Here is a 57,671-nt window from a genome sequence, read left to right on the forward strand (position 1 = left end):
AGCGATGCAACGTTTGCCCTCGTTTTAACCGAATCACAGTTAGAGTTGCGTAAACTGGATGAACCCAAGCTGGGTGCCGTTTTCGTTGATCTTATCGGTGGAGCTGTTGGCCATCGCCGTAAATTCGGCGGTGGTAAAGGGCAGTCAATAGCCAAAGCAGTTGGCCTCAATAAAGGTGCCACGCCAACGGTGCTCGATGCCACGGCGGGCTTGGGCCGCGATGCGTTTGTATTGGCCTCATTGGGTTGTAAAGTACAAATGGTAGAGCGTCACCCCGTGGTTGCAGCATTGCTTGAAGATGGCTTAGAGCGCGCCAAGTGCGATCCCGAGATTGGGCATTGGGTCAGAGAGCGCTTGTCTATGGTGCATGCTTCAAGCCATGATGCCTTGAGCCAATTGGTGCAAGATACTGCGCTTGAACGCCCCGATGTGGTCTATCTCGACCCGATGTACCCGCACAAGAAAAAATCCGCTTTGGTGAAAAAAGAGATGCGCGTGTTTCAGTCACTTGTCGGTGCTGATCATGATGCTGATGGCTTGTTTGACCCGGCCTATTTGTTGGCAACCAAACGTGTGGTCGTAAAGCGTCCTGATTATGCTGAGTTCATGGCGGGAAAAACACCGTCTACCCAAATTGAAACTAAGAAGAACCGTTTTGATGTTTACGTAAAAGCGGCAATGCGCTGATCGTACTTGACGGTTAGAAAGATGATCTAGTTATGACTGAGGAGGGCATAGGGTTGGCAAAAACCTTGTGTGATTGGAAAAGCAAAGAGATTGAAAAAGACCTGGCGGCGCTGGCTAAATTGGTCAAAGCTCCTGAATATGTGTGCCGCAAGTGCGCACGAGTGGCCAATACGAAGAAGGTGCTTTGCAAGCCGATTGATCTTGAGGCTTGATGCTTTCTTCAGATCTCATGTTTATAGTTTAAACACCCCCTGATCTTGAAAACAAAAACGCCTCCATGCGGAGGCGTCATTGGTAATAGGCTTGGGATTACTCCATGCCTTTTACCAGCAGAACTGTCAGTAAACCGGTAACAACCGAAACCATCAGGCCTGACACAATGATCCAAGGTAACATATCCATGATTCAGCGGGCTCACATTCAAATAAAGGTTTTTGACTACAAAAATTTACCTTCCTATTTGATACCAGCTACTTTGCCTTAACAATGGCTGGTAAATAGCCCTTAATGATTATTAACGAATTGAAACATAATGGGTTATTTTTAAGGCTTTGAGTGAGATTTGTGAATAAAAAAACGCCCGGACGGGCGTTTTTTTGTGCTCAAAATGTTTCACTCTTTGTGAGGCAGCGCGAGTTTTAATGCTTCACGTGACAGGTGATTGGCTTCGCCTGATTCATTGAGTTTTTCAAGCGTATCAACGAGCCATGCATAGTCAGTCACATCAGCACGAATATCGAGCGCTTTTTCAAAGTGCTGACGGGCTTCTGCCCATTTTCCTTCGCGGAAGTACAACTGACCCAACGCGCTGTGAGTGACAGGATTGCTTTCGTTGTAGCGCAACAGATCCTGCAATTTCAAAATGGCAGGGTGGTAGTCAGGCAATGAGAGCTCAGGCACCAGACCGATCAAGGTTTCATCAGGATGCTTTTTAAGATTCTCACGCAAAATAATATAGGCTTCAGAATCGGCATGGCGCGCAATCAATTGTTTGACCAAACAGGCGATCAATGGTGTTTGCTGACGCGCTGCGCGTGACAGGCTGTTCCAGTGTGCCAGAAGGCCATCGCTGCCTTTTTGTGTGGCGATATGCGCCATTAAACCGCATTCAGCTTTCAGCTCTAATTTGGCGGCTTCTGCGTCTGAAATGGCTTTTACGCGTTTCAGTGACGGCAGAAGACGGAGCAATGCTTGCCAATCTTGCAGTTTGAGGTAGGTATCTTTAAGTAAATTGAGCAAGATAGCGTTACGCGGGTTTGCATCTAACAAGCCTTGCATGCTTGCCAGCGCTTCTTCGTATTGACCCTGACGGAATTGCAATTTTGCACGCGTTAATGAGGTGGCCAGACTGTCAGTGCCAAAATCAGAAGCTTGCTGCAGGTAGCGATCGCGGTTTTCCACGTCCCCGCGACCTTGTGCGGCTTCCGCCGCGGCTAAATAGTTGAGCAATGGCGCATCGCTAAATTTGGCACCTTTCACTACCAACTTTTCAGCCTGTTTCCAATCGCCTTCCAGCAGTTTCACCAAGCCCTGGTTTGTTAAAGAGCGGGCTTTCTTGCTTTTACGGCCAGAAAACCAACCGCGGGTTGAGCTCGAAAACGAGAACAACTTGCGAATGATAAATTCGAGAATGAACAATGCTGCAAAGGCGGCAATAACAACGATAACCAATGTCGTTAGGCTCATTTCGATGGTTTGATTCGCGGCAGAGATCAGCACATAACCTTGGTTGCCGGCCAAGTCAGGCCCAACAATCAAACCTGCGATCAGTGCGATAACTAATAGGAGGATTTTGATCATTGGCTGCTTTCCCCTGTCGACAATGGCGCCAGATCGCGGCGCAGGCGATCGGCCAACAAGTCACTGATAAGCTGCTGGCTTTCAAGCGCTTCGGGGTAGCTGACTTCAACGGTTTGCTGGCTCAGCGTTTTTAGCGTGCTGACAAAACCTTCAGTAATCTTGGCGTCTTGGTTATAGAAACGTTCTGCCCATTCTTCCGCCGTTTTTAGCGACTCGGCATACAGGCGACCGTTTTGGCGATACACCGCCGTGATAGCCTGATCCAGCTTGGCTTTCAGGTTCTCTTGCAAATAGAAAGTTTGCGCAGGCGTTAGCAGTGGCACGACATCACCATCGCGTTTGCGATAGGTAATAAACTGACTCACAAAATCGCTCATTGACGCTTTCAAGTTTTGTTGCCAATCATCGACGTTGTCAGACACTTTCTCTGGGGCGATTGCTTCGCCTTCAGGAATAATGGCATTAGCCAGTGGCAGCTTGTCCACTTCTTGTTGCAAGCTGTTTAGTCTGAGCACGATGCCGTCGCGGTCAATGCGCTTAATTGCTTTCAGTTGTTGAATGTCTTTTGCCATAGCTTGGCGCAGTGGCGTCAATGAAGGGTCATTCAGCTCTGCAATACGTTGGTCTGCGTTTTCCATCAATGTGGTTGCTGTCAGCACGTCATGTTGCAGCCATAATTGGCGGCCTGCTTGGTTGACCAAGTAGTTTGCTTCAGCAAGTAGCCAATCATTTGGGCGACGACCTTTAACGTCGGCCAAGGCCGATTGAAGGCTAGCAATGGTTTTGTCCTGCTGATCGATCAGCACTTGTGTGTCTTGTGTGGCTTTTTGTACCGCAGCCAGAGCTTGCTTGTCACTGTCAGCCAACGCGTTTTTTAGCGCTGAAACCTCAGAATTTAATGCGGCAATGCCTGCATTGTATTGCTGCGATTGTTGGTGACCGTGATAGTAAAGACCCGCCCCCAGACCAATAACCAGCACAATGGCAAATACGGCCAATCCGCGTCCGCCGTTCTTTTCTTTTACAGGTTTAGCGGGCTGCAAAGGCTTGGCGGGTTGGGTTTCTTTTGCTGAAGAAGAAGGCGCAGCGGAAGATTTATTCTCTGCGTGAGTTTTATCCGACACCTTAGTGTCGGATTGAGAAGGAGAGCGAGTGGCTTTGTCAGACGCATTATTCGCCGTGTCTTTTGAGGATGCTGGCGCTGCTGAGTCTTTCTCCGTGCCTGATGGTTTATTCTTGTCTGTCATCCGAATGTCCCGAGTTGTTCATCTCGTATAAAGCGCGCAGCAGCGAGTCATTGGAGGCGCTGTTTACGCAGTTAATTGCCGAAAAACCAAGGCCAATTGCTTGATTGTAAATCCGTTTGCTTGGCACCAGTATATGGCATTCTCGCAACCATTGCTGGTCACACTCTGAGATTGTCTGGCATAAAAGTGAAAGTTGTTCACCGCTGGTGACGACAAAGGTGTCGACACCATCTGCCCGCCATTGTGTTGTTAATGATGATAAATCGTCTGCGTTCCAGTGTCGTTGATAGGCTTCAAAATAGCGCACCTTGGCACCATGTTGACAAAGTGTGTCGCCTAATAAGGCTCGACCACCATTGCCACGCAAAATCAGCACAGATTGACCGCTTTTCTTTGAAAAAATAGGCAGAGATAACATGCCTTCACTGTCTTCGGTGGGAGGCTGCAATGCGTTGATGCCGCTCAAATCACGCCACACTGAGGCCGTTTTTTCCCCCACGGCAACAAACTGCAGATCGGTTCGCCATGAAGCAAGATGTTCGGTTAAATGTGCCTGCGCATACTCGACGGCACGCGGGCTGACGGCGACCACCACACTATCGCTGGGTAGCGCAGTGAGGGTATCGTGAAGAGTAGGGAGGTCGACGCCGGCGGAAAAAGACAATAAAGGCGCGGGTAGCGCCTTTATGCCTGCTTGGTTGAGGCTGTTAGCCAGCTCAAAACAGGCAGGCGCCGGACGGACGACCACAACGGTCATATTTCGTCCTGATACAACTTTTCAAGAATCGGTCGTGCGCCTTCTGCCAGTAATCGCTCGGCAAGACCTGTTCCTAATTCTTCGGCTTTTTCTAGAGGGCCAGTCACTTCGCCGCGAATAATTTCGCTACCGTCAGGTTCACCGACCAATGCGCGCAAATAGATTTGATCGCCTTGGATTTCTGAATAACTGCCGATAGGTACCTGACAGCCACCTTGTAGGCGGTTGTTCATAGCGCGCTCGCACAATACGCGATAGGTAGTGTTGGCATCGGCTAGTGGTTCAAGCAACGCGCGTACACGCTCATCATCGAGTCGGCATTCAATACCCACGGCGCCTTGCCCAACGGCAGGCAGAATTTCTTCTGGCTCGATTTCGTTACGAATACGATCGTGCAGCCCAAGACGTTTCAAGCCTGCTGCAGCAAGAATTATGGCGTCATACTCCCCGTTATCCAGTTTACCCAGACGTGTCCCCACATTACCGCGCAGATCGTTAACAACGAGGTCGGGGCGCATTTCACGCAGTTGGCACTGACGACGTAAGCTCGATGTTCCCACAATCGCGCCTTGTGGTAGATCGCTGATGCTGGCATACGTGTTCGAAACAAAGGCATCACGCGGGTCGTCGCGCTCACAGATAGTGACCAATCCTAGCCCTTCAGGAAATTCCACAGGGACGTCTTTCATTGAGTGAACGGCGATATCTGCACGTCCTTCCAGCATGGCTTGTTCCAGCTCTTTCACGAACAGGCCTTTGCCTCCCACTTTCGCGAGTGGTGTATCGAGAATAATGTCGCCCTTGGTCACCATAGGCACCAGCTCAACCACCAGGCCGGGGTGTGTATTCTCGAGAGCAGCTTTAACATATTCGGCCTGCCACAGCGCCAATGGGCTTTGGCGAGTCGCGATGCGGATGGGCGTTGAATTCATAGTGGGTTCCATGTGATTTGCATGCACCAATCGTATCATCGCTGCTTATCAGCAAACCACCTCAAGATGCAGGATTTCAGAACTCAGTCGGTACAGTGAGGCAGTGCAACGCGGCGCGTGGCGGATAAGCCTCTTCTTGGTGAGTGGATTTGAGTGACGAGTAGGATCTGTGGCAAGTAAAATGCGTGGATACTTATCGTACAAATAGCGAAAACGGCGAGCTATCAGGCAGGGTGGCGAGTCTAAATTGTGCGAATCCTTGCGCCATAGACTATCCTGTGTGATATGGATCAAATATTATTGTTCAAATTAGGGTGTGAAACGCTACTTGGTTCACCTTATTTTGAATCAAATTTGAGATAAAGCGTTGTGTGTCTCACAGTTCTGGTCATATAGTGAGCAATGTTAAGCAAAAGCGTTGTGTCGTTGCTTGCTTTACGCTCGGAGTAAAAACTGTTAGATTGATCACGTTTTTATCCATGGGACTCGCGTTGGTATTTCGTTGAGGCCTGTTTCGTTGACTAGGATGTCGGCAACTTTGGATGTTAATCTTGCAAAACTATGTTGATCAGCAAATAGAGCGTCTTAATGCCTTCAATCGAGTAAGATTGGAGCGCGCACGAAGCGCTATGCATTCTCAGGCCGTTAACGTGTTTAACGTATTGCCTGCCTTGCTGCACTTCAATCATCCGGCCGTCCCTGGCTATTTAGAACGCAGTGTTGTTCATGGCATTGCTAGCTTTACCCTCTCTGACATTCAACAAGATTTTGTCAATGATTGTGCATTGGCATCGAACACGTCCGCGCCGGAAAAGCCTATTTCTCAAGATTTCCCTATCAAAGGTATGTTCTCTATGGGCAGTACCGCGTCGATGGGGCAAAGCCTGAGCAGTGATTTAGATATTTGGGTGTGCGTGCAGCAGTGGGTCAGCGAAGAAGAGCGTTCAATGCTTGATGCTAAGTGTTCGCTCATTTCTGATTGGGCTATGTCACAAGGCGTAGAAGTGAACTTCTTCGTGATGTGTGAGCAGCGTTTCCGTCAAAACCTTGCTCAGGAAATGACGTCAGACAACTGTGGATCCAGTCAGCACTATCTTTTGTTAGATGAATTCTATCGCTCGGCTCTGCACCTCGCCGGTCAGCAACTGCTGTGGTACTTGGTGCCGCCAGAAATGGAAAACTGCTATGAAGAGTACGTGGGTGAGATGATCGCCAGCGGTGCTCTTCGTCGTGATGACTGGGTCGATTTTGGCGGGTTGCCCTCGATTCCAGCCGAAGAGTATTTTGGCTCTAGCCTTTGGCAACTATATAAGAGTATCGACTCGCCGTATAAGTCGGTACTGAAAGCGATTTTGCTCGAAGCGTATTCTTGGGAATACCCGGGTACACAGCTTCTTAGCGTTGACGGTAAACGCCGGTTCTTCTCTGGTATGGTGGATGTGTATCAGTCGGATGCTTATTACCTGATGCTTGAGAAAGTCACGCGTTATCTTGAGCGCATTGACGATCATCGTCGCCTCGACTTGGTGCGTCGCTGTTTCTACCTCAAAACCCATGAAAAGCTGACCCGTGAAGCAGGCCCTGGCTCTGTGCCTTGGCGTCGTGAAGTATTGTGCGTACTGACCCGAGAGTGGGGTTGGACACAAGACGAAATCGCACGTTTGGACAACCGTCGTAACTGGAAGGTTGAAGAAGTCAAAGTGGCGCACAATGAGCTGTTGGAAGCCTTGATGCTGAGCTATCGTAACCTGATACGCTTTGCGCGTCGCAACGACATTACCTCCGCGATTAGTCCCGAAGATATCAGTATTCTGGCGCGTAAGCTGTACGCCGCATTTGAAGTGTTGCCGGGTAAAGTCACCTTACTTAACCCTCAGCTATCCCCAGATTTGCACGAACCTAACCTGACCTTGATACAAGTGCCAGAAGACCGCAATAATCCACCGGGCTGGTATCTGTATAAGCAATCGCTTAAACCTGTCGACATCATTGGTCGTGCGCCATTAGAGCACAACCGATATTTGTCCAAGCTGGTGGCATGGGCGTACTTTAATGGCATGCTGACGGAATCAACCTGTTTACACACTGTGGCGCGTACCAGCGAAGTTGACATCGACAAGCTTTATCAGCTGGTCAGTGATATGCGAAATACCTTCTCGGTACGTCGACCACAGCCGTCTTTGCAGGCGTTGTCGAGCCCTTGTGAAATCCGCAAACTGGCACTGTTCATTAACCTTGAGCACGATCCAACGTCTAAATTAAAGCAGCCGTCCGTTCGATTTGATTTCAAAAACACTGACATCTTCAGTTATGGCTCAGAGCAGCAATGCTTGGTGGGTAGCGTCGATTTGGTTTACCGCAACAGCTGGAATGAAGTGCGTACCCTGAACTTCAAGGGTGATAACGCTATGTTGGATGTGTTGAAGACCCTGCTGGGTAAGATGCACCAAGATGCTATTCCTCCTGAGTCTGTTGATGTGTTCTGCTACGCCGGAAAAATGCGCGGCTTGATCCGTAATTTGGTGTATCAGATGGTAGCAGAGTGCATCGATATGCGATTGAAGCCAGTCGATCAGGAAAAGCGCCGCCGCTTTAAAGCGATTCGTGTGGCAGATCAAACCTTCGGCTTGTTTTTCGAACGCCGCGGCGTATCGGTACAAAAACTCGAGAACTCAGTGGAGTTTTATCGCTCAATCTCTACCAATAAGATCACGGGCTCACCGCTGGTGGTATTGGATAAAGAAGGTGAAGTTCATCCGCCTGAAGTGGTCGATGCCTATGCCAGTGAAGGCTTGATCCAATTCTTCTTCGAGGATTGCCGCGAAGGGTTCAACATCTATGTGTTGGATGAAAACAATCGCGTTGAAATGTATCGCCAATGCAGTGGTGACAAAGAAGAAATGGTGCAGGGCGTGAACCGCTTCTACACATCTTCTCAGGAAAAAGTGAGCTTTAGCGGCCAAGCCGTAAACTTCAACTTACCCCAGTTTTACGACATCATCCATCAGGCTGATGGACGTGCGCAGGTGATGCCTTATAAGAGTGACCGCCAGTGGCAACGCGGTGCGGAAACGCGCGTTGAAGCGGCGCAGACTGCTTCTCGGTAAATCTAATCGAACTTAAACATAAATATAAACGTCGCTGAAATCGCGTGATTTCAGCGACGTTGTTTTTATGCCTTGATGAAGCGCTTTTGCAATGGACGCTTTACCAATTAACCTCTTCGCCAGAATGCTTGCGACATTCTTGTTTGACCATGTCGCTAAACTCCACGCCGGTCTTGCTACAAAGCCATTTTCCTTCTTTATAGGCGAAGTGGAAGCCGCCTGATTTCGAGGCCAACCAGATCTCTGACATCGGCTCTTGACGGTTAATGATGATCTGACTGCGGTCTTCGAAATCCAGTGTCAGAACATTACCAGATGTTTCGTAATCGATATCTGCACCGCATTCATCGATACCTTCCTCGATGGCCATCCATTCTGCGTCGACAAGTTCATGGTATTCACTGGTGTTCATTGTATTCCGTCCTATTGCTTTTCAGTGTGTTGATGCGATTATAGAGGGCATTAACTTTTGGATCACTGGCATAAATGATGCGAACAACCCTGAAACTTGTTGTGCTGGCCGCAATTACCTTGCTGTCTGCATGTGGCCAACAAGGCCCACTCTATTTTCCCGAAGACACGCCTGCGCAAAACAGTGCACCAGCAGAAACGGGAAACACACAGGATACGCAAGCTCAGGGCGTTGATCAGCCATAATATATCGGACAGGGAAGAACGACGTTGGATTACTTCAATTATCAGGATGACGGACAGCTTTGGGCTGAAGAGCTGCCATTGGCGCAATTGGCTGAAACCTATGGCACGCCGCTATATGTTTATTCGCGTGCGACGCTAGAGCGCCATTGGCATGCGTTTAATAACGCGGTTGGCGATCACCCACATCTGATTTGTTATGCCGTGAAGGCAAACAGTAACTTGGGCGTGTTGAATGTGCTCGCCCGTTTAGGGTCAGGGTTTGACATTGTTTCCCAAGGTGAGCTGGAGCGTGTGCTCGCAGCAGGTGGCGATCCAGCGAAAGTGGTGTTTTCTGGGGTGGGTAAAACGGCACCAGAAATGGCGCGTGCTTTGTCGCTGGGTATTAAATGTTTCAACGTGGAATCGGAAGCCGAGCTTGACCGCCTTAATCAGGTGGCGGGTGAAATGGGCAAGGTTGCGCCTGTGAGTTTGCGAATCAATCCAGACGTAGACGCCAAAACCCATCCATATATTTCAACGGGTTTGAAAGAGAACAAGTTCGGTATTGCGTTCGATCGTGCACGTGAGGTTTATCATTACGCCCACAACTTGCCTCACCTCAACATTCACGGCATTGATTGCCATATTGGCTCTCAGTTAACCGATCTGGCCCCGTTTATTGAATCAACCGATCGCTTGCTGGCACTGATAGATGAGCTGCGTGAAGATGGTATTAACATTACGCACCTTGATGTTGGTGGTGGCTTGGGCGTGACCTATCACGATGAAAAACCGCCTCAGCCGTCTGAATATGCCAAAGCATTGTTAGATCGTCTGGAAAATCATCAGGATATTGAACTGGTGTTTGAGCCGGGTCGCGCCATTGCTGCTAATGCCGGTGTGTTGTTGACTAAAGTGGAATTTCTCAAGCACAACGCCGAGAAAAATTTCGCCATTATTGATGCGGCGATGAATGATTTACTGCGTCCTGCTTTGTATCAAGCATGGCAAGACATTGTGCCACTTCGTCCACGAGACGGCGAAGGCAAAACCTATGACTTGGTTGGCCCTGTTTGTGAAACGGGCGACTACTTAGGCAAAGACCGTAACTTGGTGTTGGAAGCGGGCGATTTTCTTGCTGTGCGTTCATCAGGTGCATACGGCTTTGTGATGTCATCGAATTACAATACTCGTAGCCGTGCTGCTGAAGTGATGGTGGACGGCGATCAAGCCCATCTGGTACGTCAGAGAGAGCCACTGGAATCACTGTGGCAGTTAGAGCAGATTTTGCCTGAATAAAGGAACCGGATGCAGATACAATTTTCGAAAATGCATGGTCTTGGCAACGACTTTATGGTGGTTGATTGCGTGACACAAAATGCGTACTTCTCTCCGGATATGATCCGTCGCTTGGCGGACAGAAACACGGGGGTGGGGTTTGATCAGTTGTTGGTGGTCGAGCCTCCCTATGATCCGGAAAGCGATTTTCATTACCGGATCTTCAATGCTGACAGCAGTGAAGTAGAGCAGTGTGGCAACGGTGCGCGCTGTTTTGCGCGCTTCGTTCGCATGAAAGGGCTGACCAACAAGCATCAAATCCAGGTGACAACCAAATCCGGCAAGATGGTGCTGAATGTTGACGGTGACGATCGGGTCACGGTTAACATGGGCGAGCCGATTTGGGAGCCATCGAAAATCCCCTTTCGCGCAAACACAGAAGAAAAAACCTATATTTTACGTGTAGGGGATAAAACCTTGTTTGTGGGCGCAGTGAGTATGGGTAATCCACATTGTGTCACTGTGGTGGATGATGTGGACACCGCAGACGTGGAATCGCTCGGGCCTTTGGTGGAATCCCATGAACGTTTCCCTGAGCGTGTTAATGCTGGATTCATGCAGGTGGTTTCTCGCCATGAAATCCGACTTCGTGTTTATGAACGCGGTGCCGGTGAAACTCAAGCCTGTGGTAGCGGCGCTTGTGCAGCGGTGGCTGTCGGCATTGCACAAGGCTTGCTTGATGAGTCAGTACGCGTGCAATTGCCGGGTGGCGATCTACACATTCGCTGGCGTGGTCCGGGTCATCCTTTGCATATGTCCGGCCCTGCTTCACATGTTTATGATGGACAAATAACAGTATGACGGAGCTTTCCAAGCTCGAAGGGCCACTGGCAAAAGCGCTTACCGATGATGCCGTGGCCAGCTATTTGAAAGACAATCCTGACTTTTTTCTTAGCCAGCCTAAACTGCTGGAGCAACTTCGACTCTCTCATCCACAACGTGGCGCGGTTTCTTTGGTTGAAATACAGCTAAGCCGATTGCGCGAACGTGTCGCTGAGCTAGAAGAAGACATCACCCAATTGATGAGTATTGCCGCTGGGAATGAAAACCTGTTTCGTGCTTTCTCGCAGGCGCACAAAGCTTTGTTTGCAGCCAGTCGTGAGCAGGATATTCATCAGGCTTTACGTACTTTAGCTTCGTCGCTGCAGCTTTCAGTCAGTTTGCGTTTGTATGATATTGGCCATCATGCCTTAAATAGAAAAAGTGTGGATGCCATCAAAGCGGCGCATTTTTGCGGTCAGCATGTTTACTTGGGTCGTCTTCGTAAGGCCGATGGCGAGCTATTTATCAGTCACGCGCCAGAGCTAGGCTCCTATGCGTTAGTGCCTGTATCCAAAGGGAAAGAGTTAGGCTTCTTGTCGTTTGCCAGCAAAGATGGTGGACACTTCCAGCCTAGCATGGACACCCTGTTTGTTGAGCAAATTGCAGAACACATTGCCATCCTTCTCACCAAGTGGCAGACGGGCGAATGAGCCTGCCTTCGGCCTTGGAAAAACCGCTGGCGCGATTTTTTGATTACATGATCCGTGAGCGAGGTTTAAGTCGCTACACAGAATCGAATTACCGCCAGCAACTGACCGCCTGCGCCACATTTCTGCAAGACTCTGGTGTGGCCGAATGGAAAGACGTTGATGCAGGCTGGGTACGTCAAATTGCCTCGCAAGCCAAGCGGGAACGGCTAAAGCCGGGCAGCATTGCTCTGCGTTTATCCGCCCTGCGTAGTTTCTTTGATTTTATGGTTGCCGATGGCGTCTTGGGGGCGAACCCTGCCAAAGGTGTTGCTGCGCCTAAACAAGGGCGCACTTTGCCGAAAAACCTCGATGTGGATGAAATCAACCAGCTGATGTCGGTCGATTCGGACGACCCCTTGTCTATACGCGATCGCGCCATGATGGAGTTAATGTATGGCGCAGGGCTGCGTTTGTCTGAGCTTACCGGCTTAAACCTTCGAGATGTGGCGGTGCGAAAAGGCGATCTTCGCGTCATCGGTAAGGGCGACAAAGAACGTATTGTACCGTTTACCGGCATGGCCAAAGAGTGGCTGATTAATTGGATTAAAGTGCGCAATCTGTTGTTGAAAGGGCCCGAAGAAGCGCTGTTTATTTCTAAATTAGGCAGCCGAATTTCGGCGCGCAGCGTACAAAAACGTATGGCTGAGTGGGGACAAAAGCAAGCGGTGAACAGCCACATTAACCCACACAAACTCAGACACAGCTTTGCGACACATATGTTGGAGTCATCCGGCGATCTACGCGCCGTGCAAGAATTGCTGGGGCATGCTGACTTGTCAACAACACAGGTCTATACCCACTTGGACTTTCAGCATCTCGCCAAAGTCTACGACGCCGCTCATCCGAGAGCGCGCAAACGAAAAAGCGATTAGACGCTAGATCTTGTGAAAACACGGATCTGGTGAAAGCAGGCATCAGGCGAATACAGGCAACGGAACGAGAAGAGGATCGCGCATGAAGTTTTACCGCAGATGGCAACCCGTCTCAGCACTGACCTTTGATCTGGATGACACCTTGTACGACAACCGAGTGGTGATTGTTCGTGCAGAACAACAACTGCTCGATTGGCTGGAAGCGCGTTGTGCACCAATGGAAGCATTTAGCTGGTCGCAGTGGCAGGAAATGCGCCAACAAGTGATTGAGCAAGATCCTCGCTTGATAGGGTTTGTCACCGATATTCGACGAGCTCAGATCACACTCGCTGCTACGCGCTGTGGCCTGAACGAGTCTTCGTCACTGCAACTGGCCAATGACGCCGTTGAATTCTTTCTATTCGAGCGCAGTAATTTCTCCGTGCCTGATCAAGCGATTGAAACCTTGGCACTATTAGCTAAGCGCTATCCGCTTTTGGCGATCACCAATGGTAATGTCGATTGCGACAGGTTGGGGCTAACGCCGTATTTTCAGCATGTTCTGCAAGCGGGGCCTGATGGGAAAGCAAAGCCAAACTTGGCCATGTTTACCAAAGCACAGCAATTGCTGACAGTGGCTCCTGAGTGCATTTTGCATGTTGGCGACCATTTGAAAGCGGATGTGCGCGGCGCGAAGTTGGCAGGGTTTAAGGCATGTTGGATTAACGAAACAGAACAGCCGCTGACAGCGCAGCGGCATGCATCTTTACTTCCGGATGTGGAAATCTCCCATCTGAGTCAGCTTTTGACTCTCACCCACGCTGTTTAAGTTTATTGTCGAGTGCCAATAAGCCCGGCCCCCAAACCGTGGTGACTAAGAGCATCACGCCCCACATTTGGTGATCGAAGAAGCCTTTGTCCCAAAGCGCTGGGTAAGACACAACCGCGACAATGTTGAAAACGAACAGCGCAAAAGCCGCTGGGCGAGTTAATAAACCTAACAGTAAAAATAGAGGCAGGATAAGCTCCGCTGCCGTTCCTAAGTAGGCGGCCATTTCCCAAGGCAACACCGGTACCTGATACTCGTACTCAAACAGATACAGTGTGCTGTCCCAGCTCGCTATTTTGGTTTGTCCTGCGCGAAAAAACACCCATGCGACCCAGAGGCGACTGATCAGCAGCAGCACTGGCGCGAGGGGTTTGAGCACGGACGCAAAAATATCGTCCAATTTGGTAATCACAGAAAGCATACGCGATGTCCTTTTTTCTTATGGCGTGTCAATGAGAGTAAAGTCGGTGAACACACCGCGCTGCATGGCGCAGGCGACGTGCTGGAGTAAATGGGGGGCAATATCGCCAAACGGTAATTGCTCGCAAGCCGCAATGAATGCCATTTCTTCGGCTTCAAGCACAGTGACGACTAGCGCATCGTGGCGTCGCTGAATGAGCACCGCCTCAGAGCTAAGAGGGTCAAGCAATTGCAGCGCCGCTTCATCGTGATGGGTGATGGCTTGCCAAATGCTGCAGATAGCGAAACGGCTTTGCATTACTTTGACCGTCGGTGAGACCTGAAGCTGAATATTGCCAAACGCTTCTGGTGTCACTTGCGCTAAGGCATCAACGGGAAACGGCGTTTTGGATATCGCTGTCTGACTGACGGTTTGTATGTGCCATTCCAACGTGGCGATATCGGCAAGGGAAGGCACGGCTTCGATGATGTTGGGCAATGACGTAATCGTCTCGTCAAACCCTTCGCCATAGCGATCAGCGCAGGCATTATTCATCGGTGTGGCGAGCACATGCTGGCGTGCGATAGCAGCAAAACATTCATCGCCTACCAGCGCATTCACCACGGGGTAAACCACCGCGAGGCACTCTGTTAAGGTCATCACGAAGTTGTTCCGATAGACCTGCAATAACGCATCGGGTGCAGTCACGCCTTGAGCCACCGGCAATTGGTGTGGCTGATAGTGCAACGCATCACCAAATTGGCGCTGCAGGGCGGCGAGATCTGGCGATGTCATGATGCCACCTCTCGCAAAGAGCCATGAGATAGTGCCTTTAAGATTGAATCGGCTTTCGCGGCTTCCGCCAGCAATACTTCTGGCGTGGGAATGTCTCTGTCCCATTCAATCAGGGTGTGCCGTGGGCCGTTTGCTGCGATCCATTGATGATAAAGCGCCCAAACAGGCTCAGACACGGGCTGGCTGTGAGTATCAATCCAAATTTCACCCTCGGGCAATGGATTGACGACGTAGCCTGCCAAATGGATTTCTTTTACCCACTCGGGGTCAATGGCGGCTAAGTATTGTTGCGTGTCAAAGCCATGATTAAAGGCGCTGACATGCACGTTATTGAGATCGAGCAGTAACCCACAACCAGTGCGTCTGGCGACTTCCGCCAGAAACTCCCACTCAGGAATGGTGGAGTGGCTAAAGCTCAAATAACTCGAAGGGTTTTCCACCAGAATTTGTCGGCTGAGATAGTCTTGGGTGATGTCGACATTGGTACAAAACACATCCAGTGCTTCTTCGGTGTATGGCAGTGGCAGTAAGTCATTAAAGTACTCGCCATTCACAGAACTCCAGCTGAGGTGATCGGAGACAAAGAGCGGCTCGATAGCATCAACCAGTCGTTTAAGACGGCGCAGGTGATCATGGTTGATGGGATCTGTTGAACCCAACGATAAACCTACGCCATGACAGCTAATCGAATATTGGCGTCGCAAAGCATGCAACATCTGAAAAGCATCAGAATCAGGCTGGAAAAAGTTCTCGCTGTGTACTTCTAACCATCCTATATCCGGGGATTGATTGATGAAGTGATCATGATGCGGATGCCGCAGCCCTACGCCAATCCACGGAGAAACCTTTTCCATGCCTAACCCCTGTTCCGATTAAGACGCTGCTCTAATTACGATGCGGTTTTAGCGCTGCCTGACAGACGGTCACAAAGACCTTGAGGCACGACGATGAATGCATCTTTCTGAGCGTCTTGGGTCGACGTTCCTGCACAAGAGCTAGTCGCCGTTGCACAGTCGTTTTTACCCGCTTTTGCCACGCCGTAGCATTTTTCTTTTTCTGCAGCTTGGGCAACGGTAGTCGTCAAAGTGGTTGCACCCACAGCAAGCAGACTGGTAACAGCAGCAGCGACAGCAAAGTTAGTCTTTTTCATGTCAATTCCTCGTAGTAAGGACGAAGGTCCTTAGAATTATCAATTAATTAAACAAAGAGCCGTCTTCAATGACGTGCTCACCTAAAAGGATAGGTTGAGAGAATGAAAACTTTCGCCGTTGCGGTTATTTTTTATTCAAAAATAACTAAGGCTAAGTTATTCAAAGATTAATCAGTTGATATTTATGATTTTATTTTTCTAGGCGTTGTTTCGATATATGTGCAGGATACTGACTAGGGTTGATGGGGAAGCTGAGTAACGTGGCGTTAATATCGGGTGCATGTTGGTCTTTGCCCCAGAAAATTGGTGTTCGGTTCGCACCTGAAAGTCACTTGGGTATATAATCCTCAACCAGTGTATAAATAACCAGTGAATGAACGATGGACGTATCCTACCTGATTGACGGTCTTAACGACAAACAACGCGAAGCCGTGGCCGCACCGCTCGGCAACTATCTGGTACTCGCTGGCGCGGGCAGTGGCAAAACCCGAGTGCTTGTTCATCGCATCGCCTGGTTAATGAAAGTTGAACATGCCTCGCCGTTTTCAGTTTTGGCGGTGACTTTTACCAACAAAGCGGCAGCAGAGATGCGTGGGCGTATTGATCAACTGATGCAGGGAACGTCATCTGGCTTGTGGTGCGGTACCTTTCATGGATTGTGTCACCGCATTTTGCGTGCTCATCACCTTGATGCGGATCTGCCGCAAGATTTTCAAATTCTGGATTCTGACGATCAACAGCGTCTGCTGCGTCGTTTGATCAAAGCACAAAACCTTGATGAGAAACACTGGCCTGCGCGTCAGGCATCGTGGTACATCAATGCCAAAAAAGACGAGGGCTTACGCCCACATCATATTGATGCGCAGTTCGACCCGGTAGAAAAAACCTGGCTGCGCGTTTATAGCGCCTATCAAGAAGCGTGTGACCGTTCAGGGCTGGTGGATTTTGCTGAGCTCTTGCTACGCTGCCACGAGTTATTGCGCGATAAAACCCACATTCGTGAGCATTATCAGGCGCGTTTCCAGCACATTTTGGTCGACGAATTTCAAGACACCAACAACATCCAATACGCATGGCTGCGCATGATGGCTGGCACGCAAGCCAATGTGATGATCGTGGGTGATGATGACCAATCTATCTACGGGTGGCGCGGCGCGAAGATAGAAAACATTCAACGCTTCCTTGATGAATTTGCTGGCGCGCAGACCATTCGTCTTGAACAGAACTACCGTTCAACGGGTAATATTTTGAAGGCGTCGAACCATCTCATCACCAACAACTCAGAACGTATGGGCAAGAGCCTGTGGACTGACGGTCACGAAGGTGAACTAATCTCTGTATACAGTGCGTTCAATGAGTTGGATGAAGCCCGCTTTGTTGTTGGTAAAATCAAATCTTGGCATGACGAAGGCGGCGCATTGAACGATTGCGCCATGCTCTATCGCAACAACGCCCAATCTCGTGTGCTGGAAGAGGCCTTGATTCAGGCTGGCCTGCCGTATCGCATATACGGCGGCATGCGATTTTTCGAACGCCAAGAAATCAAAGATGCATTGGCATACCTGCGTTTGATGGCGAACCGTTTTGATGACGCAGCCTTTGAACGTGTGATCAACACGCCAACGCGTGGAATGGGCGATCGTACTTTGGAAACCATTCGCCTGGCGGCACGCGATCGCGGCGCGACCATGTGGGAAGCCAGTACTCAGTTATTGGAAGAGCAAGTGTTGGCGGGACGTGCCGCTAACTCACTGCGTCGTTTTGTTGAATTGGTCAATGCGCTAGAAGACGAGACGCGTGAGATGGCGCTGTTTCAACAAACCGATTACGTGATCCAACATTCGGGCTTACGTGCGATGTACGAAGCCGAAAAAGGCGAGAAAGCACAGGCACGTATTGATAACTTAGAAGAACTCGTTACCGCAACCCGCCAGTATGAAGCGCCGGAAGAGGTGCAAGAAGACATGACGCCGCTATCGGCCTTCTTGTCTCATGCTGCCTTAGAAGCAGGCGAAGGGCAGGCGGATGAATTTGACGATGCCGTGCAGCTTATGACACTTCACAGCGCCAAAGGGTTGGAATTCCCAATGGTGTTTATGGTTGGTGTGGAAGAGGGCATGTTCCCAAGCCAAATGTCATCCGAAGAAGCGGGGCGCCTCGAAGAAGAGCGTCGCCTTTGCTACGTGGGTATGACGCGCGCCATGAAAAAGCTGTTTATCACCCATGCTGAAATGCGCCGTGTGTATGGCAAAGACATGTTCCACAAAGCGTCACGCTTCATTCGTGAATTGCCTGAAGAGTGCCTAGAAGAAGTGCGTATGCGCGCCAAAGTGTCGCGTCCCGCTGCCGCAAGTGGTCGTTTCTCGCAAACGCAGACTCAGCAGAACTTCAACCAAACGGGCTTTACTCTCGGCCAACGTGTCCAGCATCCAAAATTTGGTGAAGGCACAATTATCAACTTTGAAGGCAGCGGCAATCAAAGCCGTGTGCAGGTTGCCTTTAATGGAGAAGGGATCAAGTGGCTGGTGACGCAATATGCCAAGCTAGAAGCGATGTAACTGCAGACACTGTTAAGCACCATGCTTTAAAGCCAAAAGCCAAAAGCCAAAAGCCAAAAGCCAAAAGCCAAAAGCCAAAAGCCAAAAGCCAAAACGTTTAGGCATGGAAAAACGACAGTAAAAAGAAGGGGTGGCTTAGGCCACCCCTTCTTTTTCGTCTGTTGGTTCTTGTATCGCACTCAAGGTAAAGAGAAGGGAAACAAGAGACAGGTTATTTTGCTGCGCCCCAAGCGTCGGTCAAACCGCTAATGAGCGATTCGCTGGCACCTTCACCGGTCAGGTATTTCAGTATTACAGGGGCAAATTTTGCCACCATGCCCGAGTCTAAGCCCAGTACATTAAATACCTTGTCTACGGATTCTAGATTACCAAGGTTACTGGCAAGACCCTCTGGAATCATCCCTGTTAGTGAATCCATTCCTGGTACCATTTTGAGCAACTCACTGCTCTGCTCTTCACCAAGAGATTGGTAAGCCATGGCAAGGAGTGCGCCTGCGCCGCCAGCGGCTTGCTTGTCATTGACACCAAGATCTGTCGACAGCAACGACGTGAGAGGGTTGTCTGCCGTTTTTGTATCTACGCCATTGAGCAAGTTGCTGGCTTCTTTGTTTGCTTCGCCGAGTAAACCGTCCAAGCTAAGCGCTTGAGCGGGCAACGCTGCGGCAGCGAGCACGGCACAAAGTGCCATGGTATTGATTTTACGTAACATTAGAATTCTCCTGATGGTGCTTAACGAGTTACTGTGCAGTGACCAGCCCTTCGCGCCTTGGGTCGGCTCCGCCTTCCAATGCGCCACTGTCGATAACAATACCGTGGATGCCGGATGTTAAGTCACGAATATCGACCTTATATCCCATCTGTTCAAGTGCCGGTTTGAAACTTTCTGCATCCGTCCCTGCTTCGAGATCGTAAGTGCCAAAGCGATTGACCAGATGTGGTAAGTCGATGGCTGATTGAATGTCTAATCCCCAATCGAGATGCGCAACCAGTGTTTTGGCGACATAACCGATAATGCGACTGCCACCCGGAGAACCTACGGCCATGTAAGGTTTGCCATCACGCATCACAATGGTCGGTGCCATGGATGAACGTGGGCGTTTACCCGGCTCAATACGGTTTGCGATAGGCACGCCGTCTTTTTGAGTGGCAAAGGAGAAATCCGTTAACTCGTTGTTGAGCAAGAAACCACGGGTCATTAAGCGCGAGCCAAAGCCGTTTTCAATGGTGGTGGTGATGGAGACAATGTTGCCCGCTTTATCCACAATGGAAAAATGGCTGGTTGACGGAAGCTCAATGGATTGGTCATCGGCCAATGTCGGTGCTTTCATCGCATGACTGAACTGCGGCATGCCGGGTGATACGTCCGTCATGGCGCCTTCAGCAGGGATCAATGCCGCGCGGGCTTTCAAGTATTCGGGGGCTAACAAGCCTTCGGTTGGCACTGGCACATAGTCAGTATCCGCGATATAGCGCCCACGGTCTGCAAAGGCTAAGCGAGAAGCGTCACCAAATAAACGCCAGCTTTCCGGGTTGTCTTTGCCGAGATCTTTCAGTGGGAAGTGACTCAAAATGCCAAGGATTTGCCCGACAGTAATCACGCCTGAGGTCGGCGGTCCCATGCCGCAGACTCGGTATTGACGATAAGGGGCGCAGACAGGTTGGCGTTCAACAATGCGGTAATCGGCCAAATCTTTTTTACTCAATACGCCGGGGTTGCCCGCCGCGTTTTGGACGGTCTCGACAATGTCATCGGCGATGGGGCCTTGGTAGAAGTTGTCGACATCCTCTGCCACCATTTTCAAGGTGCTGGCGTATTCGAGGTTCACTAAACGATCGCCAATGCTCAGAGGGTTACCGTTGTCGTCAAAGAAATATTGGTGAGTCGCAGGGTAGCGGCGCAGCCTATCAGCATCGCCTTCAATCAGTGCAGCCAAACGAGGTGACACTTCAAAACCGGTTTGTGCCAATTCAATCGCAGGGGTGAGCACGGCGCGCCAAGACAGGTCACCATATTTAGCGTGGGTATCATGCATTAAGCGCAACGTACCCGGTGTGCCCACTGACAGTCCGCCGACGACGGCATCATAGAACTTCAGAGGCTGACCATTTTCATCAAGAAACAGCGTTGGCGTTGCTGCCATCGGGGCGGTTTCTCGACCATCAAAGGTGGTTAAAGTTTGTGTCTTGTTATCCCAATACACCAAAAATGCGCCACCACCAATGCCTGAACTTTGTGGTTCGACTAAACCCAAAACGGTTTGTACGGCGACCATGGCATCAATGGCATTGCCACCTGCTTTCAGAATGGATTCTGCGGCTTTGCTAGCGTGAGGGTTGGCAGACGCCACCATCCACTGTGTACCTTTCACACTTTTGCGCATGACGCTGCCTGTCGAAAGCTCAGGCGCAATAGCATCCGTGATTTGGCCTTCAGTGGTGGCGTTGGCAGTGCCGGCCATCATCAGGCTGAGTGCCAGTATAGATAAGAGTCGAGTCGGGGGCTTTTTCATTCTAATTCCTTTTAACGCACGAGCGGTTAGCCTTTGAGTATAGTTCGCTAATGAGCGAGAAGTGTGTCGGATTAACGAGGCAGGATGTCACTTTTTACCAATGAAGGCAGGAAGATAGAAAATATTGAGGGCATAAGAAAAACGGCACCTTGCGGTGCCGTGATATCAAGATGATGAGTTTAATGCGCGTTTTTTCTTTTGTTCTCTGACGGCGTCAAACGTGAAAATAGCGAGCGCAGCCCAAATAAAAGCAAAGGTCGTGGCCTTATCAGCAGTAAACGGTTCGGTATAAATGCCCACGGCTAGCAAGAACATAATGCTCGGGCCAATGTATTGGAAAAAACCGAGCGTCGACAAACGTAATTTGGTCGCCGCACCGTTAAAGCATAACAAAGGCAGCGTCGTGACCACGCCTGCTGCAATCAGCAGCAAATTGATATTCCAACTGTTGTTAAGCAAGTTGGATGTGGCACTGTCAGCAATAAAGAACAAATAGATCAAAGACGCGGGCAACAATACAGCCGTTTCGATAAATAGCCCTGTCGCGGCATCCACATTGATTTTCTTACGCAATAAGCCATAACAACCAAAGCTGCCCGCTAACACCAGTGCGACCCATGGCAGTGACCCAAACGTGATCACCTGAATGGCGACACCAGAAAACGCCAATGCCACGGCCACCCATTGCAAACGGCGGAAGCGTTCACCGAGGAACACCATACCCAGCACCACATTAAACAGTGGGTTGATGTAATACCCAAGGCTGGCATCGAGCATATGGTTACTGTTCACTGCCCAGATGAAAATCAGCCAGTTGGTGGCGATAACTAACGCCGTTATGGTCAATAGCCCAAGACGCTTGGTGTCTTTCAGTAGCAACGTAACGCGCGCAACGCCGCCACTCATTTTCACAATGATGGCGAGAAAGAAGAAAGACCACAGCACACGGTGCATCAGTACTTCTAGTGCTGGCACTTCGGTCAGCGCTTTAAAGTAAATCGGGGCGATGCCCCACATGGTGTAAGCGCCAAGGGCGAGGAATACGCCACGGCGGGTTTGTTGTGCATCATTCACTGCAAGATCTCAACATTCTAAACACGACAAAGAGCAAAAACCGCCAAAAGGCGGCGCGGACAGCGAAAAATAAGGGGTATTGATGGTTTGCCTAGCGCGTAGGCGTATTATGACCATCAAAAATAAACGGTTTGGCTGCATGAATCAGTATATGGAGGATGCATAACTAAGCACACCCCAAAGATGACAAATTGCTGAGAAAGTAGTGTGTATTGGCGGCTTGGCTTTCAACATCGGCGTCGGGCGTTTAGAATGAGCGCCAATTCATTAAAGAGAGGCATCATGACCGTCACTGATTCTGCCGCACAAACGCCGGAGCTTGCCCAAGACGAATCTGTTTTGCAGTCGGTGTTTGGCTATCACAGCTACCGAGACGGTCAAAAGGAAGTCATTGATGCCGCTATCGCGGGTCAAGATTGCCTTGTCATCATGCCAACGGGTGGCGGTAAAAGCCTGTGCTACCAAATTCCTGCTTTGGTGCGCGAAGGTTTGACGATTGTTATCTCTCCGCTTATTTCACTGATGAAAGATCAGGTCGACCAACTGCTTGCAAACGGCGTGCAGGCATCGTGTATTAACTCATCAATGCTCCCTGACGCCCAAGCAGCAACGTGGCAAGCACTGCGTGAAGGCAACCTCTCGCTTTTGTATGTCTCGCCTGAGCGAGTCTTGATGCGTGACTTTATCGAACGTTTACAGGCGGTGAAGATTGGCCTGATTGCGGTGGATGAAGCGCACTGTATCTCTCAATGGGGACACGATTTTCGTCCTGAGTACGCCCAGCTTGGCTGCCTAAAACAGCATTTCCCTGATGTACCTGTGATGGCGTTAACCGCCACTGCGGATGACACGACGCGTCAGGATATTTGCTCGCGTCTTGCGTTGGATGCTCCGCACTCTTTTCTCGGCAGTTTTGATCGCCCTAATATTCGCTACACCTTGGTGGAAAAACACAAACCGCTCGCGCAATTGACCCAATTTCTCGCCGGACAAAGCGGGCAAAGTGGCATCATTTATTGCAGTAGCCGTAAAAAGGTAGAGCAGGTTGCCGAAAAGTTGTGCGATCAAAACCTACGCGCGGCGGCCTACCATGCAGGCATGAGCAACGAACAACGCGCATGGGTACAAGAAGCTTTTCAGCGTGATGATGTGCAAATTGTGGTGGCGACGGTCGCGTTCGGTATGGGGATTAATAAACCCAATGTGCGCTTTGTGGTTCACCATGACATTCCGCGCAATATCGAATCCTATTATCAGGAAACCGGACGTGCTGGGCGCGATGGTTTGCCTGCTGAAGCGGTGATGTTTTATGACCCGTCGGACATTGGCTGGTTGCATCGCTGTTTGGAAGAAAAGCCAGAAGGGCCGCAAAAGCAGGTAGAAAGCCACAAGCTCAATGCCATGGGTGCGTTTGCGGAAGCGCTCACCTGTCGCCGTTTGGTGTTGTTGAACTATTTTGGCGAATACCGCGAGAAGCCTTGCGGAAACTGCGATATTTGCTTAGACCCACCGACCTTGTTTGATGGCACAGAGCAAGCGCAGAAAGCCTTGTCCTGTGTGTATCGTGTGAACCAAAGCTTTGGTGTGGGTTACACCGTAGAAGTGTTACGTGGCATGCAAAATCAGCGTATCAAAGAACATGGACACGAAAAGATCAGCACTTATGGACTTGGTAAGGCCCACAGTCATGAGTATTGGGTCAGCATTTTCCGTCAGCTGATCCATCGCGGCTACTTGATGCAAAACATTGCGCGAAGCTCGGTGCTGCAACTGACCGAAGAAGCACGCCCTGTCTTGCGCGGAGAAACTGCGCTTGAGCTAGCCGTACCGCGTCTTGGTCTGTCACCACGCAGCAAAGCCGATAAGCTTGGCAAACGTAATTACGATAAGAAGCTATTCGCTAAGTTACGTAAACTGCGCAAAGCGATAGCAGACAAAGAAGACATCCCGCCGTATGTGGTATTTAACGATGCGACGCTGATTGAGATGGCTGAGATGATCCCAACCTCTCAAGGCGAGTTGCTGGCGGTCAATGGTGTGGGTCAGCGCAAATTGGAAAAATACGGCCATGTATTTTTGGATGTGATTGAAGACCACATTACGCTCAACACGGATGATGCGAGCTATGGATAAGTCAGCGTTTGTTTTGACGTACTTTGATGCCAATGAAGGGCGACTAGTGTTGGCGGTGGATGACATGGACTTCGACAACGCCGAAACCATGCTAGACACGTTTTGCTACCTGATTGGCGCCAACGCGCAAGACAAGCAAACCGATGCTGATTTACACACTTGGCTAATCGATTTTGAAGGCGTCACCTTTGTGCTCAAAGCTGAACATTACAGTGCCAGCGTGTGGTTGGAGCGCTTTGGTAAAGAAGGCGATGAAGAGCTCGCATTCCTGCATCGTTGGTTAAGTCAACGCCTTGCCCTAGCGTGATCGTGAGGCCAACGCGACGGCAGTTGGCAAGCTTCAAAAATGCTGTATAATTCGCCACCTTCTTTGCCGTATGCAACAGCAGCGCGAAGCAGAACAATCCGGTGTCGAGTCAAATGCTTGGCATTAATAAGTACGTTTGGGTTCCCTCGCCCCCAATGACAAAAAGGTTCACAATGAGCACTTTTACGCCCGCGCAACAGCGCAACGCCCTCTCTTATTTGGTGGTTTTCCACCTCGTTATCATTGCGTCTAGCAATTATCTGGTACAGCTGCCGTTCACCATTTTTGGTTTTCACACCACATGGGGCGCGTTTACCTTTCCGTTTATCTTTTTGGCGACTGATCTGACTGTCCGTATTTTCGGTGCAGGCATGGCACGTAAGATCATTTTCAGCGTGATGGTGCCATCACTGTTGATCTCTTATGTATTGTCGGTGCTGTTCTATCAGGGCCAGTACCAAGGACTCGCACACCTCACGGAGTTTAACCTCTTCGTGGCGCGTATTGCCGCAGCAAGCTTTATGGCTTACCTGTTAGGGCAAATCCTTGATATTCATGTGTTCAATCGTCTACGTCAGACTAAAAAATGGTGGGTAGCCCCTAGCTGCTCAACCGTGTTTGGTAACGCGCTTGATACCTTGGCTTTCTTTGCTATCGCGTTTTACAACAGTCCGGACGCCTTCATGGCTGCCAATTGGACTGAAATCGCGATAGTGGATTACGTCTTCAAGCTCATCATCAGCCTTGGCCTCTTTGTGCCAATGTATGGCGTGTTGTTAAATTACCTTGTAGGCCGCATGACCAAGGTCAACGAGACCGCACAGGCTAAGCTCGTTTAGCGCCAAGCTTGCGCACCAAATTGAGGGTAGAAAGCCGATCGCAAGATCGGCTTTTTTTATGCCTGTTCGCCTATACTCGGAGAAAAAGGACATCAGTGCTGAGCATAAAAAGGACACATTCATGATCATAAGAGAGGGTACGCTGGCCGAAGCCATCAAAGTACTCGGACAAATCGATGAGTTTTCTCGTGAGGAAACGCTGGCGTCGCTAAAAAAACGCATTGGTGACAAGCCGTACCTTGTACTGGTTGCCGAGCAAGACGGAGAGCCTTGTGGCGTGAAAATCGGTTATCAACTGGATGAAGATTGTTTCTACAGTTGGTTGGGTGGTGTCACCCAAAAAGGTCGCCGCCGCGGCATCGCTCAAGCGCTGCTGCATTCACAAGAGCGGTGGGTGGCTCAACATGGCTATACCAGCTTGCGGGTGAAATCGCGTAACTGCTACGCAGGCATGCTGTGTTTGTTGCTCAATAACCATTACTTGATTGAACACTTGGAGAAAAAGGATTCACTGGACCAATACCGCCTGCATTTTGTGAAGAAAATCACATATTGCGAATAAGCAAAAAGAAAGCAGCAATAACTGCTAGTAAATACTAATGAGAATGATTAGTATTTATATCGTTCGATAGCGAAGGCAATCTTCACTAAAGAACACACGACATTGCTCACATTGCTTCCAGTAAATGTATTTGCATGAATCTGCTTACGTAGTGCAGTTTTCTGATGCAGGCGACGCCACCTCGGCGTCGCTTTTTTCTTTCTGCTTCTTTTTCTTCTTCGCTTTTTTACTCATGTAATGTCAAACGTCTTTCACGCCATATCAACGAGCTTATCGACCAGTTTATTGATCCCTGAAGCTGCCTCGCTGACTGAGTTGGCTAGCATGTATGCGGGGGTAGACAATAAACGTCTGCTTTGATCCAGCACGAAGTCATCAACAGGACAATTAACATGTTCACCGCCCATGGCGTTAAATGCTGCCGCCGTTTCAGGATCTGTCCCTATGGTACCTTTCGCGCCTGAGCCATACACTTTCGGGATCAGGATTGGAGATATACATATATAACCTGCTGGCTTTTGTGCTTTTGCGAACGCTTTGCAAACTCGCAGAACATCTTCTTGGATGCTCATAGAGACACCGCTGCGGGCAAAATCACTCAGGTTTTTTGCCACACCAAAACCGCCCGGTAGTAACAAAGCATCGAAGTCATCCTGATTTAAGGTAGATATTGGCGCAATATTGCCACGACAAATACGTGCGGCTTCTTGCAGGGTGTTACGTGTGTCGCCCGATTCCTCACCAGCTTGGTGGTCAATGACATGAAACTGCTCTTCATCAGGCGCAAAGCAATACCAGCTTGCTCCGGCTTGCTCTATCGCAAGAAGCGACAACACAGACTCTTGAATTTCCGAACCATCATAAAAGCCACACCCAGACAGAATGACCGCAACCTTTTTCATAAACGTTCCTCGTTGCAAGAAAGCATCTTGTTGCGGCGCAAGCAGGGAGCGCCGCTGAATTAATAGCCAGATCAAGCGTAGTCTATGAGCAAAACGATGATGATTTGAATTCGCGTCGATCACAACCTTCGAGATCATTATCGTAAATAATGCGGGCTTGCTCGATTGGCTGTAAATTTCTTTTTCCACAGTCGATGATCGCCGCATGATCCTGATCAGGATCAATGAATTAGAGTTAAGTGCATAAAAACAAACAATATAATTTTTGATCTTGTGCGTTTTTTACACACGATCTGAATTGCTTAAAATAAATACTAACAAAGTTATCCACAGAGAAATGCGGGTATCATGGGCGGGAAAGTGTTTATGCACAGGCCAGTTGGATAGTGCGTCAATCGATCGATAAGAGAACAATGATGATAGAGGAAAATCGTGGGATGAGTTTCTTTCTTGGCGATAGAAATCGAAATCGCGGGTTAACAGAATTCGCCAGTCGTGGCATCCTAGCCCATCAATCATTTTCTGGTTAGCTTATAACGTTATGGCGACGACTTCTGATAGTCCGTTGATTCTGGTCGACGGCTCCTCTTATCTTTACCGTGCGTATCACGCATCCCCCAACCTGACTAATGCCAACGGCGAGCCAACAGGGGCGATTTATGGCGTGGTTAACATGCTGCGCAGTCTGGTTAAACAGTATCCGACCTCCAATGTGGCGGTGATTTTCGACGCAAAAGGTAAAACCTTTCGTGACGACATGTATGCCGAATATAAAGCGCATCGACCGCCAATGCCGGATGATCTTCGCGGTCAGATAGCACCGCTGCACGAGATCATTGAAGCCATGGGCTTCCCGATGCTGGTGATTGAAGGTGTCGAAGCGGATGACGTGATTGGTACCTTGGCCGTACAGGGCTCAAAAGCGGGTATGCCGATTCTGATCAGCACCGGCGATAAAGATATGGCGCAGCTGGTGGATGAGAATGTCACTCTTATCAACACCATGACCAATGTCATCATGACCCCGCAAGGCGTGCATGATAAATACGGCTTTGGCCCCGAATACATCATCGACTATTTGGCGCTGATGGGCGATAAGGTCGATAACATTCCGGGCGTCCCTGGTGTGGGTGATAAAACCGCGACGGCATTGATCGCGGGTATTGGCGGGTTAGAAGAGCTATACGCGAACCTTGATAAAATTGCCGACCTTGGATTCCGTGGTTCGAAAACCATGGCGAAGAAGCTCGAAGACAATAAAGACTCTGCATTCCTTTCTTATCAACTTGCCACCATCAAGCTAGATTGTGATTTGCCATTCAAGCCAGAAGAGCTGACCAATCGTGCGCCGGAAAATGACAAATTGGTTGAGCTATTTACTGAACTCAATTTCAAACGTTGGTTAGCTGAAGCGAAAAACGGCAGTGCAGGCATGGATGCGGTTGCTGAACGTGCAGTTTCTTCGGGTTCACCATCCGTCTCTAGCAAGAAAGAAGATGTTGGCTTTTCAGCGGCAAGCATTGATCGCAGCAAGTACGAAACCATTTTGACCGAAGAAGCGTTTCGCGTTTGGATGGAAAAACTGCGCAAAGCCGATGTGGTGGCGTTTGATACCGAAACCGACAGCCTTGATTACATGGAAGCCAATCTGGTTGGCCTCTCTTTTGCCGTTGCAGAAGGTGAAGCGGCTTACTTGCCTGTTGCGCACGACTATCTCGATGCGCCTAAGCAGCTAGACCGCGACTGGGTACTGGCGGAAATGAAAACGTGGCTGGAAGATGCTGGCGCACTTAAGGTCGGTCAAAACCTAAAATATGATTCGAGCGTATTGGCCCGTTATAACATTGCCATGAAAGGCATTGCGTACGACACCATGCTTGAATCTTACGTGTTCAATAGTGTGGCTGGCCGTCATGACATGGACAGCTTAGCACTGCGCTATCTGCAGCATGCATGCATAAGTTTTGAAGAGATTGCGGGGAAAGGTAAGAAACAACTGACTTTTAACCAAATCGATATGGAACAAGCTGCACCGTATGCCGCAGAAGATGCCGATGTGACTTTGCGCCTACATAATGTGTTGATGGCGCATTTGCTGCAAGACGAGAAGCTTAAAGTTATCTTTGAGCAATACGAAATGCCACTTGTTCCAGTGCTCTCGCGCATGGAGCGTCATGGCGTGTTGATTAATGCCGACATGCTTGCCGCGCAATCAAAAGAGATTGCCATCCGTCTTGATGAATTGGAAAAGCAGGCGTTTGAGTTGGCGGGAGAAGAGTTCAACTTAAGCTCTCCGAAGCAGCTTCAGGTGATCTTGTTTGAAAAGATGGGGCTACCCGTTGTTAAGAAAACTCCATCAGGCACACCATCAACCAATGAAGAAGTGTTGCAAGAGTTGGCACTGGATTACCCACTGCCTAAATGTATTCTTGAATACCGTGGTCTTGCTAAGCTGAAGTCGACTTATACCGACAAATTGCCAAAGATGGTGAAGCCGCAAACTAAACGAGTGCATACGTCTTATCACCAAGCGGTGACAGCGACGGGTCGTTTGTCATCAACCGATCCAAATCTTCAGAATATTCCTATTCGAAATGAAGAAGGTCGTCGTATTCGTCAGGCGTTTATTGCCCCTGAAGGCAAAGCGATCTTGGCGGTCGACTACTCGCAAATTGAACTTCGCATCATGGCGCACTTATCGGGTGATGAAGCCTTGATTGATGCTTTCCGCCACGGCAAAGATATTCACAGCGCCACGGCGGCAGAAGTGATGGGGATCGACATCAGTGACGTCACGTCTGAAATGCGACGACGCGCCAAAGCGATTAACTTTGGTTTGATCTATGGCATGAGCGCATTTGGCTTGGCCAAACAATTGGGTATCCCTCGTGGTGAGGCTCAACAATACATGGATCGCTACTTCGAGCGTTATCCCGGTGTTCGTCAGTACATGGAGGCGACGCGTCTGCAGGCCGCAGAACAAGGCTATGTGGAAACGATCTTTGGTCGTCGACTGCACCTACCGGAAATCAATTCTAGTAATGGTATGCGCCGCAAAGGTGCTGAACGCGCCGCGATCAATGCGCCAATGCAAGGTACTGCAGCTGATATCATTAAACGAGCAATGATTTTGGTCGACAGTTGGATCGGGCAACAGCCAGAAGGGCGCGTGGCCTTGATCATGCAAGTACATGATGAATTGGTGTTGGAAGTGGATATCGCACACCTTTCTGATGTTGAGCAACAGGTTTGTAAGTTGATGGAATCTGCCGCTTTGCTAGAAGTTCCTTTGGTTGCTGACTCTGGAACCGGCGAAAACTGGGATCAAGCCCACTGATTTACTGACCATGTGGTCGGCCTAGATCACATAACCACTTAAATTTCATAGCGAAAAAAGCCCGCTTTTGCGGGCTTTTTTATTGATAAAATGAAACATTTTGAATACAAAAGGTGCTTATTTTTGCGATTTGATGAAAAAAAACTACGTAAAGGGTTTTCTTAATCGGCCAATTGATATACATTTAACCACGTAGGGTACAGAGGTAAGATGTTCTATCTTTCAGACCTTTTGTTTCACGTTATTGGATTTGGCTGATTCAGCAGCCCCGGTTGATGTATGTCGACCGGGGCATTTTTTATGGCGTTAAATATAGATTCCCCCCAACTTCCCCTCCTGAATTAATTTCCTTGTAAAGTAATGAATTAAATAGATTTTTCTTTTGTTTTTCTAAATCATCATTCTTTTTTAGAGCAATTACTTTAATTCTATTTGCTCGACGCTATAATGATCACTGCTTCTTGTTCTTGATGTGGCAAGGGTAGTCTGTAGAACGCTTTTAGACAGATAGCTCTCACGTTATTTATGGCCGGTCTGAGCTTTCAGATCGGCGTTTTTTTATCCATAAAAAATGTAATTAAATTCCAGAATGAAAAGCGAAATAAAATGTGGGCGTTTAGTGATGTTTTTTGAAGAAAAATAAGTTAATTTTCAGAAGTGCATGTTTTTTAAAATCAGCGTATTACGAAGACTATTGCGTTATCTGTCTGTAAATAAAGGCGAAAATGTGCAGTGTGTCGGCAGGGTAACTTGCGGAAATGACGATCATAGATGACACTCAACTCATAACGAATAAGAAAAAACCTCCTATTTCTCTCCCGTTACCCCACCGTCAGGTGGGGTTTTATTTGTCTGAAATTCAACAAAGCCTATGGTTTGCCATAGAGATGGTTACTGGTTAGACGTTGAGTCGTCTGAACTAGCGGCTTCGTTTTCTTCCGCGTCGATAGTTGTCTGTGCATCTGTTGTTTCAAACACAGGGAAATACCAGCTATCTAGCTTTTTGCGAAGCTTATCGACACCAATGCCTTTTAATGAGGAATAAAGCTCGACTTCCACATTACCGCCAAAGTCTACGGCGGCTTCTCTTACCTTGGTTAATTCCGCTTTGCGCGCGCCACTTTTTAATTTGTCGCACTTCGTGAGTAACGCCAAAACAGGGAGGTTACAGTCAACTGCCCAAAAGATGAGTTGCTGATCAAGATCTCTCAGTGGATGACGAATATCCATTAACACGACCAACCCTTTCAATTGCTCGCGTTTTTGCAAATATTCAGCCAGCGATTTTTGCCATTTTTTCTTCATTTCCAGCGGAACTTGCGCGAAGCCATAGCCCGGCAAGTCGACAATGTGACATCCCTCATCCACTTTAAATAAGTTGATTAATTGTGTGCGACCCGGCGTTTTACTCACTTTAACCAAGCCTTTTTGATCACAAAGTCGATTAATTGAGCTAGATTTACCAGCATTAGAGCGTCCCGCGAACGCGACCTCTATACCAGTATCCGGTGGCAAGTGCCTGATATCTGGGGCACTGGTAATAAAGTGTGTGTTGCGATAGTTGAGTGAAGGATTCACTGTTAACTCCGTCTCGACTTTATGTAGTCGACTGATTACTTTTATGTGAAATTGTGTAAAATGACCGTGCTCGGTTTTTGCTCGATGATTGTATCATGATGGCGTGGGCATCGTGGTATTGGAAGCTTGATAATTATAAATGGAATGTCATGAAGAAATTAGCGCTACTACTCACTTTAATTGCGAGTTTTACCGCCTATGCACAGGGTGATGCAGAAGCAGGTAAAGCAAAATCAACTACTTGTGCTGCGTGTCACGGTCCTGACGGTAATAGTCTTATCCCAGCAAACCCCGTGCTAGCAGGCCAACACGAAAAATACTTATTGAAGCAGCTTAAAGAATTTAAGCTCGGTATGACGTCAGGTGGCGAACAAGGCCGTTATAACGCAGTGATGGCAGGTATGGTAGCAGCGTTGTCTGAACAAGACATGGCAGATTTGGCCGCTTACTATGCGTCGCAGACCGCTAAGCCAGGTGCAACGCCCGAGTCTTCAATTGATCTTGGTGAGCAGATTTATCTTGCTGGTGATGCAGAACGAGGCATTGCGGCATGTATTGCGTGTCACGGCCCTCGTGGTAACGGTACATCACTGTCAGGCTTCCCTAAAATTTCTGGTCAGCATGCTGATTATGTGAAAGCGCAGTTAATGGCTTTCCGTGATGGTACGCGAAACAACGACCTGAATGGCATGATGCGTATTGTCGCGACTAAACTGTCTGACAAAGAAATCGATGCTATTTCGCAATATGTCGGCGGATTACACTAGTCTTCCCAGGGATAACCCGTTACATGTTTGAAAAGGCAGCGGAAGCTGCCTTTTTTGCATCTTCCTTTTGGTCGCTGAATCTATCTATCAGATAAAACGCTGGCTACTGCTCTTTGCGAACACTTAGGCATCAATGCTCTCCCTTTCTTTTTTCTCGTGACTTTGTAGGTGATCGCCCATGTTTACGTTGGTGATTCTCCCTATAACTTGCCTGTTTTTATTTTTTCGTCCTATCTTTCAGTAAGATAATTTGATTGCTGATACAAGACATGTTTGAAATGTGAGTCGACGCCTATTTTGTACATGGTATTGGCGTAAAATGATTAATGTCGATGAGGAAAGCGACTCGGGAAAGGACAGTCAGGAAGACTAGCGCAGGGCTGCGATAGGGATTCAAACGGAATTAGGCTTGGGAAAAGCCTTTGTCACTTGGATGTGTTACGTCAGGATGACCAACAGTGTGAAGGATTCACACGATAATGGACAACCACTAGGACGGTGGTCAGGACACCCGCTAGGATGGCGATGACAACAGGATGTTGTGAGTAATACTCAAATAAAAATCGGCAGGATGCCCTTAATTCAAACGGAAATTTGTTCACCGGGATGTGGAATTACTGTTAGGGATTAAAGCGGTACAATACGTTCATTAGAACGCTCTAGAGCGACAGGCTTAGCCTGTCGCTTTTTTCTTATCCAGCTTTCTGTTACATTTCCGCCATTCAATCTGGTGCAGAAACCATCATGCCTTTAACTTGCCCGCTTTGTCAGTCGACTCATACTGCCGATTTTGAGCAGGATAAACGACGTCGATATTTCCGCTGCGATGCTTGTTCATTGGTGTTTGCTGATCCCGCTTGCCGATTATCACCGAAAGAAGAGAAAGCCCAGTATGATCTGCATGACAATGCGGTAGAAGATGAGGGATATCGCCGTTTCTTACTCCGTCTAGCCGACCCATTATTGGTAAAACTCGGGAGTGCGCCACTCGACGGATTAGACTTCGGGTGTGGCCCAGGGCCAGCTTTGGCGGCGATGCTGGAAGAGTCTGGGCATAGGATGGCCTTGTATGATCCTTATTTCGTGCCCGATCCTAGCGTACTGAATACAAGCTATGATTTTGTTACCTGTACCGAAGCGATTGAACACTTTTATATGCCTCACAAGGAATGGGGACAGTTACTGAGCCTGGTCAAGCCTGGAGGCTGGTTAGCAATCATGACCAAGCTCGTTATTGATGCTGATGCATTTAAGTGTTGGCACTACAAAAATGACCCAACCCACGTGAGTTTTTTCAGTCGCGAAACGTTCTGCTTTCTAGCAGACCGTGATGGTCTTGACGTGGACTTTGTTGGTAACGACGTAATTTTACTGAGGAAGAAAAACCAATGACCCGCAAGAAGAAAGCCCGTAAAGTCGGCTCTGAAGGTCCTGCGCAATATAGTGATCGCTCATTAAGTAAAAATGATATTGCCGCGTTGGCAGCCAAGCGCAAAAACAAGCGTAAAGGGTTGAAAGCCGGCTCTCGTCATTCAGACGCGACCGTTGAGAAGCAGCGTATTGCTCAACAACAACGCGATCCGCGCTTGGGAAGCAAAGCGGCTGTGCCATTGGTTGTGGAGCAAAAACCGCATCCTAAATCTGCCGCGGGCAAAAAAGTGCGTCGTGTTAGCGCAGAAAAAGAATTGGAAATGCTGGAAAATGATGCACAACTAAATGTGCTGATTGATCGTATTGAAAACGGTGAAAAGCTGGGTTCTGGTCTGCAAAGTTATGTCGACGAGAAACTCGATCGCATCGAAGTGCTGATGAATCAACTGGGTTTGCTTGAAGAAGACGACGAACCCGTTGAGACCGAAGCACCGAAAAAAGCGAAACGCCGCGGCGATGATGATTTGTTGGCGGAGTTTGAAAACTTCAAATTTGATCAGGAGTAAATGTTGGATACTCTTCCTTTAGGTGTGTTGGCGCTAGGCGGTGCCATTATTCTGGGGTTAGCGATTTATGCGGGCTGGCTATTGGCGAAATTACGTCACCAGACCAAGATGCAAGCCGCGCAGATGGACGCAGCGATTAAGCAACGTAACCTCAAAATCATTGAAAGTGTGGATGTGATTGCCATGGCAACGCTGCAAGAGCAGTGTGATTTGTCAGAAGCGGCTATCCGTCTTTATATGATCATGGATCACCTGCAAGGGGAGAAGCGTGTGGATTACCCTACACGCTACCCAGCATTGTATGAATTGTATGACGTGGTCAAGGACATGCCGCGGGGCGACGCGCGTAAAGCGATCGAGAAGAAAGACCGCATGCGCGACAACATGGTACGCATGAAAGCAGAAGCGCGTCTCCAACAAGCCATTCATATCGAACTGGAAGAAATTTTGGCGTTTACGGGAGCAAAAGTGACCCCGATTCGCACATTAGCGAGCTGATCGGTACGATCAAGCCAACAGTTTTCCCTTTGGCTAGAAGGGAAAGATTCATCCGCGACCGGAGAGTGTGTCAAAATACCGCTCTCCGGTTGTTCATTTTTGGCGGGAACACAAATGTCTACGCAGCAAATCATTTGGGATCAGGCGCTTATTGAGAAGTATAACTACTCAGGGCCGCGCTATACCTCTTATCCGACCGCATTGGAGTTTCACGAAGTCTTCACGCCAGCAGAGTTTGATATGGCGTGTGCGCAGTATCCTGAGCGCAATTTGTCTTTGTACGTGCATATTCCATTCTGCCATACCCTTTGTTACTACTGCGGTTGTAATAAAGTGATTACCCGCCATGCGCACAAAGCCGATGCCTATTTGGATGCGCTTGAGATAGAAATCCGTCAGCGTGCCTACTTACTGGGCGATCGCAATGTCACCCAGTTGCACTTGGGCGGCGGCACTCCTACCTTCCTGTCTAAGGCACAGATCAGTCGATTGATGTGCTTGTTGCGCCAAGAGTTTCGTTTGAGTGACGATGCGGAGATCAGCATCGAGGTGGACCCGCGAGAGATTGAACTCGACATGATGGATCACCTGCGTGCTGAAGGTTTTAATCGCCTGAGTATCGGTGTGCAGGACTTTGATAAGACGGTTCAGAAAGCGGTAAACCGTGAACAGGACGAAGATTTTATCAAGGCCTTGGTTGTGCGTGCAAAATCACTGGGCTTTCGCTCTACCAATTTAGATCTGATTTACGGCTTGCCGCACCAAAACGGTGCGACGTTCGCTAAGACGCTCAAACAAGTAGTAGAGATGAAGCCAGGTCGTTTGTCCGTGTTTAATTACGCGCACCTGCCTGCGTTGTTTGCAGCACAACGAAAAATCAAAGATGCCGACCTGCCTTCACCGCAAGAGCGCCTAGGTATGCTTGAGCAAACCATTAGCACCTTGACGGGGGCAGGCTACCAATTTATTGGTATGGATCATTTCGCACTGCCTGGCGATGAGCTTGCCGTGGCGCAGCGCGAAGGGGTTTTGCATCGTAACTTCCAAGGCTATACCACGCAGGGAGATTGTGACTTGCTGGGGCTTGGAGTGTCTGCTATTTCAATGATCGGCGATTGCTACGCGCAGAACCAAAAAGAGCTGAAAAAGTATTACGCGCAAGTGGAAGATAAGCACCATGCGCTTTGGAAAGGCGTGATGCTCGATGCTGATGACTTGCTTCGTCGTGAAGTGATCAAATCACTGATCTGCAATTTCTCTCTGGATAAGAAAGCGATTGAGCGTGACTACACACTGGTGTTTGATGAGCACTTTGCCGACGATTTGGCGTTGCTGAAATGCTTTATTGAAGATGATTTAGTGACGGTAGACGATAGCCATATTCAGGTCACGCTGAAAGGACGCTTACTGATCCGCAATATTTGTATGTGCTTTGACACCTACTTGCGTGATAGAGCCAGACAACAACAGTTTTCTCGCGTCATCTAAACACCGCTAACGTTGCTATTCGTTAGAAATGAAAAAAGCCGCATTAGCGGCTTTTTTGGGTCATGGCATTTATCTTTCGGCGCTTACACGCCGCTGCTAAAGCTAAAAACAGCCAATACAACCGCCAGGGCTGCCGCTGCTAATTGACCTGGGCCAGCCGCTGCCATTTCATTCAGGGTAAACAGTGCGTCGAACATCTTAGATCTCTACGGTGTCGTGTTTGGACCAAAACCAGATTGGTATTAGTACGAAAATTCGGCGGCATTGTACGTGAGTTGTGAACAAAAAAACACCAGCATTTGCTGGTGTTAGTGAAATTCAATTTTTTGTGCCGAGAGCGATTAGCCTCTTGTGAGCGCTTTGGCTTTTAGCTCGTTTTTCTCGCTGTCTGACAGGTAAGCGATTTCAAGGCCATTTTGCTGAAGCAAAGTGATCTGCTCTGGCGTTAGTCCAACTTGTGGTGCTGCCACTTCGTATTCGTAAGGCAATTCAATACCCGATACCGCAGGGTCATCAGTGTTGAGCGACGCCAGAATGCCATGCGACAGGAATTGCTTGATAGGGTGGCTTTCTAGCGATTCAACGGTGCTGGTTTGCACGTTGGATGTCAGCGCCGTTTCGATACCAATGCGGTGTTTTGCCAGATATTCCATCAACGCAGGGTCTTCGATGGCTTTCACACCGTGACCGATACGGGTTGCACCTAGTTCATTGATCGCCTGCCACATGCTGTCCGCACCCGCAGCTTCGCCCGCATGCACGGTCACGTTAAGGTTAGCTTTGCGTACTTTGGCAAAGTGATCGTTAAACTGATGACCCGGCTGCCCCAGTTCATCACCCGCAAGATCGATAGCAATTAGATGTTGTTTTAGTGCCAGCAACGCATCAAGCTCTTGCATACATGCTTCAACACCAAAAGTGCGGCTCATGATACCGGTCAGGTTAGTTTTCACACCATAGTCGCGGCTACCTGCTTGCACACCGTCAATCACTGCCTCAACCACACCTTGAACAGGTAGGTTGTGTTTCATTGCCATGTAATATGGCGAGAAACGCAGCTCTGCATAGTCGATACGCGCATTTAGTGCATCTTCGACGTTTTCGTATGCCACGCGGCGAACAGCATCCAGATCGCCAAGTACCGCAACACCCCAGTCGAGTTTTGACAGGAAACCGACGAGATCAGGCTCATTTGACATCACCTGAACATGTGGACGCAGAGTCTCGATAGTCTCGGCAGGCAGTGACATGCCGAACTTCTGACCCAGCTCCAATATAGTGTTAATGCGAATATTGCCATCAAGGTGACGGTGTAGATCCGTCAAAGGAAGGTGGGTTGCGATCATCTGATTATCCTTAAATCAACTTTTGGCAATTATACGAGCTATCTATCACCTCGTCAGTAAGGCACATAAACATAAACCGCCTATTAGGCGGTTTTGTTGTCTTTGTTTACGATTTTTGTTGAAACTGTGGTTCGCTAAGGCATTTGGAGCTCTTTGAGCTTACGCGTTAACGTATTTCGTCCCCATCCGAGCAGTTTAGCCGCTTCTTGTTTATGACCTCGGGTATGGCTCAGTGCCTCGCGCAATAAAATGCGTTCGAATTCTGGCAAGGCTTCTCGCAATAGGTTGTCATCGCCTTTACCCAGTGATGTACGAGCCCACTGTGACAAGGCTTGCTGCCAACTATCGACCTCACCGCACGTCGTGCTGATTTCCGGCTGCATCAATTCTGGGGGTAAATCTTCCGGCAAAATTTCTTTGCCGCTTCCCATAACGGTTAGCCAGCGACAAATGTTTTCCAGTTGCCTGACGTTGCCTGGCCAAGGTAGGCCTGAAATCAAATCCAAGGTGGTTGGGTGAAGCGACTTCACCTCGATATCCAGTTCATCAGACGCGCGCTTGAGGAAATGCTTCGCCAATTGGCCAATGTCCTGACGACGTTCACGAAGTGCCGGAAGATGAACACGAATCACATTCAGGCGATGGAATAAGTCTTCGCGGAAACTTCCTTCGGCGACCAATCGCTCTAAGTGTTGGTGGGTAGCGGCGATAATACGCACATCGACCTTAATAGCTTGATGCCCGCCAACCCGATAAAACTGACCATCTGCGAGAACACGCAGCAGACGGGTTTGAATGTCGAGCGGCATATCACCAATTTCGTCAAGAAACAGTGTGCCGCCGTTAGCCTGTTCAAAGCGTCCCTGACGAACGCTATTAGCGCCTGTGAATGCGCCTTTTTCATGGCCGAATAGTTCAGACTCAATCAGATCTTTCGGAATTGCGGCCATATTCAGTGCAATGAATGACTTGCTCGCGCGCGGGCTGTGTCGGTGAAGTGCATGCGCCACCAACTCTTTACCTGTGCCTGACTCACCGTTAATTAATACAGAAATGGAAGAGCGAGATAAGCGGCCAATGGCGCGAAACACTTCTTGCATAGATGGCGCTTCACCGATGATTTCCGGTGCGGCCTCCATGGCTTCTTTCGGGGCACGTTGGCGTTTTTGCTCTTGGCTGTGTGAGACCGCGCGTTCAACTAAAGCGACGGCTTCATCAATATCAAACGGCTTTGGCAGGTATTCGAAAGCGCCTTTCTGATAGGCGCTCACCGCAGCATCCAGATCAGAATGTGCCGTCATGATAATCACTGGCAAGGTCGGATATTCGGATTGCAGGCGATTTAGTAGGGCAAACCCATCAGTGCCTGGCATACGGATGTCGGACACCAAAACATCCGGCACTTCACGGTTGAGGCCGTCTAATACGCTGTCGGCATCGGCAAAGGTTTCACATGCCATGCCTGCCGCATTCAATGTTCGTTCTAACACCCAGCGGATTGAGCTGTCGTCGTCAACGACCCAGATTAGTCCTTTGCTCATGTTCTCCCCTTAGCGTCGAATTGGTAACAAGATGGTGAAGGTGGTATGGCCAGGCCAGCTATTGACGTAAATTTTGCCTTTGTGCTGATCGATAAGGTTGCGCGTGATAGACAAACCTAACCCCGTGCCGCCTGGTCGTCCTGATACCATGGGATAAAACAAGGTGTCCTGAAGTTCAGGCGCAATACCAGGACCGTTGTCAGTGACATCAATGCGTGCTGCCAATCGATGACGCTTGCCCCCAATCACCACTTGATGCTCCGTTCTGGTGCGTAAGGTGATTTCAGCATTCGGCGTGTCGGCCAAAATTTGGGCGGCATTATTAAGAACATTCAGTAGTGCTTGTTCCAGCTGCTCTGGATCCATCTCGATATCGGGCAAGCTTGGATCATAATCGCGTTCAATGATGATTCCATCCGCACCCAGTTCGACAAGCTGGCGGACCTTTTCCAGAATCACATGAATGTTTTCTTGTTGGCGATGCCCTGGCCTTTGAGGGCCAAGTAAGCGATCAACCAAGTTTCTCAGTCGATCGGCCTGCTCAATGATGATCCGTGTATATTCACCAAGACTTGGGTCTGGCAGCATTTTTTCCAGTAGTTGTGCAGCACCACGAAGCCCACCCAGTGGGTTTTTTATTTCGTGAGCGAGCCCACGAACTAACTCTTTTGCGGCTTGTTGCTGGGCTTGTTGCTGGAGCTCTTTGCTGATCTGCTGTTGATGACCAATGGCTTTGACTTCAAGCAGCATGGAAGGGCTGCGCTGCCACATCAAGGGACTTGCACTTAACTCGACCTTACGATGGTGACCATCAATGACGAGAGTGACATCGCTATCCGTTAGGCCCTGCCCGTTTGCCAATGTTTCTTTAACATGCTCGAGATCGATAGAACAATGCTGAATAACGTCAGTCAGCGGATGTTCGCGTAACCGACGCGCACTCAAACACAGCAATTGCTCTGCGGCGGGGTTGGCATACGTCACGACCAGGTCATTATCAAGCACCAATATCGCCGTGATCAGGTTGTCCATTACAGTTTCGGTCAGAGTGGCCACATCACCTTCCTATTTGGCCGCACCATCATGGTGCAATCAAGTTTACTAGATTGTGCGTCTTAGTGCAGCGGTGAAAACGTGCGTTGCACTAGGTTGCTGACACAAGGTGACCCTGATTGCGCTATCTAGGGGTTGGTTTCCCTTTAGGCGGGGCTTTTCGTTGAATTGCCCGATGCAGGAACACAGTCACTGAAGGAGTCACTGCAATAACCTTGCCATCTTGTAGCAATTGCACCTTGATGGTGTGGCTGCCGCGATCAAGATTATCGAGTTCAAACTGTAAACTCCGTTGTGACTTTTGGGATTTCCCGTCGATGACTGGGCGAATCTTTTGGTTTTTGCCTAACGGCAAGTCTGTGGCTAGCGTGATGTTGATGATGCCTTCGTTGTTGCGAATCGTGTCATCATTGCTGGGTGAGAGTAGTTCTAGGCGTGAAGCAAGTGCGGGTGTGTCAGGGGCGGGTGGAGATGTGGGTGTTGATGGAGTAGGAGAGATGGGGGGACTGTCGTACGTGCTCGTGTCGGGCTGAATAAGAACATCAACATCGATCTCTATTTCCATGCTTATTTCTGGGCGAGCGTCACTGAAATGGACGGTACCGTTTTCATCGACCCAGCGATAGTATTCGCCGGAAATCGCTGTGTTTGAGAGTGCACCAATAAGGAGCAGAAGCGATATTCGATGCATGATTCAATCCGTAAGCCTAAAACAGATATTTTGCGCCTAAGTCATATTGAGACAATAGAAAAAGGGCCCGCTTGTGAGCGAGCCCTTTGATTTTATATGAAACTTGTTTGATTACACTGAGTAATACAGTTCAAATTCCAGTGGGTGTGTAGCCATGTTGACTTTCTCAACATCTTTAGACTTCAGTTCGATGTAAGAATCGATGAAATCGTCAGAGAATACACCGCCCGCAGTCAAGAACTCACGGTCTTCGTCAAGTGCTTTCAGTGCCACTTCTAGTGACTCAGCCACTTTTGGAATCTCTGCTGCTTCTTCTGCTGGTAGGTCATACAAATCCTTGTCCATAGCATCGCCAGGGTGGATTTTGTTTTTGATACCGTCAAGACCCGCCATTAGCAATGATGCAAACGCCAAGTATGGGTTTGCTGCTGGATCTGGGAAACGCGCTTCAATACGACGTGCTTTCGGGCTTGGTACCACTGGGATACGGATAGAAGCAGAACGGTTACGTGCAGAGTATGCCAGCATAACAGGTGCTTCAAAGCCTGGGACCAAACGCTTGTATGAGTTGGTCGATGGGTTAGCAAATGCGTTGATTGCACGTGCGTGTTTGATGATGCCGCCAATGTAGTAAAGCGCCATTTCTGATAGACCGCCATACTTATCGCCAGCGAACAGGTTTTGACCATCTTTCGCCAGTGATTGGTGAACGTGCATACCAGAACCGTTGTCACCTACCAGTGGCTTAGGCATAAAGGTCGCTGTTTTACCAAATGCGTGTGCCACGTTGTGAACCACGTACTTGTAAATTTGGATTTCATCCGCTTTAGACGTCAGCGTGTTGAAGCGGGTAGCAATTTCGTTCTGACCCGCAGTCGCCACTTCGTGGTGGTGCGCTTCAACAACCAGACCCATCTCTTCCATAACCAGACACATTGCTGAACGGATGTCTTGTGATGAATCAACAGGAGCAACTGGGAAGTAACCGCCTTTTACGCCTGGACGGTGACCTTTGTTACCGCCTTCGAAATCAGAACCTGAGTTCCATGATGCTTCAACATCGTCAATCTTGAAGAAAGAACCTGACATGTTGTTGGCAAACTTAACGTCGTCAAACAAGAAGAACTCTGGCTCAGGACCAACCAGAACAGTGTCTGCAATACCCGTAGAGCGCATGTAGTCTTCTGCGCGCTTAGAGATAGAGCGTGGGTCACGATCGTAGCCCTGCATCGTTGCTGGCTCAAGGATGTCACAACGAACGTTCAGCGTGCTGTCTTCTGTGAATGGGTCGAGTACAGCAGTAGATGCGTCAGGCATCATTACCATGTCTGACTCGTTGATGCCTTTCCAGCCTGCTACAGATGAACCATCAAACATTTTGCCGTCTTCAAAGAAGTCCGCATCGACTTGGTGAGCTGGGATTGAGATGTGCTGCTCTTTACCTTTGGTATCGGTGAAGCGCAGATCAACAAATTTCACTTCGTGCTCTTGGATTAAGGCAAGTACGTTTTCTACTGACATGTGTATAAACCTCCGGTGTCGTTGTTCTCTAAATTGGCAAAGCTGCTTTCTTGCGCTCCACCAAAAAGTTGGTCTGAGCACTCTAAAGCGAAAAGTGTGCCAAGTTTAAATTTCCCGTTAATGCCTGTGTTTAGGCGCTTTTGCGTTGAAAGTGTGCAAGGTATCGATCAACTTTGGTGCGCGTCCGCACCATGATGGTGCAATGGAAGGATTGCGTGACCAATGGATTCATTCAGCAGTGGTTAGAAGGCCTTGTCAATCACTGTCACGGCAGAAAGCAGACGCATTGTTGGAGCTGTGAGGCAGATCGAAGTCTAGAGACCCTCAGCTTTGTCGTGCAAAAATCACACGATATCAGCGGAAAATAAGGGATTGAGCTGCTTTTTTATTCGCCTCAATGTGTGTCATCCCTAAGGTGATATGAATATAAATTGATCCTGAGTCACATAGTTGGTGGGTTTTGAGTAAAAATCTGTTAAATTACGACCGGATTTTAATCAAGTGGCGGTGAGTGCTTCTGGCGGGTTTGCTGGTTGCCTTTGGCGGCACATCTTTTTTGAGTGAAAGAGTACCCATGTCTACCTTACAGATAGATAAACTAAGAAATATCGCGATCATCGCGCACGTTGACCACGGTAAAACTACGCTGGTTGATAAACTGCTACAGCAGTCTGGCACCCTAGAAACACGTGGCGAGCACGAAGAACGCGTCATGGACTCGAACGACATCGAGAAAGAGCGTGGCATTACCATTCTGGCGAAGAACACCGCTATTAACTGGAATGACTACCGTATCAACATCGTAGATACTCCAGGACACGCCGATTTCGGTGGTGAAGTTGAGCGTATCATGTCGATGGTTGACTCTGTTCTTCTGATCGTTGATGCCGTTGATGGCCCAATGCCACAGACTCGTTTCGTAACGCAAAAAGCGTTTGGTCACGGTTTGAAACCTATTGTTGTTATCAACAAAATTGACCGTCCAGGTGCACGTCCTGACTGGGTAATGGATCAGGTTTTTGACCTGTTCGACAACCTGGGCGCAACTGACGAGCAGCTGGATTTCCAAGTGGTTTACGCATCAGCACTGAATGGCTGGGCGACACTGGAAGAAGGCGAGACTGGCGAGAACATGGAACCTTTGTTCCAAGCTATCGTTGATAACGTTTCTGCACCAGAAGTTGAAGTGAACGGTACACTGCAGATGCAAATCTCGCAGCTGGACTACAGCTCATACGTTGGTGTTATCGGTGTTGGTCGTGTAACTCGTGGTTCGGTTAAGCCAAACCAACAAGTGACCATCATTGGCGCAGACGGCAAAACCCGTAACGGCAAAGTGGGTACGGTTCTTGGCTATCTTGGCCTTGAGCGTCATGATATCGACGAAGCGCATGCAGGTAATATCGTCGCAATCACAGGTTTGGGTGAGATGAAAATCTCTGACACCATCTGTGATGTTAACGCGGTTGAAGCGCTGCCACCTCTGTCTGTTGACGAACCAACCGTTACCATGACCTTCCAGGTGAATACTTCTCCGTTCGCGGGTAAAGAAGGTAAGTTTGTTACTTCACGTAACATCCTTGAGCGTCTGCAAAAAGAATTGGTTCACAACGTTGCACTGCGCGTTGAAGAAACCGGTGACCCGGATCGCTTCCGTGTTTCAGGTCGTGGTGAGCTTCACCTGTCTATCCTGATCGAAAACATGCGTCGTGAAGGCTTCGAGCTGGCGGTATCTCGCCCTGAAGTTATCCTGAAAGAAGAAGACGGCCAGAAAATGGAACCGTTTGAAACTGTGACTATCGACGTATTGGAAGAAAACCAAGGCGGCGTCATGGAGAAAATCGGTTTGCGTAAAGGCGAACTGACTAACATGGCGACTGACGGTAAAGGCCGTGTGCGCATGGACTTCATCATGCCTTCTCGTGGTCTTATCGGTTTCCAAACTGAGTTCCTGACGTTGACTTCAGGTTCTGGTTTGATTTACCACACGTTTGATCACTACGGTCCAATGAAACCTGGCATTATTGGTCAGCGTAAAAATGGCGTACTGATCTCGAACGCAACGGGTAAAGCACTGACTTACGCACTGTTTAACCTGCAAGAGCGTGGCCGTCTGTTCACTGAGCATGCTGACGAAGTTTATGAAGGTCAAGTTATCGGTATCCATAACCGTTCGAACGACCTGACAGTTAACTGTCTGAAAGGTAAACAGCTGACTAACGTTCGTGCATCTGGTACGGATGATGCTCAGGTTCTTAGCCCTGCAATCAAGTACACCCTTGAGCAAGCGCTGGAATTCATCGATGACGATGAACTGGTAGAAGTGACGCCAGAAAGCATCCGTATTCGTAAGAAACTTCTTACTGAAAACGATCGCAAGCGCGCAAGCCGTGGCAGCAAATAATTTATTTGCACCAAGCGAATAAGAAAAAGCCTCCTGAGATGGAGGCTTTTTTGTATATGTTACTTTTGTATTTATGTCTTTTGCTTAATCGACCACTTACTCGCAGTATTTGGCCTTGGATTATTTGGCGAATCGGTTGTAAAGAAACAACAGAATAAGAGCACCCACTGTTGCTATTGCAATGCTACCTAAGCTCAAGCCGCCAGCAGTACCGATGCCAATGAGTGAGCCTACCCAGCCGCCTACCACGGCGCCTGCTATACCCAGTAGTGTGGTCATGATGAAACCACCACCGTCTTTTCCTGGCATAATCCACTTCGCCAAGATGCCGGCAAGTAGCCCCAGAATAATCCAAGAAATAATACCCATGTGTTCTCCTCCACGTTGAGAGACGGTTTTCATACCGTTGAATGCAGGCAGAAATTTGCCTGCGCAAACGATAAGGGAATTTGTCTTACTCAGCGTGTTTCACCTATGAGAAACAGTGAAAGCTAATTTAATTCTTCAAGGTTGATAGGAAGCGGTCTGATTCGGCAATGGCTAGCTGCATGTCTTTGATTGCTCGATTAATATCTTGTTCTAGGCCTGAGAATTCACCTTTGAGTGCGCCAATGGCGGCGGCGTTCAAATTGTGTTTAAGATACAATGCGTTATCGCGTAATGTGTCAAGCACTGGCGTCATTTTACTTTCTGCCTTGTTCATGGCGGACAGCATCAGCTTATAGCTTTGTTCTGTGGCTTTGAGTTTTCGTTCGCTTTCGCGGCGAAGCTTGGTGCTGGAGTATAGCGACAGCTCTTCTTGCCATTCAGCGAACAAAGCGTCAGAAACATCCTCAATGCCCTTGATGCGTTCACGAACGTTTTCAACCGCCTTTTCGCTGTCTTCGTATTGATCGTTAATGGTGTTGTACATAGATTCCAACTCACCGCCATCAAAATTGGTCAGTGTGGAGAGGGCCTCTAGAGCGCTAGTGAATTGCTCGCTGGCTTCTTGTTGTGCCTCTGAGGCGGCTTCGACGCGGTCAGCCATGATATCGCGCTTGTGAATGCCAACTTGCTCCATGGTGGCATAATAAGCGGACTGGCAGCCTGCCAGCGTGAAAACAAGAAACAGGGTAGAGAGAAGACGCACGGTAAACTCCTTTTACGTTATGATTAATCTTCTTTAAAAGAGACTATGGTTGAAGCAGTGGAACGACTCAAGTATTTAGTGCCCAGGATGGGACAGATTTTGTTTGCCTTTATCAGGCATCTTATTCTTCGTATTGTTCATGACCGCATGACAGTGAATGCGGGTTACATGGCCTACGTCACTTTGTTGTCTTTAGTGCCGTTGATCACAGTGGTACTCTCCGCGCTTTCACTCATTCCTGGATTTGCTGAAGCAGGTGACCAAATTCGCTCATTTGTGCTGCACAATTTTGTGCCCGCATCCGGCGATGCGTTAGAGCAATACCTTAATCAATTTGTGGCGAATGCAGGAAAAATGACAGCGGTAGGGGTCGCCTTTCTGTTTGTGGTGGCTTTGATGCTGATCTCTGCCATCGATAAAAGCCTGAATTACATCTGGCGAGTGCAACATAAGCGTGCGCCAGTGGTGTCATTTTCGATCTATTGGATGGTGTTGACCTTAGGCCCTGTACTTGTGGGCAGTAGCATTGGTGTGAGCTCTTATTTGGGGTCGCTCAATTTACTCCAACTAGAGGGTGCTGAAGTGTGGGCGCCCGCACTACTGCGCGGTTTACCGTTCTTACTGACAGCATTGGCATTTATGGGTCTATACACCTTAGTGCCCAACTGCCGTATTCGTGCTAGCCATGCGTTAGTTGGCGCCATCTCTGCCAGTGTATTATTTGAATTCAGTAAAAAGGCTTTCGCCTTCTACGCCACTAATTTCCCGTCCTACGAGCTTATATATGGCGCATTGGCTGTTGTGCCATTGCTGTTTGTTTGGGTTTACCTCAGTTGGTGTATTGTACTGCTGGGCGCAGAAATTACTGCGTCTTTGGGAGAGCGGGCAATGTGGTATATCGATCCCGAATCTGATGAAAAGCAACTTACTGACAATTAAGATGATAAGAAAGGAACTGATATGATTGCGCTAATCCAACGAGTCAGTGAGGCCAATGTGGTTGTGGATGGCAATGTTGTCGGTGCGATTGGCAAAGGGTTGCTGGTGCTGTTGGGCGTAGAGAAAGGCGATGACGATAAAAAAGCGCATCGACTGCACGAAAAAGTACTCGGCTACCGTATTTTTGAAGACGAAAACGGAAAAATGAACTTGAATGTTCAACAGGCGGGCGGTGATGTGCTTGTGGTGTCGCAGTTTACGTTGGCGGCAGACACGAAAAAAGGCATGCGGCCAAGTTTTAATGGCGCTCCACCGCTAGAAGCCGATCGCTTATACCAGCTTTTTTCTCAATATTGCCGTGACAGTGGTGTTCGCACTGAAAACGGAATTTTCGCGGCCGACATGAAAGTCAGTCTGACTAATGACGGGCCTGTAACCTTTTGGTTGCAAGCCTAATACCGAGTAGTGCTTGGGTTCACAAGGAGAGGAACAACCATGTTTCGATTGATCACGCCAACGAAGGAAAGTGAGCTGAGTGCTTATTTCCATTTTCGCTGGAAGATGCTCCGTGAACCTTGGCGCCAACCTGAAGGGTCTGAGCGTGATGCGTATGATGTGGGGGCTCATCACCGCATGATTGTGGACGCGAAAGGTGAACCGATTGCGATCGGGCGCCTATATATTAGCCCTGATAACGATGGGCAAATTCGGTATATGGCGGTTGCACCACAATATCGCGCGCGAGGACTAGGGGCGCTAATATTGATGGCGCTGGAATCCTTAGCGCGACAAGAAGGTGCCAAGCGTCTTGTGTGTAATGCGCGAGAAGATGCGATTGGCTTTTACAGCGCGAATGGGTTTGTTAACCAGGGGGAGCTGAGCGAGGAGCGAGGACCCGTACAGCACCAACAAATGCTCAAGCTGCTCGATCCGATGTCTGATGTGGTGCGTCGCCCTGATTGGTGTCACGAGCTTCAGCAGCGCTGGCAGCAGCAAATCCCGATCAGTGACAAGATGGGCGTTCGAATTACGCAGTTTACTGGCTACCGCTTTGAAGTATCAGCTCTGCTCAATGCCAACTTAAACCCTCATGATTCGATGTTTGCTGGCAGTGTATTCAGCATGGCAACGCTGGCGGGGTGGGGCATGGTTTGGTTGTTGATGAAAGAGCGTCACTTGTCGGCAGCGATTGTATTGGCTGACAGCCATATTCGTTACCGTAAGCCGATCACTGAACGCCCGCGTGCGGTGGTATCGTTGGATAACCTAAGCGGTGATTTGGATCGTCTGGCGAATGGCCGTCGAGCGCGTGTCAAACTCGATGTGACGCTTTACAGTGGCGAAGAGGTTGCAGGTCATTTCACCGGCACGTTCGTGCTAATGCCCGAAAAAAGTACCGATAAACACGATGCGATGGAAAGCCAGACCCTGTTGTTTGGTTAACATTATCGTTCATCGTGGTGACGTATTGGTCAAACTCCCTTCTTTTGTCACCAAGTCCCAACTGCCAGAAAGTAATGCTTTGCCATTTCTGGCATCGACGCTGACTGGCGCGAGTTTGATGCGTCCGCGGTCAGCGGATAGCATCACTTTCCCCACATTTATTGGCAATTGAATGCTGTCACTGTTTCTATTAAGTGGAACAAAAAGCGCCAATAGGCTTTGTGCCAAGGACTGTGCAGGGTGGGTTTCTATCTCTGTCTGATGAAGTGTGGCGACAGCATCGCCGCTCAAACTGTACGCAAAGCTGTCGTCATCTGCGCCCAACCCGGATAAGCGAATATCCACATCATGCTCACCACTTAATGGCAATGTGACGCCCAGCCAGCGCTGATACAAGGAGTTAGGTATACGAATGCCACTGATCTCTGTTGTCCAAGGATGACTAGGATTGAGTAACTGAATACGTGCTTTTACCGACAACTGCCCTTGTGAGAACGACACGCTCAACGGGTCTAAATGCCAATCCCCAACCTCGTCGACGCGCATGTTGGCATAAGGTGAAGTCACCGGAATTCGATTAATACTGGCTGCTGCGGCACTGGCTGTGAGTGTACCTTGCCACATTCCATCCTGCGCGTTTTGGCGCGGGATCAGATCGCGACCGCGTAAGTTTAATCCAATGATTTGCATTGGAAAGCTGGGGTCGGGCAGTGTGATATTGGTATGTCTGATTGAAAGCCGTCCAAGCTCGACGGTGTTAAACGCTGCCCATTTTTGGTGCAGAGTATCAAACGTGGCGGTGTTCAATTCAATGTCTAAGCCATTTGCGGTCAGGGTGTTGAGTTTTAGTGACGAGGTGTCCATCGCGCCGGAAAAAGAGACAAACCCTTCATCGTTTACTTTCGATGAAAAAGCACTGACATTAATGCGCGTCGGTGAGAGTGATAACTCAGCAAGCAGATCGGTCAGTAGCCATTGATCGACATTGAATAAGCTGGCATTAAACGAGAGCAATGAGGCTGCTGCATTTTGCGCCCATACCAATTCGCCGTTTTGTAAGTTGACCGATTGCACGGAGAGATTCAGATGCTCAACCGTGATGTCATTCAACGCCGCACTGACATCGAGCAGATCCAGTCGCTTGATGTGGATGCTGTAATTTCGACTGAGCGTATCCCATTGCGTTTTGAGGCGCTGTAGCGGCTCTGAGGGCTCAATACGCGTATCAGAGAGCGTAAGCTGATGGATAACCCATTGGTTATCCGGTTGCAGTGTGGCACTTCCTGTCACGCTGCCGAAGGGGCTGCTTAGCGACAACCCCCATATCTCCCAAGCATCATCACGATATTCACTGTCGAGTAAAAGATTCGTCAGTATTTGCCCGTCGACCATGATTTTAGGAGCAGACAATTGGAATTTCCCCTGCCACGATCCCCATCTTGAGTGACTGTTATGCCAATCTGAAATCTGGATGTCGGCATGGGCAAAGGAAATGGTGTCGCTGTGATAGGTCACGTCATCCAGTGCGAGATGGTCAATTGAAAGGGAAGATGGCAGTGATGATTTCACGGATTCATCCATTTCAAGACCGCGTACGACAACACTGCGTAAGGTAATTTCACCGGATAAGGAAGCCAAGGGAGAGAGGCGCAATGACATGAAATGCACCGTACGGTGTTTGTGTGGCTCGCTATTATGAGTCAGTTGAGGATCGGACAGTGCCAGCGTGAACGGTGCTAGCAGGCTGTATTCCAAGGATGTCGCACTCAGTTCGTAAGGCGTAAGTAGCCTCACTGCCTGTTTCACCATTGGCAGTCCAAAGTTCGTACTCAGCACAGTCAGAAATGTAGCCAGTGTCACCACAAGCACGATCAGCAGTGAAGCAAACAGCTTGGCGAGCAAACGCATTTGGCGATGTTCTCTCTATGTCACACGAGGTAAGGGCGGTGTAGCCGCAGATGTGTTGAGGTTGGCGCAAAAATCGACGTTATTCAAGCGGTAATAAAAGCCGATGTGAAGCGGGATTGAGAAAAAGAAAGCCCCCAAGGTTGGGGGCTTGGATGGATTCAGCGGATTAGCCTAGCTGTGGGCCCGCTTTGACGAGTGCTTTGCCTTCATCATTGTCGGTGTATTCAACGAAGTTATTGATAAAGCGCTGTGCCAAATCTTCTGCCTTGCTTTCCCACTGTAGTGGGTCAACATAGGTATCGCGTGGATCCAAAATAGTAGGATCAACACCTGGTAGGCTAGTGGGTACTTTCAGGTTAAAGATAGGAATATCTTTGGTTTCCGCATGCTCAATGGAGCCATCAAGGATTGCATCGATAATACCGCGAGTATCTTTAATTGAAATGCGTTTGCCTGTCCCATTCCAGCCAGTATTAACCAGATACGCTTCTGCGCCCACCGCTTCCATTCGTTTCACCAGCACTTCCGCATATTTGGTTGGGTGCAGTGTCAGGAATGCCTTGCCGAAGCAAGCAGAGAAGGTTGGTGTTGGCTCAGTGATACCGCGCTCAGTACCTGCCAATTTCGCGGTGAAGCCTGATAGAAAGTGATATTTGGTTTGTTCAGGCGTTAGCTTTGAAACAGGTGGCAACACGCCAAATGCATCCGCCGACAAGAAAATCACTTTATTGGCATGGCCGCCTTTTGATACCGGTTTAACGATGTTTTCGATGTGGTAGATCGGATAAGAAACGCGGGTGTTTTCTGTTTTCGATCCATCATCAAAATCAATCGAACCATCGCCACGAACTGTAACGTTTTCTAAAAGTGCATCACGGCGGATGGCATTGAAAATGTCAGGTTCTGCTTCTTTCGACAATTTGATGGTCTTTGCGTAGCAGCCACCTTCAAAGTTGAACACGCCATTGTCATCCCAACCGTGTTCATCATCACCGATGAGTTCACGTTTTGGGTCGGTCGACAACGTGGTTTTACCCGTACCGGATAGACCAAAGAAAATCGCTACATCGCCATCTTCACCTTTGTTGGCAGAGCAGTGCATAGAAGCAATGTCTTTCAATGGTAGGAAGTAGTTCATCATGGCGAACATGCCTTTCTTCATCTCGCCGCCGTACCACGTACCGCCGATGAGTTGCATGCGCTCTGTCAGGTTGAATACTGTGAAGTTTTCTGAGTTCAGACCATGCTCCTGCCACTTCTCATTGACGCATTTCGCCCCATTCATGACCACGAAATCAGGTTCAAAGTTTTCCAGCTCTTCTTCTGTTGGGCGGATAAACATGTTTTTCACGAAGTGTGCCTGCCAGGCTACTTCGGTAATGACGCGGATGTTAAGGCGAGTATCAGGGTTTGCACCACAGTAGCCATCAATCACAAACAGGCGTTTGCCTGAAAGCTGCTTAGTGACTAAATCTTTGAGATCATCCCATACATGTTGATCGATAGGTTTGTTGTCGTTCGCACCTTGATCAGACCACCACAGTGTATCGCGAGTTGTGTCGTCTTTAACGATGTATTTGTCTTTCGGTGAGCGTCCGGTAAAGATCCCAGTATCCACAGCCACTGCTCCGAGTTCAGTGATGGTACCTTTCTCATATCCCTTCAGTTCAGGCTTTGTTTCTTCAGCGAATAATTGTTCGTAGGTAGGGTTACGAACTACTTCATTAACGTCGAATATGCCGTGTTGTGACAAATCGATGTTATGTGCAACCTTTTTTTCGACGTTCAAGACAGTCATAGGTGCTCCTTGGGTAAGATGTAAAGTAACTGTCGTCCATGCTAGCAACCTGAATTCGTCAATTCAGAGAGTTAATTCAAAAAATAACCACAAACTAATTCAGGGCAAAGGAATACTCTTAACGAGTCTGTATTACATATATTACCGTCATGTTGCTCGATTGTGCCACACGATATCGATTATTATTTGTACAAAATTAAGGGGTTAGAGAAAGGCGTATTTTTTGTGGGAAAGTAGGGCATTTAATAAATAAAACCGGCACAGAGGCCGGTTTTAGTGGGATTTTTAACCATTAATTATTTAAGAAAAATATTAATGTATTGTGCCTGTTGATGGGCCGGATTGGTCAAAAATGGCTGAAATATCAACGCTATCGAATGCATAGTCTGCGCCGCAGTAATCGCAGTGCAGTTTGATATCTCCGCTCTCAGCAACCATTTTTTCAACTTCTTGACGATCGATGGCAGCGATGGCTGATGCGCTGCGCTCACGAGAGCACGAACACTTGAAGGTCACACTTTTTGGCTCGTAGACGTTCACTGTTTCTTGGTGGTAAAGACGATATAACACGTCTTGTGCGTCCAAACTAAAGAGTTCTTCGCTTTTCACTGTGTCGGTCAGTTGTGCCAAGTGCGCGAAATCGTCTTCTTTGTCTTGGTCGCCAGGAAGAACTTGAAGCAGCATACCGGCTGCTTTTGCATTGCCTTCGAACTCACCCGTACGCAGCCATAGGCGAGTCTTCAATTGCTCTGAACGGGCAAAGTAGTCTTCTAGACAAGCCTCGAGCGTTTCACCTTCTAGACCAACAATACCTTGATAGCGTTCGCCTTTTTCAGGTTCGATAGTAATAACCATCTGACCTTTACCCACTAACGCATGAAGAGAAGCTGATTCTGGCAACTCGTCTTGCCAGCGAGCCGTACCGCGCATCACTTGATTGTGGTTACCATTAATCACGATCAGCGAAACCGGACCGTCACCTTGGATCTGAACGGTAATACTACCTTCGAACTTTAATGTCGCCGTCAGTAGGCTGGTAGCGACCAGTAGTTCACCCAGCAATTCTTTGACCGCTGCAGGGTAGTCTTTGCCACTCGTTAGTTGTTGATAGGTTTCTGATAGTTGGACTAGTTCGCCGCGCACTGAAACGCCATCGAACAAGTAACGGTGCAGACTGTCTTGTGCCATGGGATAACTTCTCCGGCTTTAATCGTTACTGTTTCTAAATTTGATAATATCGCGGCGCTGTTTTTTGTCAGGGCGGCGATCGGGACTTGGGTTGTGCGCGTGGAGTTTACGCTCAATAGTGCGTTGTTCTCTTCGTGTCACACTTTCATCGGTTTCGCGATAAAGGGTTTGAGCCTCGGGTGCGCCGCGACGATGTTCACTGATCTTTTCAATCGTTACGACTTTTTCTTCAAGGCCGAGTCTAAGTTTGATTTCCGCACCGACTTCCACCACTTTGCTAGGTTTTGAACGTTGGCCATTGTAATGCACTTTCCCCCCGTCGATCATGTTTCTGGCGATCGTACGGGTTTTATAAAAGCGCGCAGCCCACAACCATTTATCGAGTCTTACCTGCACGTTTTGGTTGCTATTGTCGTGTTTTGAGCCCACTAAACACCCCTTTATCTTTTAGCGGCTAAACTTATCACAATCAAGTAATCCGATCAGCATCACAATTATGACTCTTATATGGTGTTCAATCGTCTAACTTTCAAGCCGCAATGGAATCATTCAGACAAAAATAGGTTCTGACTTATCGGCAACAGCGATGAAAAAAGGTAAATTGGACAGTCAAATTATTAATTCCTGCACCTAGGCGCTAAAAACGGCACTTTGCTGGTTGCCAATGGAATACGATGTACTACGACAGGAAGAGCATGTCTGCGAATTTTGGGATTCAACGTCTAATGGATTGGGCGCAACCACAACTTGGGAAAGAGTTCCCCGTCAAAGCGGCAAAGTGGACCACACTGCTGCTGCTTTTGGTTCTAGCCTGGACATTGGGCCGCTTAGTGTGGTTCTGGGTAACGCCGCCTTTGGTTGATGTTTCATCGACAGCGGCAGTGATCGCGCAATCTGGGCAAGCGACACCGGTCTATCAGTTGGACCAGCTCGCAAATCGTCACTTTTTTGGACGCTTTAGCGAAAAAAGAGCCCCCGTTGAGAAAAAGCCTGAACCTGTTGTTGATGCGCCACGTACCCGATTGAATCTGACCTTGGTGGGTCTGGTTGCAAGCTCAGAGCCAGAACGCGGATTGGCGGTGATAGCTAATCGTGGTGCGCAGAAAACGTATGGTGTTGGTGAAGCGATTGAAGGCACGCGCGTAATCGTACGCCAAGTGTTGAACGATCGCGTTATCTTGCGAAATAATGGTAACGATGAAGCCTTAATGTTGGCAGGTATTGATTACAGTACAACCGGTCAACAACCTACTAGAAATACGCCTCCCGCCACCGCTCGTCCGCCTGCGAATACGGATGAAGCCGGTGCATCTGATCTCACCAATATTAAAGCCGAGATCATGAGTAACCCCCAATCACTGTTGAAATACATCACTTTGTCGCAAGAGCAAGGAGAGGCTGGCTTGATTGGTTATCGATTAGGTCCAGGCAGTGATAGCCGCCTTTTTAAAGAAGCTGGGCTGCAGTCAGGGGATGTCGCCGTGGGTCTGAATGGCGCTGATTTAACTGATCCCGCTGAAATGAACCGTATCTGGCAAAGTTTGTCTGATGCATCCGAGATCAGCCTTACCGTTCAACGAGACGGTCAACTGCACGAAATTTATATTGGCCTTTAAATAAGGCCGAAACGGAGAACACTGTGAAGACGTGGAAGAAAGGTAAAATCTGGCTGGTTGCCGGTGCACTTGCCATACAGAGCGTGGGCGCTTGGGCTGCTGAATTCAGTGCGAGTTTCAAAGGGACCGATATTCAAGAGTTTATTGAGATTGTGGGACGCAACCTCGAAAAAACCATCATCGTTGACCCGGCAGTACGCGGCAAAGTGAATGTACGCAGTTACGATGTGTTGAATGAAGACCAGTACTATCAGTTTTTTCTCAACGTATTGTCCGTTTATGGCTTTGCGGTTGTTGAAATGGAAAATGGTGTGCTGAAAGTCATCCGTGACAAAGACGCGAAGCAATCTGCCATCCCTGTGGTTGGCGATGATGATAAGGTGCAAGGCGATGCCGTCGTCACACGTGTTGTGTCGGTTAAAAACGTGTCTGTTCGTGAACTGTCCCCTTTATTGCGTCAATTGATTGATAATGCGGGTGCGGGCAATGTGGTTCATTACGACCCAGCCAATGTCATCATGATTACAGGCCGTGCCGCGGTGGTTAACCGTTTGGCTGACATTATTGAACGTGTCGACCAAGCCGGTAACAAAGAAGTGGATGTTGTACACCTTGAATTTGCTTCAGCATCAGAAATGGTTCGCATTGTTGAAAGCTTGAACAAGCAAGGTGACGGCAAAAATACGCCAGCATTGCTTCAGCCAAGTTTCGTTGCTGATGAACGCACGAACTCCGTACTCATTTCTGGTGAGCCACAAGTGCGTGAGCGTATTCGTAAGCTGATCTCACAACTGGATCGTGAAATGGCGACAGTTGGCAACAACCGCGTGATTTACCTACGCTACGCCAAAGCCGAAGACGTCGTGGATGTCTTGCAAGGCGTTTCTGAAAACTTGATTGCGGAGAAGCAAGGTGGACAACGTCAGCCTGGCCCTGCCGCGAGCGATGTAAAAATTTCTTCCCACAAAGGCACCAACTCACTGGTTATTACTGCGCCGCCTGACATCATGCGTGCGTTGGAAGGCGTTATATCGCAACTTGATATTCGTCGTGCACAAGTGCTGATCGAAGCCATGATCGTGGAGATTTCTGAAAGCGACGGTGCGAATCTTGGCGTTCAGTGGGGCTCGCTTGAAGGTGGCGGTATTCAATTCGGCAATACCGGTGTGCCGGTCACCAATTATCTGGCTGCACAAGAAGAAGCGAAAGATACAACCACAACGGAATCACGCTTCGATAACAATAATAACTTGGTGCAAGTCCCTATCACGGAATCTGGTGACCCTACTGCAATTGCAGAAGTGCTGGGCGGTGTGAGCGGTCTTGCCGCAGGCATCGTATTTGGTGACTGGACGGCGTTGGTGACTGCGGTATCGTCGAACAATGATTCCAACATTCTCTCGTCACCAAGTCTGATGGTGCTGGATAACGAAGAAGCCTCGTTTATCGTCGGTGAAGAAGTGCCCGTCGTCACGGGTTCAACAACAGGGTCAAACAACGACAACCCATTCCAAACCGTTGAACGTAAAGATGTGGGTATTAAGCTGAAAATCACCCCACAAATCAACGAAGGTGATTCAGTCCAGCTGACTATTGAGCAAGAGATTTCGAATGTATTGGGCGCAAGTGGTGCAGTTGATATTCGCTTTGGCAAACGTCAGCTCAATACCTCCGTACTTGCTGCTGACAAGCAAATGATTGTGCTGAGTGGCCTGATTGATGAGCAGACCAATGAAAGCGAGCAGAAAGTGCCGATTTTGGGTGACATTCCGTTTCTTGGTCACTTGTTTAAATCAACATCATCGGGCAAAACAAAGCGTAACCTGATGTTGTTTATCAAACCAACCATTATCCGCTCTGGCTTGACGGCCGATGGCATTTCACAGCGTAAATACAACTACATCCGAGCAGAGCAGATCTATCGTTCGCAGGAGGAAGTGAAACTGATGCCTGGCGTGAAAAAACCCGTGCTGCCTGAATATGGTGTCGATCTGACTATGCCTGCAGAAGTGCGTGCCATTATGGCAGAGCTGAGGTAATCGCCATGGATATGCAGTCTCTGGAAATGGATCCAGACATTGTCGGCGACGACTTGGATTCAGCGGCAGTGACCGCTGCGACACGTTTGCCGTTTGGTTTCGCCAAGCGCCATGGTGTCGTGGTTGAGCGTACCGATCATGGCTGGTTACTGTATTACCGTGATCAGCCTAAACCGGTGATATTGATGGAAGTGCGCCGTGTACTGGGACATAGCTTTACGCCAATCCAACTTCGTAGTGAAGACTTTGAGCCTAAAATGACTCAGCTTTATCAGCGTGATTCCTCTGAGGCGCAGCAGTTGATGGAAGATATCGGCGCTGATAGCGATGATTTCTTTGCGTTGGCTGAAGAGTTGCCACAAAGCGAAGATTTGCTCGAATCGGAAGATGATGCGCCAATCATCAAGCTGATCAATGCCATGCTCGGTGAGGCGATCAAAGAAACGGCGTCTGATATCCACATTGAAACCTTTGAGAAAAGCCTGTCGATTCGATTCCGTGTTGATGGTGTGTTACGAGAAG

52 protein-coding genes (2 of these 52 cut by a window edge) are annotated in these 57,671 nt (G+C 48.8%); 27 read left to right on the forward strand and 25 right to left on the reverse strand.

The window, feature by feature from the left end:
* A protein-coding gene (locus tag AB8599_RS00260) for a class I SAM-dependent methyltransferase (protein ID WP_407331845.1) crosses the window boundary here: on the forward strand, positions 1-687 show its 3' portion. Its footprint begins 84 nt before the window's first position; 687 of the gene's 771 nt are visible here — the last part of the coding sequence; the start codon falls outside the window, past its left edge; the stop codon is at positions 685-687.
* Between the two features lie 32 nt (positions 688-719).
* Complete coding sequence (locus tag AB8599_RS00265; RefSeq protein WP_407331846.1) at positions 720-899, forward strand: hypothetical protein; 180 nt, start codon at positions 720-722, stop codon at positions 897-899.
* A gap of 400 nt (positions 900-1,299) precedes the next feature.
* On the opposite strand, the gene AB8599_RS00270 is transcribed toward AB8599_RS00265, so the two are convergent.
* The 4 genes from AB8599_RS00270 to hemC are packed head-to-tail and all read right to left on the reverse strand — an operon-like array spanning position 1,300 to position 5,423.
* A complete protein-coding gene (locus tag AB8599_RS00270; protein ID WP_407331847.1) occupies positions 1,300-2,487 on the reverse strand; it encodes a heme biosynthesis HemY N-terminal domain-containing protein in 1,188 nt (395 codons plus the stop codon).
* Positions 2,484-3,734, reverse strand: a complete 1,251-nt coding sequence (locus tag AB8599_RS00275) for a uroporphyrinogen-III C-methyltransferase (protein ID WP_407331848.1) — start codon at positions 3,732-3,734, stop codon at positions 2,484-2,486. Before AB8599_RS00275 ends, AB8599_RS00270 begins: the two co-directional genes overlap by 4 nt.
* On the reverse strand, positions 3,718-4,491 hold the full coding sequence (locus AB8599_RS00280) for a uroporphyrinogen-III synthase (RefSeq protein ID WP_407331849.1): 774 nt from the start codon (positions 4,489-4,491) through the stop codon (positions 3,718-3,720). Before AB8599_RS00280 ends, AB8599_RS00275 begins: the two co-directional genes overlap by 17 nt.
* Complete coding sequence (gene hemC / locus AB8599_RS00285) at positions 4,488-5,423, reverse strand: hydroxymethylbilane synthase (RefSeq protein WP_407331850.1); 936 nt, start codon at positions 5,421-5,423, stop codon at positions 4,488-4,490. Before hemC ends, AB8599_RS00280 begins: the two co-directional genes overlap by 4 nt.
* Before the next feature lie 542 nt (positions 5,424-5,965).
* On the opposite strand from hemC, the gene AB8599_RS00290 reads away from it, so the two are divergent.
* On the forward strand, positions 5,966-8,530 hold the full coding sequence (locus AB8599_RS00290) for a class I adenylate cyclase (protein WP_407331851.1): 2,565 nt from the start codon (positions 5,966-5,968) through the stop codon (positions 8,528-8,530).
* Between the two features lie 100 nt (positions 8,531-8,630).
* On the opposite strand, the gene cyaY is transcribed toward AB8599_RS00290, so the two are convergent.
* The gene (cyaY, locus tag AB8599_RS00295; protein WP_407331852.1) at positions 8,631-8,942 is read right to left on the reverse strand and encodes an iron donor protein CyaY; all 312 of its coding nucleotides are present in this window, start codon (positions 8,940-8,942) and stop codon (positions 8,631-8,633) included.
* Positions 8,943-9,016: 74 nt separating this feature from the next.
* On the opposite strand from cyaY, the gene lptM reads away from it, so the two are divergent.
* From lptM to yigB, 6 genes are all read left to right on the forward strand, one after another.
* Complete coding sequence (gene lptM / locus AB8599_RS00300) at positions 9,017-9,187, forward strand: LPS translocon maturation chaperone LptM (protein WP_407331853.1); 171 nt, start codon at positions 9,017-9,019, stop codon at positions 9,185-9,187.
* A 24-nt stretch (positions 9,188-9,211) separates the two neighbouring features.
* Positions 9,212-10,465 (forward strand): diaminopimelate decarboxylase, encoded by a 1,254-nt coding sequence (gene lysA, locus AB8599_RS00305; RefSeq protein ID WP_407331854.1) that lies wholly within the window; start codon positions 9,212-9,214, stop codon positions 10,463-10,465.
* A 9-nt stretch (positions 10,466-10,474) separates the two neighbouring features.
* Positions 10,475-11,305, forward strand: coding sequence for a diaminopimelate epimerase (gene dapF, locus AB8599_RS00310; protein WP_407331855.1), 831 nt, complete (start codon positions 10,475-10,477; stop codon positions 11,303-11,305).
* Positions 11,302-11,976 carry a DUF484 family protein gene (locus AB8599_RS00315; RefSeq protein WP_407331856.1) on the forward strand — a complete coding sequence of 225 codons (675 nt, stop codon included), beginning with the start codon at positions 11,302-11,304 and terminating at the stop codon, positions 11,974-11,976. The genes dapF and AB8599_RS00315 overlap by 4 nt, the downstream gene beginning before the upstream one ends.
* The gene (gene xerC / locus AB8599_RS00320) at positions 11,973-12,887 is read left to right on the forward strand and encodes a tyrosine recombinase XerC (protein ID WP_407331857.1); all 915 of its coding nucleotides are present in this window, start codon (positions 11,973-11,975) and stop codon (positions 12,885-12,887) included. Before AB8599_RS00315 ends, xerC begins: the two co-directional genes overlap by 4 nt.
* A gap of 82 nt (positions 12,888-12,969) precedes the next feature.
* The gene (gene yigB, locus AB8599_RS00325) at positions 12,970-13,695 is read left to right on the forward strand and encodes a 5-amino-6-(5-phospho-D-ribitylamino)uracil phosphatase YigB (RefSeq protein WP_407331858.1); all 726 of its coding nucleotides are present in this window, start codon (positions 12,970-12,972) and stop codon (positions 13,693-13,695) included.
* On the opposite strand, the gene AB8599_RS00330 is transcribed toward yigB, so the two are convergent.
* From AB8599_RS00330 to AB8599_RS00345, 4 genes are read right to left on the reverse strand one after another with little or no spacing between them, the layout of a single operon-like run.
* Positions 13,679-14,116: a DoxX family protein gene (locus AB8599_RS00330; RefSeq protein ID WP_407331859.1), complete on the reverse strand. Its 438-nt coding sequence runs from the start codon at positions 14,114-14,116 to the stop codon at positions 13,679-13,681. The genes yigB and AB8599_RS00330 overlap by 17 nt on opposite strands.
* Before the next feature lie 18 nt (positions 14,117-14,134).
* Positions 14,135-14,890 carry a DNA-binding domain-containing protein gene (locus tag AB8599_RS00335; protein ID WP_407331860.1) on the reverse strand — a complete coding sequence of 252 codons (756 nt, stop codon included), beginning with the start codon at positions 14,888-14,890 and terminating at the stop codon, positions 14,135-14,137.
* Positions 14,887-15,744, reverse strand: a complete 858-nt coding sequence (locus tag AB8599_RS00340; protein ID WP_407331861.1) for a DUF692 domain-containing protein — start codon at positions 15,742-15,744, stop codon at positions 14,887-14,889. Before AB8599_RS00340 ends, AB8599_RS00335 begins: the two co-directional genes overlap by 4 nt.
* Before the next feature lie 35 nt (positions 15,745-15,779).
* Positions 15,780-16,040: a DUF2282 domain-containing protein gene (locus tag AB8599_RS00345; RefSeq protein ID WP_407331862.1), complete on the reverse strand. Its 261-nt coding sequence runs from the start codon at positions 16,038-16,040 to the stop codon at positions 15,780-15,782.
* Positions 16,041-16,420: 380 nt separating this feature from the next.
* Here AB8599_RS00345 and uvrD point away from each other — a divergent pair, with 380 nt between their 5' ends.
* Positions 16,421-18,598 carry a DNA helicase II gene (gene uvrD / locus AB8599_RS00350; protein WP_407331863.1) on the forward strand — a complete coding sequence of 726 codons (2,178 nt, stop codon included), beginning with the start codon at positions 16,421-16,423 and terminating at the stop codon, positions 18,596-18,598.
* A gap of 211 nt (positions 18,599-18,809) precedes the next feature.
* On the opposite strand, the gene AB8599_RS00355 is transcribed toward uvrD, so the two are convergent.
* From AB8599_RS00355 to rarD, 3 genes are all read right to left on the reverse strand, one after another.
* A complete protein-coding gene (locus AB8599_RS00355; protein ID WP_407331864.1) occupies positions 18,810-19,307 on the reverse strand; it encodes a DUF2780 domain-containing protein in 498 nt (165 codons plus the stop codon).
* Between the two features lie 28 nt (positions 19,308-19,335).
* Positions 19,336-21,108 (reverse strand): gamma-glutamyltransferase, encoded by a 1,773-nt coding sequence (gene ggt / locus AB8599_RS00360; protein ID WP_407331865.1) that lies wholly within the window; start codon positions 21,106-21,108, stop codon positions 19,336-19,338.
* Positions 21,109-21,273: 165 nt separating this feature from the next.
* Positions 21,274-22,182, reverse strand: a complete 909-nt coding sequence (rarD, locus tag AB8599_RS00365; RefSeq protein WP_407331866.1) for an EamA family transporter RarD — start codon at positions 22,180-22,182, stop codon at positions 21,274-21,276.
* Positions 22,183-22,464: 282 nt separating this feature from the next.
* Between rarD and recQ the strand changes: the two genes are divergently transcribed.
* The 4 genes from recQ (at position 22,465) to AB8599_RS00385 (ending at position 26,023) form a co-directional block, all read left to right on the forward strand.
* Complete coding sequence (recQ, locus tag AB8599_RS00370; RefSeq protein WP_407331867.1) at positions 22,465-24,315, forward strand: ATP-dependent DNA helicase RecQ; 1,851 nt, start codon at positions 22,465-22,467, stop codon at positions 24,313-24,315.
* Complete coding sequence (locus AB8599_RS00375; RefSeq protein ID WP_407331868.1) at positions 24,308-24,622, forward strand: DUF3630 family protein; 315 nt, start codon at positions 24,308-24,310, stop codon at positions 24,620-24,622. Before recQ ends, AB8599_RS00375 begins: the two co-directional genes overlap by 8 nt.
* Before the next feature lie 173 nt (positions 24,623-24,795).
* The gene (locus AB8599_RS00380) at positions 24,796-25,461 is read left to right on the forward strand and encodes a 7-cyano-7-deazaguanine/7-aminomethyl-7-deazaguanine transporter (protein WP_407331869.1); all 666 of its coding nucleotides are present in this window, start codon (positions 24,796-24,798) and stop codon (positions 25,459-25,461) included.
* 121 nt (positions 25,462-25,582) lie between these two features.
* Positions 25,583-26,023: a GNAT family N-acetyltransferase gene (locus AB8599_RS00385; protein ID WP_407331870.1), complete on the forward strand. Its 441-nt coding sequence runs from the start codon at positions 25,583-25,585 to the stop codon at positions 26,021-26,023.
* Positions 26,024-26,274: 251 nt separating this feature from the next.
* Here the strand turns inward: AB8599_RS00385 and elbB are convergent, their stop codons facing one another.
* Positions 26,275-26,925, reverse strand: a complete 651-nt coding sequence (gene elbB, locus AB8599_RS00390) for an isoprenoid biosynthesis glyoxalase ElbB (RefSeq protein WP_407331871.1) — start codon at positions 26,923-26,925, stop codon at positions 26,275-26,277.
* 541 nt (positions 26,926-27,466) lie between these two features.
* Between elbB and polA the strand changes: the two genes are divergently transcribed.
* Positions 27,467-30,262: a DNA polymerase I gene (polA, locus tag AB8599_RS00395; protein WP_407331872.1), complete on the forward strand. Its 2,796-nt coding sequence runs from the start codon at positions 27,467-27,469 to the stop codon at positions 30,260-30,262.
* Positions 30,263-31,153: 891 nt separating this feature from the next.
* Here the strand turns inward: polA and yihA are convergent.
* On the reverse strand, positions 31,154-31,840 hold the full coding sequence (gene yihA / locus AB8599_RS00400; RefSeq protein WP_407331873.1) for a ribosome biogenesis GTP-binding protein YihA/YsxC: 687 nt from the start codon (positions 31,838-31,840) through the stop codon (positions 31,154-31,156).
* 149 nt (positions 31,841-31,989) lie between these two features.
* Here yihA and AB8599_RS00405 point away from each other — a divergent pair, with 149 nt between their 5' ends.
* From AB8599_RS00405 to hemN, 5 genes are all read left to right on the forward strand, one after another.
* Positions 31,990-32,607, forward strand: coding sequence for a c-type cytochrome (locus tag AB8599_RS00405; RefSeq protein ID WP_407331874.1), 618 nt, complete (start codon positions 31,990-31,992; stop codon positions 32,605-32,607).
* Positions 32,608-33,351: 744 nt separating this feature from the next.
* Positions 33,352-33,999 carry a class I SAM-dependent methyltransferase gene (locus AB8599_RS00410; RefSeq protein WP_407331875.1) on the forward strand — a complete coding sequence of 216 codons (648 nt, stop codon included), beginning with the start codon at positions 33,352-33,354 and terminating at the stop codon, positions 33,997-33,999.
* Positions 33,996-34,544: a Der GTPase-activating protein YihI gene (gene yihI / locus AB8599_RS00415; RefSeq protein WP_407331876.1), complete on the forward strand. Its 549-nt coding sequence runs from the start codon at positions 33,996-33,998 to the stop codon at positions 34,542-34,544. Before AB8599_RS00410 ends, yihI begins: the two co-directional genes overlap by 4 nt.
* Positions 34,545-35,042, forward strand: coding sequence for a DUF2489 domain-containing protein (locus AB8599_RS00420; RefSeq protein ID WP_407331877.1), 498 nt, complete (start codon positions 34,545-34,547; stop codon positions 35,040-35,042).
* A 114-nt stretch (positions 35,043-35,156) separates the two neighbouring features.
* Positions 35,157-36,530, forward strand: a complete 1,374-nt coding sequence (gene hemN, locus AB8599_RS00425; protein WP_407331878.1) for an oxygen-independent coproporphyrinogen III oxidase — start codon at positions 35,157-35,159, stop codon at positions 36,528-36,530.
* 341 nt (positions 36,531-36,871) lie between these two features.
* Here the strand turns inward: hemN and add are convergent, their stop codons facing one another.
* The 5 genes from add to glnA form a co-directional block, all read right to left on the reverse strand.
* Positions 36,872-37,876 (reverse strand): adenosine deaminase, encoded by a 1,005-nt coding sequence (gene add / locus AB8599_RS00430; RefSeq protein ID WP_407331879.1) that lies wholly within the window; start codon positions 37,874-37,876, stop codon positions 36,872-36,874.
* Positions 37,877-38,010: 134 nt separating this feature from the next.
* Positions 38,011-39,417, reverse strand: coding sequence for a nitrogen regulation protein NR(I) (gene glnG / locus AB8599_RS00435; protein ID WP_407331880.1), 1,407 nt, complete (start codon positions 39,415-39,417; stop codon positions 38,011-38,013).
* Positions 39,418-39,426: 9 nt separating this feature from the next.
* A complete protein-coding gene (gene glnL / locus AB8599_RS00440) occupies positions 39,427-40,449 on the reverse strand; it encodes a nitrogen regulation protein NR(II) (RefSeq protein WP_407333152.1) in 1,023 nt (340 codons plus the stop codon).
* Positions 40,450-40,594: 145 nt separating this feature from the next.
* A complete protein-coding gene (locus AB8599_RS00445) occupies positions 40,595-41,161 on the reverse strand; it encodes a DUF4124 domain-containing protein (protein WP_407331881.1) in 567 nt (188 codons plus the stop codon).
* A 111-nt stretch (positions 41,162-41,272) separates the two neighbouring features.
* Positions 41,273-42,682 (reverse strand): glutamate--ammonia ligase, encoded by a 1,410-nt coding sequence (gene glnA, locus AB8599_RS00450; protein ID WP_407331882.1) that lies wholly within the window; start codon positions 42,680-42,682, stop codon positions 41,273-41,275.
* Between the two features lie 574 nt (positions 42,683-43,256).
* On the opposite strand from glnA, the gene typA reads away from it, so the two are divergent.
* On the forward strand, positions 43,257-45,086 hold the full coding sequence (gene typA / locus AB8599_RS00455) for a translational GTPase TypA (protein WP_407331883.1): 1,830 nt from the start codon (positions 43,257-43,259) through the stop codon (positions 45,084-45,086).
* A 120-nt stretch (positions 45,087-45,206) separates the two neighbouring features.
* On the opposite strand, the gene AB8599_RS00460 is transcribed toward typA, so the two are convergent.
* Together AB8599_RS00460 and AB8599_RS00465 are read right to left on the reverse strand one after the other, a co-directional pair.
* On the reverse strand, positions 45,207-45,455 hold the full coding sequence (locus AB8599_RS00460; RefSeq protein ID WP_407331884.1) for a GlsB/YeaQ/YmgE family stress response membrane protein: 249 nt from the start codon (positions 45,453-45,455) through the stop codon (positions 45,207-45,209).
* Between the two features lie 127 nt (positions 45,456-45,582).
* Positions 45,583-46,218 (reverse strand): DUF2959 domain-containing protein, encoded by a 636-nt coding sequence (locus AB8599_RS00465; RefSeq protein ID WP_407331885.1) that lies wholly within the window; start codon positions 46,216-46,218, stop codon positions 45,583-45,585.
* Positions 46,219-46,305: 87 nt separating this feature from the next.
* Here AB8599_RS00465 and AB8599_RS00470 point away from each other — a divergent pair, with 87 nt between their 5' ends.
* From AB8599_RS00470 to AB8599_RS00480, 3 genes are read left to right on the forward strand one after another with little or no spacing between them, the layout of a single operon-like run.
* Positions 46,306-47,157, forward strand: a complete 852-nt coding sequence (locus AB8599_RS00470; protein ID WP_407331886.1) for a virulence factor BrkB family protein — start codon at positions 46,306-46,308, stop codon at positions 47,155-47,157.
* Between the two features lie 21 nt (positions 47,158-47,178).
* Entirely contained in the window at positions 47,179-47,613 is a 435-nt protein-coding gene (gene dtd / locus AB8599_RS00475; RefSeq protein WP_407331887.1) for a D-aminoacyl-tRNA deacylase, read from the forward strand.
* A 39-nt stretch (positions 47,614-47,652) separates the two neighbouring features.
* Positions 47,653-48,600: a YiiD C-terminal domain-containing protein gene (locus AB8599_RS00480; RefSeq protein WP_407331888.1), complete on the forward strand. Its 948-nt coding sequence runs from the start codon at positions 47,653-47,655 to the stop codon at positions 48,598-48,600.
* Positions 48,601-48,609: 9 nt separating this feature from the next.
* Here the strand turns inward: AB8599_RS00480 and AB8599_RS00485 are convergent, their stop codons facing one another.
* From AB8599_RS00485 to hslR, 4 genes are all read right to left on the reverse strand, one after another.
* Positions 48,610-50,508 (reverse strand): AsmA family protein, encoded by a 1,899-nt coding sequence (locus AB8599_RS00485; RefSeq protein WP_407331889.1) that lies wholly within the window; start codon positions 50,506-50,508, stop codon positions 48,610-48,612.
* Between the two features lie 166 nt (positions 50,509-50,674).
* Positions 50,675-52,306 carry a phosphoenolpyruvate carboxykinase (ATP) gene (gene pckA / locus AB8599_RS00490; protein WP_407331890.1) on the reverse strand — a complete coding sequence of 544 codons (1,632 nt, stop codon included), beginning with the start codon at positions 52,304-52,306 and terminating at the stop codon, positions 50,675-50,677.
* A 312-nt stretch (positions 52,307-52,618) separates the two neighbouring features.
* Positions 52,619-53,494, reverse strand: coding sequence for an Hsp33 family molecular chaperone HslO (gene hslO, locus AB8599_RS00495; RefSeq protein ID WP_407331891.1), 876 nt, complete (start codon positions 53,492-53,494; stop codon positions 52,619-52,621).
* A gap of 18 nt (positions 53,495-53,512) precedes the next feature.
* Positions 53,513-53,923: a ribosome-associated heat shock protein Hsp15 gene (gene hslR / locus AB8599_RS00500; RefSeq protein WP_407331892.1), complete on the reverse strand. Its 411-nt coding sequence runs from the start codon at positions 53,921-53,923 to the stop codon at positions 53,513-53,515.
* A gap of 266 nt (positions 53,924-54,189) precedes the next feature.
* On the opposite strand from hslR, the gene gspC reads away from it, so the two are divergent.
* The 3 genes in view from gspC to gspE are tightly spaced (at most 26 nt apart) and all read left to right on the forward strand, a layout consistent with a single transcriptional unit that may run on beyond the window.
* Positions 54,190-55,110 carry a type II secretion system protein GspC gene (gene gspC / locus AB8599_RS00505; RefSeq protein WP_407331893.1) on the forward strand — a complete coding sequence of 307 codons (921 nt, stop codon included), beginning with the start codon at positions 54,190-54,192 and terminating at the stop codon, positions 55,108-55,110.
* Positions 55,111-55,133: 23 nt separating this feature from the next.
* Positions 55,134-57,149: a type II secretion system secretin GspD gene (gene gspD, locus AB8599_RS00510; protein WP_407331894.1), complete on the forward strand. Its 2,016-nt coding sequence runs from the start codon at positions 55,134-55,136 to the stop codon at positions 57,147-57,149.
* A 26-nt stretch (positions 57,150-57,175) separates the two neighbouring features.
* Positions 57,176-57,671, forward strand: the start of a protein-coding gene (gene gspE / locus AB8599_RS00515; protein ID WP_407333153.1) for a type II secretion system ATPase GspE. The gene runs 1,022 nt beyond the window's last position; the window shows 496 of its 1,518 coding nt (coding positions 1-496); it begins with the start codon at positions 57,176-57,178; its stop codon lies off the right edge, out of view.

This window comes from Enterovibrio litoreus, from assembly GCF_045679545.1.
Classification (GTDB): Bacteria; Pseudomonadota; Gammaproteobacteria; order Enterobacterales; family Vibrionaceae; genus Enterovibrio.

Excerpts from the sequence above, each read along its gene's own strand:
- AB8599_RS00265 (WP_407331846.1), top strand. The coding sequence starts at position 720 with ATGACTGAGGAGGGCATAGGGTTGGCAAAAACCTTGTGTGATTGGAAA.
- AB8599_RS00270 (WP_407331847.1), bottom strand. The coding sequence starts at position 2,487 with ATGATCAAAATCCTCCTATTAGTTATCGCACTGATCGCAGGTTTGATT.
- AB8599_RS00275 (WP_407331848.1), bottom strand. The coding sequence starts at position 3,734 with ATGACAGACAAGAATAAACCATCAGGCACGGAGAAAGACTCAGCAGCG.
- AB8599_RS00280 (WP_407331849.1), bottom strand. The coding sequence starts at position 4,491 with ATGACCGTTGTGGTCGTCCGTCCGGCGCCTGCCTGTTTTGAGCTGGCT.
- hemC (WP_407331850.1), bottom strand. The coding sequence starts at position 5,423 with ATGAATTCAACGCCCATCCGCATCGCGACTCGCCAAAGCCCATTGGCG.
- AB8599_RS00290 (WP_407331851.1), top strand. The coding sequence starts at position 5,966 with ATGTTAATCTTGCAAAACTATGTTGATCAGCAAATAGAGCGTCTTAAT.
- cyaY (WP_407331852.1), bottom strand. The coding sequence starts at position 8,942 with ATGAACACCAGTGAATACCATGAACTTGTCGACGCAGAATGGATGGCC.
- lptM (WP_407331853.1), top strand. The coding sequence starts at position 9,017 with ATGATGCGAACAACCCTGAAACTTGTTGTGCTGGCCGCAATTACCTTG.
- dapF (WP_407331855.1), top strand. The coding sequence starts at position 10,475 with ATGCAGATACAATTTTCGAAAATGCATGGTCTTGGCAACGACTTTATG.
- AB8599_RS00315 (WP_407331856.1), top strand. The coding sequence starts at position 11,302 with ATGACGGAGCTTTCCAAGCTCGAAGGGCCACTGGCAAAAGCGCTTACC.
- xerC (WP_407331857.1), top strand. The coding sequence starts at position 11,973 with ATGAGCCTGCCTTCGGCCTTGGAAAAACCGCTGGCGCGATTTTTTGAT.
- yigB (WP_407331858.1), top strand. The coding sequence starts at position 12,970 with ATGAAGTTTTACCGCAGATGGCAACCCGTCTCAGCACTGACCTTTGAT.
- AB8599_RS00330 (WP_407331859.1), bottom strand. The coding sequence starts at position 14,116 with ATGCTTTCTGTGATTACCAAATTGGACGATATTTTTGCGTCCGTGCTC.
- AB8599_RS00335 (WP_407331860.1), bottom strand. The coding sequence starts at position 14,890 with ATGACATCGCCAGATCTCGCCGCCCTGCAGCGCCAATTTGGTGATGCG.
- AB8599_RS00340 (WP_407331861.1), bottom strand. The coding sequence starts at position 15,744 with ATGGAAAAGGTTTCTCCGTGGATTGGCGTAGGGCTGCGGCATCCGCAT.
- AB8599_RS00345 (WP_407331862.1), bottom strand. The coding sequence starts at position 16,040 with ATGAAAAAGACTAACTTTGCTGTCGCTGCTGCTGTTACCAGTCTGCTT.
- uvrD (WP_407331863.1), top strand. The coding sequence starts at position 16,421 with ATGGACGTATCCTACCTGATTGACGGTCTTAACGACAAACAACGCGAA.
- AB8599_RS00355 (WP_407331864.1), bottom strand. The coding sequence starts at position 19,307 with ATGTTACGTAAAATCAATACCATGGCACTTTGTGCCGTGCTCGCTGCC.
- ggt (WP_407331865.1), bottom strand. The coding sequence starts at position 21,108 with ATGAAAAAGCCCCCGACTCGACTCTTATCTATACTGGCACTCAGCCTG.
- recQ (WP_407331867.1), top strand. The coding sequence starts at position 22,465 with ATGACCGTCACTGATTCTGCCGCACAAACGCCGGAGCTTGCCCAAGAC.
- AB8599_RS00375 (WP_407331868.1), top strand. The coding sequence starts at position 24,308 with ATGGATAAGTCAGCGTTTGTTTTGACGTACTTTGATGCCAATGAAGGG.
- AB8599_RS00380 (WP_407331869.1), top strand. The coding sequence starts at position 24,796 with ATGAGCACTTTTACGCCCGCGCAACAGCGCAACGCCCTCTCTTATTTG.
- AB8599_RS00385 (WP_407331870.1), top strand. The coding sequence starts at position 25,583 with ATGATCATAAGAGAGGGTACGCTGGCCGAAGCCATCAAAGTACTCGGA.
- elbB (WP_407331871.1), bottom strand. The coding sequence starts at position 26,925 with ATGAAAAAGGTTGCGGTCATTCTGTCTGGGTGTGGCTTTTATGATGGT.
- polA (WP_407331872.1), top strand. The coding sequence starts at position 27,467 with ATGGCGACGACTTCTGATAGTCCGTTGATTCTGGTCGACGGCTCCTCT.
- AB8599_RS00405 (WP_407331874.1), top strand. The coding sequence starts at position 31,990 with ATGAAGAAATTAGCGCTACTACTCACTTTAATTGCGAGTTTTACCGCC.
- AB8599_RS00410 (WP_407331875.1), top strand. The coding sequence starts at position 33,352 with ATGCCTTTAACTTGCCCGCTTTGTCAGTCGACTCATACTGCCGATTTT.
- yihI (WP_407331876.1), top strand. The coding sequence starts at position 33,996 with ATGACCCGCAAGAAGAAAGCCCGTAAAGTCGGCTCTGAAGGTCCTGCG.
- AB8599_RS00420 (WP_407331877.1), top strand. The coding sequence starts at position 34,545 with ATGTTGGATACTCTTCCTTTAGGTGTGTTGGCGCTAGGCGGTGCCATT.
- hemN (WP_407331878.1), top strand. The coding sequence starts at position 35,157 with ATGTCTACGCAGCAAATCATTTGGGATCAGGCGCTTATTGAGAAGTAT.
- add (WP_407331879.1), bottom strand. The coding sequence starts at position 37,876 with ATGATCGCAACCCACCTTCCTTTGACGGATCTACACCGTCACCTTGAT.
- glnG (WP_407331880.1), bottom strand. The coding sequence starts at position 39,417 with ATGAGCAAAGGACTAATCTGGGTCGTTGACGACGACAGCTCAATCCGC.
- glnL (WP_407333152.1), bottom strand. The coding sequence starts at position 40,449 with ATGGACAACCTGATCACGGCGATATTGGTGCTTGATAATGACCTGGTC.
- AB8599_RS00445 (WP_407331881.1), bottom strand. The coding sequence starts at position 41,161 with ATGCATCGAATATCGCTTCTGCTCCTTATTGGTGCACTCTCAAACACA.
- glnA (WP_407331882.1), bottom strand. The coding sequence starts at position 42,682 with ATGTCAGTAGAAAACGTACTTGCCTTAATCCAAGAGCACGAAGTGAAA.
- typA (WP_407331883.1), top strand. The coding sequence starts at position 43,257 with ATGTCTACCTTACAGATAGATAAACTAAGAAATATCGCGATCATCGCG.
- AB8599_RS00460 (WP_407331884.1), bottom strand. The coding sequence starts at position 45,455 with ATGGGTATTATTTCTTGGATTATTCTGGGGCTACTTGCCGGCATCTTG.
- AB8599_RS00470 (WP_407331886.1), top strand. The coding sequence starts at position 46,306 with ATGGGACAGATTTTGTTTGCCTTTATCAGGCATCTTATTCTTCGTATT.
- dtd (WP_407331887.1), top strand. The coding sequence starts at position 47,179 with ATGATTGCGCTAATCCAACGAGTCAGTGAGGCCAATGTGGTTGTGGAT.
- AB8599_RS00480 (WP_407331888.1), top strand. The coding sequence starts at position 47,653 with ATGTTTCGATTGATCACGCCAACGAAGGAAAGTGAGCTGAGTGCTTAT.
- AB8599_RS00485 (WP_407331889.1), bottom strand. The coding sequence starts at position 50,508 with ATGCGTTTGCTCGCCAAGCTGTTTGCTTCACTGCTGATCGTGCTTGTG.
- pckA (WP_407331890.1), bottom strand. The coding sequence starts at position 52,306 with ATGACTGTCTTGAACGTCGAAAAAAAGGTTGCACATAACATCGATTTG.
- hslO (WP_407331891.1), bottom strand. The coding sequence starts at position 53,494 with ATGGCACAAGACAGTCTGCACCGTTACTTGTTCGATGGCGTTTCAGTG.
- gspC (WP_407331893.1), top strand. The coding sequence starts at position 54,190 with ATGTCTGCGAATTTTGGGATTCAACGTCTAATGGATTGGGCGCAACCA.